Raw genomic sequence first — 57671 nt, forward strand, 5'->3', positions numbered from 1 at the left:
GCCGGCCGCCGGCCACCGAGCGCCGGATGATCGACATGCCTCGATCGGCTGGGCGGTGTATATCTCGGACGGACGGTTCGTTCGAGGAGGCGCATCGTGGCGCACACACTGCTGGTCACCGCCGGAGTCCTGACGCTCGCCCTGACCGGGGTCCCCGCCGCGGGCGCACCCTCCGGCGCCGCACCGGGCGCCCCCGGCGTCGACGAGCAGTACCTGCCCGCGGACAAGTCCGGCATCGGCACCTCGCACACCTTGGCCAGCAAGGTGTGGTTCACCGTGCAGAAGGAGGGCGGGCTCGGCGAGATCTACTTTCCCACGGCCGACTCGCCCAGCGCCCGCACGCTCGACTTCGTCGTGAGCGACCGCCGGCGGGCCGTCCGGGCGGCCGAGGCGGCCGACGTGCGCACCACGGTCACCGACGGGCGCAGCCTCAGCTTCCGGCAGACCTTCACGGAACGGCACGGCCGCTGGCGGCTCACGGCCACCTACGCGAGCGACCCGGCCCGCGCCACCGTCCTGGCCGATGTGACCTTCGACGGTCGCGGCCGGTACGACCTTTTCGCCGTCTACGACCCGGCGCTGGCGAACACGCGCGGCAACGACAGCGGGCGCACCGACCGGGGCACGCTGCTCGCCACGGACGGCGGCGCGGCCAGCGCGTTCGTGGCCGAGCCCGCCTTCACGGCGACGTCGAACGGCTTCCGGGGCACGAGCGACGGCTGGACGGATCTGCTCGGCGACGGCCGGCTCGACCGGCGTTACTCCTCCGCGGGCGCCGGGAACCTCGTGCAGACGGCCGCCCTGCGCCTGCGTCGCGGTCACGCCACGCTGGCGCTCGGCTTCGGCACTCCGGCGAGCGCGTCCGCCACGGCGACGGCGAGCCTGCGGCGCGGCTTCCCGGCGATCGCGCGTGACTATGCGTCCGGCTGGCATGCCTATCTCCACGGTCTGCAGCGCCCGCCGAAGACTCTGCGCACCGAGCGGGAACGCCAACTGTGGCGCACGTCGGCCCTGGTCCTCGCCGCGGCGGAGGACAAGACCTATCGCGGAGCCTTCGTCGCCGCGCCCGCGATGCCGTGGGCCTTCGGCACCGACGACCCCTCCGGCCCGTACCACCTGGTGTGGTCCCGTGATTTGTATCAAATCGCCACCGGGCTCGTCGCCGCCGGAGACGTCGCCGGGGCGAATCGGGCCCTGGACTACCTCTTCGAGGTGCAGCAGGCTGCCGACGGATCGTTCCCGCAGAACTCGAAGGTCGACGGCACGCCGTTCTGGGGCGGGCTGCAGCTCGACGAGGTGGCCCTGCCGATCGTGCTCGCCCACCAGCTGCGCCGGACCGACGGGAACACCTGGGAGCACGTCCGGGCCGCCGCCGACTTCCTGATCGGCTACGACCAGGCGCCGTGGTCGCCGCAGGAGCGCTGGGAGAACCAGTCCGGCTGGTCGCCCGGCACGATCGCCGCCGAGATCGCCGGCCTGGTGTGCGCGGCGGACCTCGCCCGGCGGCACGGCGACTCCACGCGCGCCGGACGCTACCTGGCCACGGCCGACGAGTGGCAGGCCCGGGTCAAGGACTGGACGCTCACGACGACCGGCCCGTACTCGGACAAGCCCTACTTCCTCCGGCTGACCAAGGACGGCAACCCCGACGCGGGTACGCCCTACACGATCGGTGACAGCGGACCGGTGAACGTGGACCAGCGGCGTGTCGTCGACCCCAGCTTCCTCGAGCTGGTCCGCCTCGGCGTGCTCCCCGCCGGCGACCCCGACGTCGCGAACAGTGTGCGGGTGATCGATGCGCAGCTCGGCGTACGGACGGGGAATGGTCTTTATTGGCACCGGGCGTCGTTCGACGGGTTCGGCGAGCAGGCGGACGGGTCGCAGTGGGAGTACGGCCAGCCGGACGGATCCCTGCTCAGCCGGGGCCGGTTGTGGCCGTTGCTCAGCGGTGAGCGCGGCGAGTACGAGCTGGCCCTCGGCCGGTCCGCGCAGCGCCGGGTGGGCGACATGGCCCGCGCGACCGGCCCGGGGTCGATGCTGCCCGAGCAGGTGTGGGACGACCGGCCGCCGCCCGGGAAGGTGCCCGGCACGCCGACGTACTCGGCGACGCCGCTCGCCTGGACGCACGCGCAGTTCCTCCGCCTCGCCCGCGACGCCGCCGCCGGCCGGGTCCTGGAGCAGCCGGCAATCGTGCATGAGCGTTATGCGCGTTAGGAACAGCGCGGGTAGGGGATCATGACGGGGTGAACTTCCGATCGATCTACCAGCACGGGTTCGCCCGCATCGCCGCGTGCACCGGACACACGACCATCGCCGACCCGCCCGCCAACGCCGCCGCGATCCTGCGCCAGGCCCGGGCGCTGGACGCCGAGGGGGTGGCGGTCGCGGTCTTCCCGGAGCTCGGGCTGTGCGGCTACTCGATCGAGGACCTGCTGCTGCAGGACACGCTGCTCGACGAGGTGGAGACCGCGCTCGGCGAGGTCGTCGCCGGATCGGCCGGGCTGATGCCCGTACTCGTCGTGGGCGCGCCCCTGCAGCACCGCAACCGGCTCTACAACTGCGCGGTCGTCGTGCACCGCGGCCGCATCCTGGGCATCGCCCCGAAGTCGTACCTGCCCAACTACCGCGAGTTCTACGAGAAGCGGCAGATCGCGGGCGGCGACGACGAGCGCGGCGGCACGATCCGGTTCGCGGGGCAGGACATTCCCTTCGGTACGGATCTGCTGTTCGCCGCCGACGATGTGCCCGGCCTCGTCGTGCACGCCGAGGTGTGCGAGGACATGTGGGTGCCCGTGCCGCCGAGCGCCGAGGCCGCCCTCGCCGGCGCCACGGTGCTGCTCAACCTGTCGGGCAGCCCGATCACCATCGGGCGCGCCGAGGACCGCAAGATGCTGTGCCGGTCGGCGTCGTCGCGGTGCCTGGCCGTCTACGCGTACGCGGCCGCCGGCCTGGGCGAGTCCACCACGGACCTGTCGTGGGACGGCCAGACGATGATCTTCGAGAACGGCGTGCTGCTCGCCGAGACCGACCGCTTCCCGCAGGACGACCGGGCCGCCATCGCCGACGTCGACCTGGACCTGGTGCGGCAGGAACGGCTGCGGATGGGGTCCTTCGACGACAACCGGCGTACGCACGCCGAGCGCACGAACAGCTTCCGGCGCATCGCGTTCCGGCTCGACGCGCCCGACGCCGACCTGGGACTGCGCCGGCGGGTCGAGCGGTTCCCGTTCGTGCCCGCCGACGTGCAGCGGCTCGCCCAGGACTGCTACGAGGCGTACAACATCCAGGTCGCCGGCCTGCAGACCCGGCTGGCGGCGATCGGCGGACCCAAGGTGGTCATCGGCGTCTCCGGCGGGCTCGACTCGACGCACGCGCTGCTCGTGGCGGCGCAGGCGATGGACCGGGCGGGCCGGCCGCGCACCGACATCCTGGGCTTCACGCTGCCCGGCTTCGCGACCTCGGCGGGTACGAAGTCCAACGCGCACGCGCTCATGCGCGCCCTGGGCATCACCGCCACCGAGCTGGACATCACGGACACCGCGCGGCTGATGCTCAAGGAGATCGATCACCCGTTCGCGGCCGGCGAGCCCGTCTACGACGTGACGTTCGAGAACGTCCAGGCCGGCCTGCGTACGGACTACCTGTTCCGCCTCGCGAACGGGCGCAACGGCATCGTGCTCGGCACCGGCGACCTGTCCGAGCTGGCGCTGGGCTGGAGCACGTACGGCGTCGGCGACCAGATGAGCCACTACAACGTCAACGGCGGCGTACCCAAGACGCTCATGCAGCACCTGATCCGCTGGGTCATCACGAGCGGCCAGTTCGACGCGGCGGTCAACGACGTGCTCTCGTCGGTGCTGGACACGGAGATCAGCCCCGAGCTGGTCCCGGGCGAGGAGCTGCAGTCCACCGAGAGCAAGATCGGCCCGTACGCCCTCCAGGACTTCACCCTCTTCCACGTCCTGCGCTACGGCTTCCGCCCCTCCAAGATCGCCTTCCTCGCCTGGCACGCCTGGCACGACACGGAAGCCGGGGCGTGGCCGCCGCACTTCCCGGACCACAAGCGGAACGCCTACGATCTGCCCACCATCCGCCGCTGGCTCGAGGTCTTCTGCCGCCGCTTCTACGGCTTCGCCCAGTTCAAGCGCTCGGCCATGCCCAACGGCCCCAAGGTGAGCGCCGGCGGCTCCCTCTCCCCCCGCGGCGACTGGCGAGCCCCCTCCGACAGCTCGGCCAAGGCCTGGCTCCGCGACCTCGAGCGCTGGGACCCCTTCATGAAGTGAGCACCAGCTGTCCGAGCTCCTGCGTGCAGCGGGTGAGCGCGACGTAGAGCCCGTTCCAGCCGCGCGGCCCGGCGGCGATGCCCGGCGGGTCGACGAGGAGCACCGCATCCCACTCCAGCCCCTTGGACTGGGATGCGGTGAGCACCGGCACGTCACCCAGCACGGCCCGCAGACCGGCGACGCGATCGGCGGGAGCGATGACGCCGACCGTGCCGCCGTGCCACCGATGCTCCAGCTGCCGCACCGCCTCGGCGACAGCGCCGGCCAGGCAGGCGGGCGTGGTCGTCAGCACCCAGGGGGCGATGCCGGCGGAGCGGACCGCCCGGGGCGGGGCGTTGTGACTGCCGGCTCGCCGCAGGACGGGTTCGGTGAGCTCCATGACCTCACGCGGGGTCCGGTAGCAGACGGTCAGCTCCGCAGCGGTCCAGCGGTCGCCGAGCGCGGCTTGCACCGCCTGCTCCCAGGTGGTGTGCCGGTGCGCCGCCTCCGCCTGGTCGATGTCGCCGATCGGCGCGGAGGCCCGTCCGGCCGATGTGCCGCACAGTGCCGTCGAGGCTGTCGAGGCGGCCGAAGACCAGCCCCTCCTGTGCTCGCTCCAGCTCCTCGAGCTGCCGGCGCAGCAGGCGGTGGCGCGCCTGTTCCATCGCGTTCGGGGCGTCCGGCGCGAGCTCGGCCGTCAGGTGAGCGACGAGCCTGTCGCGCCGGGCCGTAGCCAGGTCGAGAAATGCTTGCTCCTCCGCGACCGCGGCTTCCTCTGCGGCGTTCTTTCTTCCTTCTCCGGCGCCATTGTCGAGAGCAACGGCCGGTCGTCGAGCTACTTCGTGAGCCGGAGACGGAGGGCAGCGGCCAGGTCGGCGGCGGCGGCCAGTTGCTCGGGGGTGAGGGCGTCGACGAAGAGGTCGCGGATGGCGCGGAGGTGGGGGGCGGTGGCTTCGCGGAAGGCCGTCGCGCCCGCCGGGGTCAGGGTGACCAGGGCGCCTCGGTTGTCGTCGGTGGCTCGGCCTCGGCTGATCAGGTCGCGGCGCTCCATGCGGCCGAGGTGGTGGGAGAGGCGGCTGCGTTCCCAGCCGACGGCGGTGGCCAGGTCCGAGGAGCGCAGGCGCTGGCCGGTGGCTTCGCTGAGCGCCAGGAGTACGGCGTAGTCGCCCGCGGAGAGGCCGGAGTCGCTCTGCAGGCGGGCGGCGACGGCGGCGCGCAGTGCTTCGGTGATCTCGACGAACTCGCGCCAGGTGTGCAGCTCGTCACGGGTGGGCAGTCGGCGGGGCATAAGTCGGCGCCTTCCTCTGTTTGACGTGTCAATCATACAAGTTGACGTGTCAATGACGTGGAGGAGTGGTTCCATGAGCGAGCTTCAGCTCGGGCTCGACACCTTCGGGGACGTGCCCGTGGACGACGACGGCGCCCCGGTCACGCAGGCCGCCGCGATCCGTCAGGTGGTGGACGAGGCGGTGCTGGCCGACCAGCTGGGCGTGGACGTCATCGCGCTCGGCGAGCACCACCGGCCCGAGTACTCGATCACCACGCCGGAGACCGTGCTGGCCGCGGTTGCCGCACGTACGGAAAGAATCAAGCTGGCCTCGGGCGTGACCGTGCTCAGCTCGGACGACCCGGTGCGGGTCTTCCAGCGGTTCGCCACCGTGGACGCCATTTCGCGGGGGCGGGCGCAGGCAATTCTGGGGCGCGGGTCGTTCACGGAGTCGTTCCCGCTGTTCGGGTACGACCTGGGCGACTACGACGTGCTGTTCGAGGAGAAGCTCGACCTGTTCGTCAAGCTGCTCGACGAGAAGCCGGTCACGTGGGAGGGCACGACCCGGGCCGCACTGACCGGCGCCGACGTCTACCCGAAGACGGAGTCCGGGCGGCTCGACGCCTGGGTCGGGGTGGGCGGGTCGCCGCAGTCGGTCGTCCGGACGGCGCGGCACGGGCTGCCGCTCATGCTGGCGATCATCGGCGGGGATCCGGCGCGCTTCAAGCCCTACATCGATCTGTACGAGCGGGCAGCCCAGCAGCTGGGCACGGTCGCGCATCCGGTCGGCATGCACTCCCCCGGCTTCGTGGCGGACACCGACGAGGAGGCGAAGGAGCTGTTCTACCCCGCGTACAAGGTGATCCGCGACCGGATCGGCGCGCTGCGCGGGTGGCCGCCGCTGCGCCGGGCGGAGTTCGATGCCGAGGTGGCGCACGGGTCGATGTACATCGGCTCGCCGGAGACCGTGGCACGTAAGATCGCGGCAGCCGTGCAGACGCTGGGCGTGGGCCGCTTCGACCTCATCTACTCCGCGGGGGAACAGCGGGTCAGCGCCCGTACGCGGGCGGTCGAGCTCTTCGGCAGCAAGGTGGCGCCCATGGTTCGCGAGTTGGTCGGGAGTGCGAAGTGACGACGATCGGCATCCTCGGCGCCGGCAAGCTCGGCACGGTGCTGGCACGGCTGGCCGTCGCCGCGGGTTACGACGTGCTGATCGCCGGCTCCGGCGACCCGGCGAAGATCTCGCTGATCGTCAGCGTGCTCACGCCGGGCGCCGTGGCCGTGCCGGCAGCGGAGGCGGCGGCCCGCGCGGACATCGTCGTGCTGGCGCTGCCGCTGAGCAGATATCCGACACTTCCCGTGGAGGCGCTGCGCGGGAAGCTCGTCGTCGACGCCATGAACTACTGGTGGGAGGTCGACGGGGTGCGCGACGACCTCACGTCGTCGAGCGAGATCGTGCAGGCCTTCCTGCCGCAGTCACGCGTAGTGAAGGCGTTCAATCACATGGGTTACCACGACCTGGAGAGCGGCGCGCGGCCGACAGGCGACCCGGGGCGCCGCGCGATCGCCGTGGCCGGGGACTCGTCGCTGCCCGAGGTCGCCGCGTTCGTCGACGCCCTCGGGTTCGAGCCGGTCATTGCCGGGGCGCTGACGGAGGGCGTACGGATGGAGCCCGGCACCGAGCTCTTCGGCGCGAACACGGACGCGGAGACCGTACGCGCGATGCTGTCGAGGTTTCCCACTTCGGAGAGTGGTCGTAACGTTACGCAATCCGGTGACGCTGGGTGACACGCGAAATGTTGCATGTGGATCACGTGGCTTACGCGACACTTTTTCGCGATGGCCTCCCCTGACGCGGGCCGGTAGGATCAGCTCACCCGGTGGCGCCGAGTATCTGTCGACTCCTCGTGACACGCTGCGTGACGACTCTGGGTAACGGGGAGGAACAGCAAAATCGGGGAGGTGCCCGTGGTGCGCATGCTCGCGGGACGCTACAGGGTCGAAGAGGCAGTCGGACGCGGAGGCAGCGCGGTCGTGCACCGCGGCTGGGACCGCACGCTCAAGCGGCGGGTGGCCGTCAAGGTCTTCTCGTCCTATCGCGCCGACGGTGACGAGCCGTCGGCGGAGGTGCTGCGCGAGGCGCGGACGGCGGCGGGGCTCAACCACCCCAACGTCGCCCGCGTCTACGACTACGGCGAGGCCACCGAGGGCAGCCACCGGGTGCCCTATCTGGTGATGGAGTTCATCGACGGCGACACGCTGGCCGACCGCATCGCCCGCGACGGCGCCCTGCCGTGGCCCGAGGCCGCCGTGATCTGCGCCGCCACCGCCGCCGCGCTGGCCACCGCCCACGAGCGCGACCTCGTGCACCGCGACATCAAGCCGCGCAACGTGATGCTGCCCTCCGGCGGCGGCGTCAAGGTCGTCGACTTCGGCATCGCCGCCGCCGCGGGGCAGAACAGCGTCGACACCCAGGGCAACCTGTGGGGCACCCCGGTCAGCCTCGCCCCCGAGCAGCTGCGCGGCGAGCCGACCTATCCGGCCGCCGACGTCTATGCGCTGGGCCTGCTCCTCTTCGAGTGCCTCGTCGGCCGCGCCGCGTGGCAGGGCGGCAGCGTGGGCGAGATCCTCGCCCAGCGCCACAACAACCCGGCGCCCCGGCTCCCCCGCATCTCCGGGCTGCCGCGCGAGATCGTCAAGCTCTACGAGGCCTGCACCGCCGACCGGCCCGAGCAACGCCCGACCGCCGCCGAGGCCCGGGCCGTCCTGCGCCGCGCCGCCGGCCTGGTGCCGACCCTGCGCCCGCAGATCGCGCTGCTGCCCGCCGTCCCGCGCGCCACCGGCACGCCGGCGACGTCGGTGGAGGCGGCCACGGTGCCGTCCGCGGTCACCCCGTCACGGCCCGCCGGCCTGCTGCCCAAGTCCGTCGTGTCGCGCACGCGTCCCGGCGGCTCCCGGCCGCAGCAGCGCTCCCGCCGCCGCGCGGCCGCCGTGGCCTCGATGGCCGTGGCGACCGCCGTCGTCAGCGTGCTCGGCCTGCAGCTGGCCAACGGCACGGGCAACCCGGGCGGCCGCACGGCCGAGGCCGCGGTCGACGGCGCCGCGATCGCCCCCACCCCGCAGCCCATCGACACCCCGCCGGTGAGCTCCGCGTCCCCGCGGGCCACCACGCCGACGGCGACCGACGCGACGACGACCGCCCCGGTCTACGCGGTGCCGGTCGACCGCACCACGCGCGGCGACTACTCGGACGACGACGACAACGAGGGCACCAAGCCGCCGAAGTCCACCAGGCCCACGGCGAAGCCCACCGACGACCCCACGGACCCGGCGGAGAGCACGCCGCCGTCGTCGGGCCCCTCGACCCCCACGGACGAGCCGACCGACGACCCGACCGACGAGCCGACGGACCCGCAGGAGCCGGAGGACCCCGAGAGCACCCCGACGCCCGACGAGCCGACCGACGACCCCACCACCGACCCGGAGAGCACGCCGACCGGCGACAACTCGCCCCCGGTGACCGGCGACGGCGGCGGCACCAGCAGCGTGAGCAGCAACGGCAGCGGCAGCGGCAGCGGCACGCCGTCGTAGCGGGTCGGGCCGTCGTTGCCAGTGACGCGGATGTAGCCGTCAGGCAGTCCCACCCGTGGCCGGCGCGGTCTCCGCTCCGGCGGGTCAGTCAGCCCGGTCCCCCTCCGGAGGCCGGGCGGCGCGGGTTCCGCCCTGGCGCGTCAGGCAGTCGTGGCCGTCGACGGTCGGGGGCGGGAGGCTCGCCATTCGGGGGCCAGAAGGCCGTAGCGGACGGCGTCGAGGAAGGTGCCGTCGACCCAGGCCGCCTGGCGGCGGAGCCCTTCCTCGGTGAAGCCGGCCGCGCGGGCCGTGGCTCGCATGGCGGCGTTGTCGGCGAGCGTCTCGATCTCGATCCGGTGCAGGCCGCGGACGTCGAAGCCGTACCAGCAGAGCACCGCCACCACGTCCGCCCCGAAGCCGCGGCCGCGGGCGCCCGGGCGGAGGCTGATGCCCAGCTCGGCGTTCCGGCTGAGCGGGTCGATGCCGAACAGGCCGCACTGGCCGAGCAGCTCGCCGCTCCGCACGTCGACGACGGAGAAGCGCGCCCGCGACAGGTCGTCCTCCGGCGCCAGGCCGCACGGGTCGGCGGCGCTGCCCGCCGTCATCGGCGTCCACGCCCGGCTCGTCCCGCGCGCATACGTCAGCACGTCGCCGTGCAACTCGTCGTGCAGGACCGGCACGTCCGCCGCTTCCCGGGCCCGCAGCCCCACCTTGTCACCACGCAGCATGCGCCGCTTTCTATCGTCCGTCCCGGCGGCGCGGCAACCGATTAACCCGCCGTCCGCCGGCACGCCCGCTGCCGGATCACCCCGGGCGGCGCCGGTGTCCATGACGTGGCAGGGGGCGGATCGCCGACAGGGCAGCCGTCATTCCAGTCCGGATCGCCGACGTGATTGCCATTGGCGCCGGCCGGGGTGCGGCGGATGGCTTTTGCGGCGGCCGTCGCCGGGGGTTGTCCGGTGCTGAGTACGCTGATCAGCGTGAACAGCCGGCCGGTGAAGCGCGCACCCGTCCTCGCCGACGTGGCCCGGGCGGCGGGGGTGTCGGTGCCCACCGTGTCGCGGGTGCTCAGCGGGTCGACGCCGGTCAGCGCGGACAAGGTCCGGCTGGTCATGCAGGCCATCCAGGACCTCGGCTACCACCCGAATGCGGCCGCGCGGGCGCTGGTCACCGGGCAACGGTCGATCATCAGCGTGCTGACGGGCGACACGACCCGCTACGGGTACGCGACGACGATCCAGGGCATCGAGGAGGCCGCCCGCGCCGCCGGGCTCGTGGTGGCGATCACCGTGATCGACCGGCCCGACGAGAAGTCCGTCCGGGCGGCGGTCGATCTGGCTCTGACGCAGCCGCTGGCCGGGGCCATCGTGCTGGAGTTCGACATCCAGGGCAGCCGCGCCCTGGCCGCCCTCCCGGACACCCTCGCGCTCGCGGCCGTCTCGTCGTCCAGCAGCTCACGGAAGGTTCCCCGCGCGCTCTTCGACGATCAGGCCGGCGGGCGCAAGGCCACGGACTATCTTCTCTCGCTGGGCCACCGGACCGTGCACCACGTGGCCGTCCCCGGCTCGGGCCGCCCGAGCGGTCGCATGCTCGGCTGGCGCGAGGCCCTCCGCGACGCCGGCGCGAAGATCCCCAGGCCACTGGAGACCGACTGGTCCGCCCGCTCCGGCTACGACGCCGGCGTCAAGCTCGCCCGGCGCCCGGAGGTGACGGCCGTGCTGTGCGGCAACGACGAGGTGGCCTTCGGCGTGATCAAGGGCCTGCAGTCGGAGGGGCGCCGGGTGCCCGGGGACGTCAGCGTCGTCGGCTTCGACGATCATCCCCTCGCCCAGCTGTGGACCCCCGCCCTCACGACGATGGGGCAGGACTTCGCGGCGCTCGGACGCACGGCGGTCGGCTTCCTCCTGGGCCGGTTGACCGGCGAGGCCTACGAGGCCCCGCGAGCCGACCTTCACCTGGTGGTCCGCGAGAGCACCGCCCCGCCCCACGCCTGAGCCACGTCCCGGAATGGCCGCCGCGCGACGGCGGAGCTGAGCAGGCGACGGCGGCGCTGAGCGACCGGCAGGCGGGCGGGCGGCGGGGCTGAACGGCAGGCAGGCGGGCGTCGGAGCTCGGCGGCGGGCGGGCAGGCGCGCGGGCGGACGGGCGCGCGGGCGGACGGGCGGACGGGCGGACGGGCGGCGGAGCTCAACGGCACGCAGGTGGGCGGGCGGCGGCGATGGCGCCGACGGCGATGCGACGCGGATCACGCTGAGCGCGTTCGAGGACACGGCGAGGCCGCGACGCAGGTCACACCGGACGCGCCGCACGGCGTGATGAAAACGTTATCAGGCGAGTTCACGAAAAACTCTTGAAACAATCGCTGATAAACGTTTTCATGACCCCGAGGCACCGCTGACCTGGCATCGAGCGAAGGGAAGCCATGACAGGCACGTTAATCGAGTGGGCCGCGGGAGAGATCCGGCTCACCGTGGACATCCCGGCCGACGCCCCCGCGCGCCTCGCCGGCCTGAGCACCGCGACCGGCGACCACCGCGTCACCGACCGCCTGCAGCCGCTGGTCGAGCTGCTCGTCCTGGGCGAGGGCCACTCGCTCACCAACACCCGCTTCTCCAACACGCTGGCCGGCAACCGGTTGCGCTACGCCGGCCACACGGCCACGGACACCGAGCTGCGCATCCGGCAGAGCGACCCGGTCACCGGCCTGGAGACGACGAGCGTCTTCACGGCGCACCCCGGCGTCCCGGCGTTCCGGACGTGGACGGAGATCATCAACCGGGGCAGCATCGCCAAGGTGATCCAGATGATCTCGTCGTTCGCGGCCTCCCCCACGGGCGACCGCGACGTCAACCTCATGCGTGCCCGCTCCGACTGGTGCGCCGAGGGCCGCTGGGCGACCATCCCGCTGCGCGGCCCCGACGGGCTCGCGGACATCAACAGCGACCTGCACTTCCACGACGGCCGCGGCCAGCACGTGACGAGCGCGCGGAGCACGTGGTCGTCCGCCGAGTTCGTCCCGGTCGGCGTCCTGCACGACACGGCCACCGACGTCGCCTGGGCGTGGCAGATCGAGCACAACGGCGCGTGGCGCTGGGAGGTCGACGGGCGCCGCGACGGCCCCGACGCGTACGGGCTGATCGTCACCGGCCCGAACGACAGCGACCACCAGTGGGCCGTCAAGCTCGCCGCGGACGAGAGCTTCGTGTCCGTACCCGTGTCGGTCGCGGTCTCGGAGCACGGGTGGCAAGGCGCGCTCGCCGGCCTGACCCGGCAGCGGCGCGCGTCGCGGCGGCCGCACCCGGCGGACGACGGCCTGCCGCTGATCTTCAACGACTACATGAACACGCTCATGGGCGAGCCGACGACCGAGCTGCTGCTGCCCCTGATCGACGCGGCCGCGGCGGCCGGCGCGGAGTACTTCTGCATCGACGCCGGCTGGTACAGCGACGAGTACTGGTGGGACAGCGTCGGCGAGTGGGAGCCCGCCACGGGCCGGTTCCCCGGCGGCGGGCTCAAGCGGGTCCTCGACCACATCAGGGACAGGGGGCTCCGGCCCGGCCTGTGGCTGGAGCCGGAGGTCGTCGGCGTGCGCAGCCCGATCGCGGACAAGCTGCCGGTCGAGGCGTTCATGAGCCGGCACGGCGAGCGGGTGGTCGAGCACTCGCGCTATCTGCTGGACCTGCGGCACCCGGCGGCCCGCGCGCACCTCGACGAGGTGGTCGACCGGCTGATTCTCGAGTACGGCGCGCGGTACTTCAAACTCGACTACAACGTCACCCCCGGGCCGGGCACCGACCGGGACGCGCTGCAGCCGGGCACGGGCCTGCTCGAGCACAACCGGGCCCACCTGGCGTGGCTCGACGGGGTGCTCGACCGCCACCCCGAGGTGATCTTCGAGAACTGTTCCTCCGGCGCCATGCGCTCCGATTACGCTCTGTTGTCGCGGCTCGACCTGCAGTCCACCTCGGATCAGCAGGACTTCCGCCTGTACGCAGCCATCGCGGCCGCCGCGCCCGCGACGATGCTGCCGGAGCAGGCCGGCAACTGGGCGTACCCGGAGGCCGGGCAGACCGACGAGGAGATCGCCTTCACCATGGTGAACGGCCTGGCCGGGCGGCTCTATCTCTCGGGCTATCTCAACCGGATGGGCGAGCGGGAACTGGCCCTGATCCGGGAAGCCGTCGACACTCACAAGCGCATCCGCGGCGACGTCAAGCTCGCCGAGCCGTTCTGGCCGGTCGGGCTGCCGGCGTGGGACGACGACCTGGTGGTGCTCGGGCTGCGGGCGCCCGATGCCACGTACCTCGCGGTGTGGTGGCGGGGTGCGGGAAGCACCCGGATCTCGCTCGAGGTCGCGGGACACGCCCGAGTGGAGTACCCGGCCCACCTCGCCGACTGGCAGCCCCGGACGACCGGCGACCGGCTCGAACTGACGACCACCCCCGGACCGGCCGCGCGCCTCTTCCGGCTCGACCCCACCCCCCGACAGGAGAGCTGATCATGAACAAGATCCGCGCAGCGATAGCGGTCGGCGCGGTCGCCGCCCTGCTCACGGGCTGCTCCGCGAACAACCCCGGCAGCGGCGACAGCGCCGGATCGTCGGGTGACAGCGTCACCTGGAACGACCCGACCGCCAAGCTCGACGGCGTCACCCTCACCTTCTGGACGGCCACCCAGACGGCCACCATGGCCGACGGGGTCATCAAGGCGTTCGAGGCGCAGACCGGGGCGAAGATCAACAAGGTCATCATCCCCGACGTGTACGAGACCAACGCCCCCACCAAGCTCGCCACCGGCGCCAAGCCCGACCTCGCCACGTGGCAGCCGACCGGGAGCATGCTGGCCCTGCTCAAGCCGGCCACCGGGCTGCAGCAGCTCGACGGCGCGCCGTGGCTCGCGCAGCAGACCCCGGCGATCCAGCAGCTCGGCAAGGTCGACGGCCACAACTACGCGGCCTTCGTCAACGTGCCGTCGACGCTGGGCATCTTCTACAACAAGGACGTCTTCGCCAAGGCCGGCATCACCGGCACCCCGAAGAACTTCCAGGAGCTCCTGGACGACGCCAACAAGATCAAAGCGAAGGGTACGGCCCCCTTCTTCGGCGCCGCCGGCGACCAGTGGCCCACCCAGTGGTGGCCGCAGGTGCTGCTCGCCGAGCAGTCCAAGGACGGCATGTGGGACAAGGTGAACTCCAACGAGCTGAAGTTCACCGACCCGCCGATCATCGACGCGATCAAGCAGTTCAAGCAGATGAACGACGACGGGTTGTTCAACGCCGACAACAAGACCTCGAAGTACACCGAGTCCGGACCGGCGCTGCTGGACGGCAAGGCGGGCATGGTGCTGCAGCTGACGTCGTTCACGTCGCTGCTGCAGTCGACCGCCGACACGGCGACGATCGACAAGAAGATCGGCTGGTTCCCGATCAGCAAGGACGGCAACGTCGCGACGTCGGTGCCCGGCGGCGACAACGCGCTGGTGGCCATGAAGACCGGCGACGCCAAGCGGGAGGCGGCGGCCCGGCAGTTCCTGAGCTTCTGGCTGCAGACGGACTACAAGGACTACCTGACCGCCGCGAAGGGCGTGTCGATCGAGCCGTCGGTGCCGACCCCGGACGGCGTACCCCAGGTGGCGAAGGACGCCTCCGCCGCGCTGGACACCGCCGCGGGCTCGATGCAGCAGAACGCCGCCGTCAACCCCGACTTCTATGTCAACCTGGCGAACATGGTCAACGGCACGATGACCCCCGAGCAGGTCGCCCAGACCACGCAGGCGCAGTTTGCGCAGCTCGCCCAGGCCCTCGGGATCCAGGGTTTCTGACATGACCACGGTCATGACCCCCGCCGCGCCGGCGCAGACCCCGGCGCGGCGGGCCCCGGGGACCCCGCTGACGAAGGGCCTCTACCCCAGCTGGTTCCTCGCGCCCGCGTTCGCCGTCCTGATGGTGTTCTTCTTCCTGCCGACGCTGTTCAACTTCATCTACGCGTTCACCAACTGGTCGGCCTTCCACGACGACATCGCCGGCGTCGGCTTCGCGAACTTCGAGTCCGTACTCAGCAACGGCTCGCTGGTGAAGTCGCTGCGGATCACCATCGTGTACGCGGTCCTGGTCGCGATCCTCCAGAACGGCATGGGCCTCGGGCTCGCGCTGCTCCTCGAACGCGACACGCGGCTCAACCGCTTCGCGCGGGTCGTGTTCTTCCTCCCGGTGCTCATGTCGGCCCTCGCGGTCGGCTACATCTTCCAGGCCCTCCTCAAGCCGGACGGCGCGCTCAACGGCCTGCTGAACGTGTCGGTCCCCTGGCTCGGCAGCACCACCTGGACCGTCGTCACGGTCGCCTTCGTCAACTCGTGGAAGTGGATGGGGCTGGCGATGGTGATCTTCCTGGCCGGCCTCAAGACCATTCCGGAGGACGTGCTCGAGGCCGCGAGGCTGGACGGCGCCGGGGTCTGGAAGACCTTCACCAAGGTACGGTTCCCGCTGCTCGCGCCCGCCGTCACCTTCAACGTGGCGACCGCGCTGCTCGGCTCCTTCAACGGCTTCGACACGATCCTCGCCACGACCGGCGGCGGCCCGGCCCAGACGACCGAGGTGCTCAACATCTACATCTTCAAGGTGTACGGCAACGGGCTCTTCGCCCAGGCGACCACGATGAGCCTCGTCCTCTTCCTGATCGTCACAGTCCTGGCCTTCCCGGTCATCGGATATCTGCGCAAGAGGGAGCGGGTGCTGTCGTGAGAGGCTCGGTGCTCTGGACCCGCGTGGTGCACCCCGTCATCGTGGTCGTCCTGCTGGTCACCGCGATCGGGATCCCGCTGTGGCTCGCGCTCATCACGTCCTTCAAGTCCCAGGGCGAGGCGAACATCCCCGACCTGTCGCTGCCGTCGGAATGGCATGTCTGGGACAACTACCGGCAGGCGTTCACGCAGGGGGACATGCTGTGGGCCCTCTTCGGGAGCCTGCTCGTCATGATCCCGGCCGTGCTGGGCGTGCTGATCTTCGGCTCGCTCGCGTCGTGGGTGCTCGCCCGGCGTACGGGAAGAATGGTCTCGATCCTCTACTCCGCGGCCATCAGCGGCATCATCCTGCCGCCGGCCGTGGTGACGATCGTGCTCCTGCTGCGTCAGCTCGGGCTGGCCAGCACGCCCTTCGGGATGATGTGCGTCTACATGGGCATGTACATGTCGCTGGTCGTATTCTTCATCACCGGCTTCATCCGGACCATCCCGCTGGAGCTCGAGGAGGCGGCCCGGATGGACGGCGCCCGGCCGCTCGGCATCTTCCTCAAGGTGATCCTGCCGCTGCTGCGCCCGGTCATCGCCACGGCGACGATCCTGATCTGCCTCTACATCTGGAACGACGTCTTCTACTCGTTCTTCGTGCTGGGTGGCGGGTCGGTCACCACGCTGCCGCTGAACCTCTACTCGGTGGCGAGCAGCAACCTCTACCAGAACAACTGGAACCTGGTCTTCGCGTACGTGATCCTGATGAGCCTCCCCCTCATCGTGATCTTCGCCTTCGCCCAGCGCCGCATCATCTCCGGCATCACCGGCGGCGCCGTCAAGTAGGCCAGCGCACGGGTGGCGCGCCGCTCCGGCGGTGCGTCCCCCGGCCCAGCTCAGGAATCACCTGTCGATCCGGCACGGGTGACATCGAGTATGCGCCGGGCCATGAGAGTTCTCTCCCGGCCCGGCTTGAGATATCCATTGGGACCCAACTGGACCTCCACAGCCTCGGCCAGGCTCCGCCTCTGCCCGGGGTCGAGCGTGCTCACCATCATCATCCCGGTCAGCAACCCGTGAAACTGCTCGAAAGGCGAACCGGAGCCGCCGATCACGCCGACGACCCGGTCCAGGTCGGCCAGCCGCGCTATGTCGCCTTGCATGGCGCCGAGCGCCAGGACGCGGTCGCCTTCACTACCCGTGTCGATTGCCGCCCGCACATTTTCTACACTCCACCCGCCGGCGGCAGCAGCGCGCCGGGCGGTCGACATGACTTGTTCCAGCTTGTCGGTGCGCTCCCGTCCGGAAGGCATCCGCCGCCGGATCGACTCGTAGGAGCTGGCCGACTCAGCCGTCGAGGCAAGCAGATGAATCGCCTCCTTCCTCAGCTCTGCCGCTTCGGTTTCGGCCCCCCTGAACTGCGCCTCGTCCGCTGCTTGCAGCAGGTCGAGCGCCTCATCAGCCGAGGACAGTGCGCGGCCGAGGTAAAGCTGGGTGAGCAGCCAGCCGGCGAGGAAACCGAGGATCGCGAAGTAGCAGAGCAGCGCGGCACCGAACGGCACGCTCGCCGCGGTGCCGCCCAGCGCGGGGGCGATGCTGTCCACCAGGCTGCCGCCGAGCCGGCTCAGCTCTCCGATCTGGACCAGGCCGACACCGACGAGGATCTTGGTGAGCCAGTCGGAAATCTGCTCGAGGTTGGTGTTCGCCCGATACCGGCGACCCGTCGCCACGCCGCCACCATCGGCTCCAGCCGTGGATCTCGGTACGCCGAAGAGGAACCCGAGCAGCCCGCCCACGACCGTCGCCGCCCCTGCCAGCATCAACCCCGTCGCCAGAACAGGGGCAGTGTCGCGGGCCGCCACGGCATAGATGGCTATCGCCGTCATCCCGGCGGCGGCCAGAAGGCCGATCAGGAGAGATGCCCTGCCGTCAAAAGGTCGCTTGCTCTTGGCATCGCCAGACGCAGCCATGTGCCCCTACTCTCTGAGTGAGCCCATCGTGGCACTGTGTCAAGCCGCTACGGCGGCGGTCAACTCCTCGTCCGGAGGTCAGGATGACCGATGATGCCCCTCTCGATGCGGCGCTGCGCAAGCTCCTGCTGCGTTTCCCTCGCGTCCGCGAGATGCTCGAGGTCTGGTGTCAGGACTCGCTGCGGATCGAGTTGGTCGAGGAGTTGACCGACGGGCGGACGGAGGCCGTCGTCGCTCTCGTGAAGATGTCCGACCGGACCGGCCATGAACCGCGGCGGCTGATCATGAAGTATCTGCCGCCCAGGCGGCGCACCCGGCTGGACTTCGACAAGCTCGTCCGGGCCAGGCAAGAAGCACCCGAGCAGTTCCGGGAACGCCTCGTCGAGGTCCGCTACGATCGGCCGGTTGCGATAGACACGGACTCCACCGTGCTGTTCATGGACTATCCGTTGCTCAGGCGGCACGACCCGGCTGCTCTGACGTCTCTTCTGCGCGACGCTGCCCTCGGAAAGACCTGTCACGTCGTCCTTCACGCATTGTTCGAGGAGTGGAACGGCCGGGAGCAGAGACGGGTGGAGGAGATGCCCGCCGACGTCTATCTGCAACGCATAGCGCAGTGGACCTGCGAACCGCGTGGCCAGCTTTACGAGCGGCTCCGGAAGAACCGAAGCAAGCTTCTCGAACTCGACTGCGACACGCTGCCCGGTGACAACGGCTCACTGCCGAACCCCGTACATCTGACTCGATTCGGTGGCGATCTGATCGGCCGGCCGATGCAGGTCTTCCGGGGACGCACTCACGGCGACCTGCACACGGACAACATTCTCGTCGCGGCGACGGGAGCACGCGGCGGCGCCGACTTCCGGCTGATCGATCTCAGCTCGTACGATCCCGACGGCTTTCTGGCCTACGACGCCGCCTATCTGATCTGCTCGATCCTCGCTCACCGCATGGCCGACCTTCCCGAGGACAGCGGCCCACTGATCCGCCTGATGACCGGTGACCCGAAGCGGTCGGCCGCCGCTTTCCCGCACGACGTGCGTGACGCGGTTCGCCGCATCGGCCAGACCTGTCGCGAGTCGGCCCCGCCGCCCGGCTGGAGCCTGAAGCACTGGTATCCCAATCTGCTCCTGGCAATCACGGGGTGCGCGCTCATCTATGCCGGCCGCGAGTTGCCGGCAGGGGACAAAGCGCTGCCCTGGTTCATCGAATTCGCCGCCCGAGCCGCGAAGGCAGCACTGTCATTTCTGCCGGACCCGGTCGGCCGAGACACGCCGGTCAGCGGCCCTGCTCCTTGGGAGCAGCTGATCGACCGAGCGAATTTCCGCATCCTCGTGCTCTCCGGCAGGGAAGGGATCGGTAAGACCTACGCGCTGCAACGTCGCCTCGAGAAACTGCGGACGACCGATGCGGACTTCACCGTCCGGTGGATCGACCTCGAGACGGAGCCTAGTTTCGGTGCCGCCGACCTGGTGGCAATTCTGCAGGACAAGATCAGACCGGAGAAAGGCGCCCCGGCGCGCGCCTACGGCCGGGAGAGCGATCTCCTCCTGGGCCGGCTCGACGCACTGCTCGACGCGCTGGGGAACCGCCGGGTCGTCGTAGCGATCGACTGCGCCGACCGGCTGATCGACGACTCAGGAACCATGCGGGACTGGCACTTGAACGAGGCACTGCAACTGCTATCCGAACGCACTGACCACGCTGTGTCGATCATCCTCATCAGTCGCACGGCGCTGTCGCTGGACAGGCAAGGCTGGTTCGGAGTTGCAGAGATTCACACGTTCGACGACGGCATGACAGTCGAGCAGCTCAAGAGCTTCTGCACAGCGGTGGATCGCTCGGGTGTCTATCGCCCCTCCGAGGACGACAAAGCTTGGACCGACCTCCGCGACCGGTTCGACGGCAACCCCCGGACCGGAGAGCTGGCGTTCGCTCTCCTGGATCTCGTGGAGTCCGGTTTCGCCGATATTCGCGACGTGGCCGCGATGCTGGCCGAAGCCGAGCCGCAGGACTCGATCGGCGCCCTCTTCGAGGCCCTTGTGCCTCGCCTGACAGAGCTCGAACAACGCATTCTGCTCGCCCTCGCCGTGTATCGGATACCCGTTGACGTGGATGCGGTTCATGCGGTCACCGGACTCCGATATGCAGGACCGAGCGTCGGACATGCGCTCCGGAGACTCGCCTCCAGACGCGTCATCCGCCACGTGGGCGAACGCTATTACCTGTGCTACCCCGACGACGAGCGGGTGATCGGCTGTCTGGGTGGTGAGGACGCGCGGTACGAATTCGGCCTGCGAGCCGACGCGTATCTGGCGAGCCTGCCGGAGGACCGGATCGAAGGGCTGCGCGACCTCTGGGCATATCGCGCGCGTATCGACATCCTCATCGCCTGCGGCGAGTTCACCCAAGTGAACGGGGTCATGCGCTACATCGACGGAACGTATTTATCGAGGTGGGGTTACAGCTGGTTACTCATCGGCCATCGGGAACAGCTGCGTGACCATCTCGACGATGCACGTGAGCAACGGGACAACCTGCATTGGCTGGGCAAGCAGTACACCGATGTCGGCCGGCTTATCGAAGCTCAGGAGTGCTACCAAGCGGCGATCGACATGACCGACATGGACAACGAGTTGTCAGCGCCGAAGCGTCTCCTCAACAACATGGCTCGCATCCATTTTCGGCGCCGGAGGACCGCCGAAGCCATCACGACCTACCGGCAGGCGCTGTCCCTGGCCCGTCGGTACAACGACGCGCCAGCGGAGGTCAAGACGCTCGAGGGCCTGGCAGACTGTCGGCGCCGGCTCGGAGGCATCACCCTTGGCGACAAATACCTGGAACGAGCGCTACGCCTGGCGAGCGGCGACGAAGTCTTCCCGCTTCAGCTCAAGATGGCACGGCGTGACGTCGAGTCCGGGCGACTGTGGGACGCCGAGTGTCGCCTCGTCCGCGCGGGCAAGCTGTTGCAGGAAAGCGACGATCCGGCCGGTGCATGCACGCTTCTCGACATCGATGCCGACCTCAAGCTGGCCCGCGGCCGTGATGATCTGGCCCTCGCCCAGGCTCACCGGGCCGCCTCTCTCGCCGGCAGAGTAGGCGATCCCCACGTCGTCGTGCAGGCCCGCACCACGCTGGCCGTCGTTCACCTGCGTCACGGGCGGCTCCAGGAGGCCCGCCGGGAGATCGAGGCAGCGCACCGGCGCCGGGCCGAGGGCGACTCCTTGCTGGTGCTCGCCGTCCGGGGGATCGTGCACCATCTCCTGGCGGAGCATGACATCGCGAAGGACGACTTCGGCCGGCTGCGCAACGAGGCCTTCACCCGCCGGGAGCGGGAGGACAAGGACTTCGGCGCCTGGGATTTCGAGGGCATCGCCATCTGTGGCTTGTTCCTGTACGGCAAGGCCGTCCTGCCCTCGGCGCAATCCGCCTTCGACACGGCTCGCCGGATCTGCCGGCCGGCGGGACTCGTCAAGCAACTCGAGGACCTCATCGAGATCCTCGACGCGGGGTCGGGACGACTCATTCCCGGCATCACGGCCGCCGGATCCGGTCCGACCGGCTGACCGGTCAGCCACGCAACCAGCCGCGCTCGTTGGCGTGTATCAACGCCTCTGTGCGGGAGCGCACGCCCAGCCGCCGGTACAGGCCTTGGAGCAGCCGGAACATCGCCCGCTCCGAGTAACCGACCTGATTCGCCAGCGCGGCGACCGTCGAACCACCGGCGAGGGTTCGCAACCAGGCGAGCTGCTCCGGTGGCGGCCGATCGTCATCGGCCGGGTCGTCGGGCTCGGAAGCGAGTCTCCGCAACACTCCGAGCGGCAGGGTCACGTCGCCTGACACCAGACCGGTGACGAGGTGGAGCAGCCGCTCGGGGGAAGCCGACCGGTCGACCACCGAGACTGCACCGGCCCGGACGGCCGCCGCCCCACCGGCATCGGTCGGTGCCGTCAGCATCGCGACGACCAGGTGGCTCCGGCCGATGTCGGCAAGCGCCGTCAATGTAGTCCAATCGGCTTCGGCGTCCACCGTCAGCAGCACTGTGGCGTGCCGATGACGACGAGCCCAGTCGAGGACGTCGGCCGGAGCCTCCGCCTGATGCCCGATGCCGGCAAGCAACGACACGATGCCATAGCGGTACATGGGCAGAGGATCGACGACAGCCACCCGCACGCTCAGCCACCACTCCCATCACCCCGCCGCAACCGCTCCGATCATCGAGCGACCACGCCGCCTCAGGAAGTGCGAGTCGCAATATGGCGTGGATATGACGTCAGCATCGCGCCAAATCGCGAGCGCAAAGTGCTCATAAGATCACTGTAGGTATAAGAAGTCATGGACCTGCCCAGGCGGGCCGTCTTAGCGTCGGCGGCAGACCGGCCGGCAATCGGCCGATACTTCCTCAGGGGCGGCCCCATGCTGTATGACGACGACCAGAGCGGCCCGTCTTACTCACCGCTCGACAACAACGACGACAGATACGCGAACACACCCGAGGTCGATCCCGAACTCCTCGCGCCGTTCGGCAATATCGACCGCATCCTCATCGTTCTCGCGATTGCCAGGCGCGCCCACGACATCAGCGGCTCCTTCAAGGCGGACCAGGTCTTGGGGAACGCCCACCTGCGAGCGGACGAGCCGAGCGGCGAGTCTGCCCTCGCCGAGTTGCGCGGGACCGGCGAGATCAAGGTGAAGCGCTACGGAGACGATTATTACCTGGCCATCACCGAGCAAGGCGTCAAGCATGTTGACACTGTGACCGACGGACGCCTTCGCGAGGACCGTTCAGCCGAACGCCCGGATTCCGGCTTCGAAAGGGGTTTCTGAGAACGGCGGCCGGGCCGGCTCCTCCCTTCGCCGGCCGGCCGAAACCCTAAAATGGATACGCAAGCCGTTCAACTCAGCCGCCCATGGCCACCGCGTGGGCCCAGCCGGCGCCGAGCACCAGCCATTCCTGCCGCTCCGTGGCGAAGGTGAGCGTCCTGTCGGCCCGGCTGTCACCGAAGCCGAAGGAGCACCTCTCGGCAGGGGCCGCCGGCACGCTGCCGGACTCCAGCAGCCCGAAGTCGTCCAGAGTGAGCGCCGCCGGCCCCGGCGCCGGATCCACCAGGAGCTCCACAGTCACCATGGGCTTTAGCGCAGACCGACGTCGTCGCGGTCACCGTCTGCGGCGTTACCCAGAAGTCGCCGCCGGCCAATGTCCCATGACCCTCGCCGTCCACGCCTGCCCCTACGACATCGACCCAACGACGGGGACGAATGCCAGGACACGGCCGTGTCAGGCGACGCGGGCGTCGTGCTTGGCGCGGTGGGCGAGGACCTCGTCCATGTGGTCCTGGGCCCAGGTCTTGATGCCGCTCATCATGTCGCGCAGGGACAGGCCCAGCTCGGTCAGCTCGTACGTGACCGTCACCGGCACGGTGGGCTCGACGGTGCGGGTGACGAGGCCGTCGCGTTCCAGCGAGCGGAGCGTCTGGGTGAGCATCTTCTGGCTGACGCCGGCCAGCAGGCGGGACAGCTCGGAGTAGCGCAGCGGCCCGGGCTCGCCGGGGCCGCTGCCCGGGCGCCAGCCGGCGAGGGCGGTGACGATCAGGGTCACCCACTTGTCGGAGAGGCGCTCGAGCAGCTTGCGGCTCGGGCACTGGGCGAGGAAGGCGTCGTACTCCGCCTTGGCCTGGGCGCGCCTCTGCGCCGCTGTCGTTGTCGCCACGGGTGCCTCCTGCGGAGAAGGGGGGTGCCTTACGAACCTGAAAGTGCCTACTTCCCGCCAGGAAGTTACCCCACGAGAGTGGAGCGGCAAGGATGGATCATCGGACAGGAGACACGCCATGAGCCGTGCCCAGCGGGCCGCTCTCGACACCATGGTGCGCAGTTCGCCGGCCCCGGCCGCCGCGTCGATCGAGGAGGCGCGGGCGGGCTACGAGGCCTTCCTGGCGACTTTCCCGGTGCCGGACGGCATCAGCGGGGCGACCGTGCGGCTCGGGGGCAGGCCGGCCCTGGAGGTGACGCCGGACGCCGGGGGCCGGGGCGGGACCATTCTGTTCTTCCACGGCGGCGCCTGGGTGCAGGGGTCGCCGGCGGGCTATCTCAGCCTCGTCGGCAACCTGGTCGCCGGGACGGGCGTGCGGGCGCTGGCCGTCGACTACCGGCTGGCGCCGGAGCATCCGTTTCCCGCGGCGGTCGAGGACACGCTGGCCGCGTACCGGGGGCTGCTCGATCGGGGCACGGACCCGGCGGCGGTCGTCTTCGCCGGGGACTCCGCCGGGGGCGGCCTGACCGTCACCACGGCGCTCGCCGCGAAACGGGCCGGGCTGCCGCTGCCCGCCGGGCTCGTCGCCTTCTCCCCCGGCTTCGACGTCACGTGGTCGGGGGCGAGCATGACCGAGCGGGCGGCGGCGGACCCGATCTTCACGCGGGAGGCACTGGTCTCGATCGTCGCGCCGTACCTCGGGGCGGCCGATCCGGTGCAGGAGCTGCTCAGCCCGGCGCTGACCGGCGACCTGGGCGGGCTGCCGCCGATGCTGCTGCAGGTCGGGGGCAACGAGGTGCTGCTCGACGACTCGGTGCGGCTGGCCGCGCGGGCACGGGCGGCGGATGTCGACGTGGTGCTCGACTTCGTGGCCGGGGTGCCGCACGTGTTCCAGCTGCACACGCGGGCGCTCGACGAGGCTCGGGCCGCGCTGGAGCGAGCCGCGCTCTTCGTACGGCAATGCCTGGGGTGAGGCAGAGCCACCAACGTCTTTGTAGGTTTCCTACAAAGCCGCCCGGCTGGCCCGCGCTGTGGTGGACATGGCGCGGGGCGCCGGGAGGAGGAAAGGTGGACAACAGATCGTTCCGCCTTCAGGAGGGCCAGTTCTGGTGTTCAGCCGTGTCGCCATCGTCAACCGCGGTGAGGCCGCCGTCCGGCTCATCCACGCCGTGCGGGATCTTGCCGCGGAGACCGGACAGCCGATCGAGACCGTCGCCCTGTACACCGACGTCGACCGGACGGCCACGTTCGTGCGCGAGGCCGATCTCGCCGTCGACCTGGGGCCCGCGTCCGCCCGGCCGTACCTGGACCTGAAGGTCCTGGAGCACGCGCTGGTCGAGTCCGGCGCGGACGCCGCGTGGGTCGGCTGGGGCTTCGTCGCCGAGGATCCGGCGTTCGCCGAGCTGTGCGAGAAGATCGGCATCACCTTCGTCGGGCCCAGCGCCGACGCCATGCGCAAGCTCGGCGACAAGATCGGCGCGAAGCTGATCGCCGAGGAGGTCGGGGTCCCCGTCGCGCCGTGGAGCCGCGGGGCGGTCGAGAGCCTGGAGGCGGCCACGGAGGCGGCGGCCGGGATCGGCTACCCGCTGATGCTCAAGGCCACGGCCGGCGGCGGCGGGCGCGGCATCCGGGTCATCCGCAGCGCGGACGAGCTGGCCGACGCGTACGAGCGGACCTCCCAGGAGGCGGCACGCGCCTTCGGCAGCGGCATCGTCTTCCTGGAGCGCCTGGTCACCGGCGCCCGGCACGTCGAGGTGCAGGTCATCGCCGACGGTCAGGGCACGGCGTGGGCGCTGGGCGTGCGCGACTGCTCCGTGCAGCGGCGCAACCAGAAGGTCATCGAGGAGTCCGCGTCGCCGGTGCTCCCGCCGAACCGGATCACCGAGCTCAAGGAGTCGGCCGAGCGGCTGGCCGTGCGCGTGGGCTACCGGGGCGCGGCGACCGTCGAGTTCCTCTACCACCCCGGCGAGGACCTGCTGGCGTTCCTCGAGGTCAACACCCGGCTGCAGGTCGAGCACCCGATCACCGAGTCGACCACCGGCTTCGACCTGGTCAAGGCGCAGCTGCACGTGGCCTCGGGCAACCGGCTCGAGGGCACGCCGCCGGCCGAGCGCGGGCACGCCGTCGAGGCGCGGCTCAACGCCGAGGACCCGGACCGCGACTTCGCCCCCTCCCCCGGCCGCATCGTGCGCCTGGACCTGCCCGCCGGCCCCGGCATCCGGGTCGACACCGGCGTGAGCGAGGGCGACACGATCCCCGCCGACTTCGACTCGATGATCGCCAAGATCATCGCGTACGGGGCCGACCGGGAGGAGGCGCTCGCCCGCCTGCGCCGCGCGATGGCCGAGACCACGGTCATCATCGAGGGCGGCGCGACCAACAAGAGCTTCGTGCTCGACCTGCTCGACCAGCCCGAGGTGATCGACGGCAGCGCCGACACGGGCTGGATCGACCGGGTGCGCGCCGAGGGCCGCCTGGTCAGCCACCGCCACTCGGCCGTCGCGCTGGCGGCCGCGGCGATCGAGGCGTACGAGGAGGAGGAGCGCGCCGAGCGGCAGCGCCTGCTCTCCACCGCGTTCGGCGGCCGCCCACAGGTGCAGCACCGCAGCGGCACGCCGCTCGACCTCAAGCTGCGCGGCGCGAGCTACCGCATCCGGGTCGCCCGGGTCGGCGCCCACCGGTTCCGGGTCGGCATCGAGGCGGGCGGCGAGATGGCCACCGCCGACGTCGAGCTCGACCGGTACGACACGCACACCGGCCAGATCACCGTCAACGGCAGCCGCCACCGGCTGCTCACCGGCACGCACGGCCCGATCCACCTGGTCGAGGTCGACGGCGTCACGCACCGGGTCAGCCGGGACGAGGGCGGCGTGCTGCGCTCCCCGATGCCCGCGCTGGTCGTGGCCACGCCGCTCGCCGTGGGCGCGGAGGTCGAGGCCGGGGCCCCGGTGCTCGTCCTCGAAGCCATGAAGATGGAGAACGTCCTGCGCGCGCCCTTCCGCGCCCGGCTCAAGGAGCTGGTCGTCGCGGTGGGCACCCAGGTCGAGAGCGGCGCCCCGCTGCTGCGGCTCGAGCCGCTCGGCGACGGCGCCGAGGCGGAGCAGGCGGCGGGCGAGGCGGTCGAGCTGGACCTGCCCGCGCCCCGGTCCCCCGGGCGTGAACAGCTCTCCCGCGGCCTCGAGGACCTGCGCAGCCTGCTGCTCGGCTACGACGTCGACCCGGTCGACGAGCGCCGGGTGCTGGCGGGCTATCTCGCCGCCCGGGGCCCTCAGCGGCCGCTGGAGGGCGAGCTGGAGCTGCTCTCGCTCTTCGCCGACCTGGCCGAGCTGAGCCGCAACCGGCCCGCCGGCGAGGACGCCGCGAGCGACACGCACGTGCACAGCGCCCGCGAGTTCTTCCACACCTACCTGCAGAGCCTCGACGTCGAGCGCGCCGGGCTCCCGGCGTCGTTCCAGGCCAAGCTGACCAAGGTGCTGCGGCACTACGGCGTGACCGAGCTGGAGCGCTCGGCCGCCCTCGAGTCGGCCGTGTTCCGCATCTTCCTGGCCCAGCAGCGCTCCGCCGCCGACGTCCGGATCGTGACGACGGTGCTGCGCACCTGGCTGACGGAGGCGCCGCCGGAGGACGCTCTGCGCGAGCCGACCGGTCTCGCGCTGGAGCGCCTGGTCGCCGCGACGCAGGTGCGCTTCCCGGTGGTGGCCGATCTCGCGCGGGGCGTCGTCTTCGCGTGGTTCGCCCAGCCGCTGCTGCGCCGCGAGCGCGCCCGCGTGTACGCCGACGTGCGCCGCCACCTGCGGCACCTGGACGCGGACCCGCAGGCCGCGGACCGGGGCGACCGCATCGCCGAGATGGTCCGCAGCACCGAGCCGCTGGTCCGGCTGCTCGGGCAGCGGCTCCTGCGGGCCGACCTGGACAACACGGTCATGCTCGAGGTGCTCAACCGCCGCTACTACGGCAACAAGAGCCTGACCGCGCTGCGCACGACCGATCGGTTCGTGGTGGCCGAGCGCACGGACGGGACCATCGTCTCCGCGGCGGTGCGCTTCGACGAGCTGGGCAGCGCGCTCGACGGGCTGGCCGCCTTCGGGGACGCGGTCGCCGCCGACATCTACGTGGCGTGGGAGAACCAGTCGGAGGACTTCGACGCCATGGCCGCCGCCCTCCAGGAGGTGCTGCGGGCGCACCCGGCCGGGGCCGGCCGGATCACGTTCACCGTGGCCGGCCGCAACGGCGCGGTGATGCACCACCACTTCACGTTCCGCGACGGCGTCGAGGACCGGCTCATCCGGGGCATCCACCCGTACATCGCGCAGCGCATGCAGCTGGAGCGCTGGCGCAAGTTCGACCTCACCCGGCTGCGCGCGGCCGACGAGGAGGTCTACCTCTTCCAGGCCGTCGCGCAGGGCAACCCGTCCGACGACCGGCTCGTCGCCTTCGCCCAGGTCCGCGACCTGACCGAGCTGCGCGAGCAGGACGGCCGCCTGGTCGCCCTGCCCACCGCCGAGGACACGATCGCGACCTGCCTCGACTCCATCCGCCGTGCGCAGGCGCGCCGGGCGTCGAAGCAGAGGTTCAACACCAACCGCATCGTCCTGTACGTGTGGCCGCCCATCGACATCACCCAGGAGGAAGTGGAGACGCTCGCCGCCCGGGTGCTCCCGACGACGGCCGGCGCGGGTCTCGAGGAGATCCAGTTCATCGCCCGCCGCCGGGACCGCGGCACGGGTGCCCTGGTGAAGACGTCGGTGCGGATCGCGCTCGGCGTCACGGGCGGCGCGGAGGTCACGTTCGGCGAGCTGACCGACGAGCCCGTCGAGCCGCTGGACGACTACCGGCTCAAGGTGCTGCGGGCGGCGGCGCGCAACACCGTCTACCCGTACGAGCTGACGGGGTTGCTCGGGTCCTTCCGCGAGTACGACCTCGCCGCCTCGGGGGTCCTGGAGCCCGTCGACCGGCCCAAGGGGCAGAACAAGGCGGCCATCGTCGCCGGCGTGGTGACGACCCCGACCGCGCGGCACCCGGAGGGCATCACGCGCGTGGTGCTGCTCGGCGACCCGACCAAGGCGCTCGGCGCGCTGTCCGAGCCGGAGTGCCGCCGCGTGATCGCCGCGCTGGACCTGGCCGAGCAGATGCGCGTGCCGCTGGAGTGGTACGCGCTGTCCGCCGGCGCCCGGATCTCCATGGAGTCCGGCACCGAGAACATGGACTGGGTGGCCGCCGCGCTCAAGCGGATCGTCGAGTTCACCCAGGACGGCGGCGAGATCAACATCGTGGTCGCGGGCATCAACGTGGGCGCCCAGCCCTACTGGAACGCCGAGGCCACGATGCTCATGCACACCAAGGGCATCCTGGTCATGACGCCCGACTCGGCGATGGTGCTGACGGGCAAGCAGTCGCTCGACTTCTCCGGCGGCGTGTCGGCCGAGGACAACTTCGGCATCGGCGGCTACGACCGGGTGATGGGGCCGAACGGGCAGGCGCAGTACTGGGCGCCCACGCTGCCGGCGGCGCGCGACGTGCTCATGGCCTACTACGAGCACTCGTACGTGGTCCCGGGCGAGTCCGGTCCGCGGCGCACGACCACGTCCGACCCGGTCGACCGGGACATCTCGGACTTCCCGCACGCGACCGGGGACTTCACCACGGTCGGGCAGATCTTCTCGGCGGCGCACAACCCCGACCGGAAGAAGCCGTTCGACATCCGGACGGTCATGCGGGCCGTGTCCGACCAGGACTTCCCGGTGCTGGAGCGCTGGGCGGGCATGGCGGACGCGGAGACGGCGGCGGTGCAGGACGTGCACCTCGGCGGCATCCCGGTCACGCTGCTGGGCATCGAGTCGCGGTCGGTGCCGCGGCGCGGGTTCCCGCCCACCGACGGCCCGGACACGTACACGGCGGGCACGCTCTTCCCCCGCTCGTCGAAGAAGGCCGCCCGCGCCATCAACGCGGCCTCGGGCAACCGCCCGCTGGTCGTGCTGGCCAACCTCTCCGGCTTCGACGGCTCCCCCGAGTCGATGCGCAAGCTGCAGCTGGAGTACGGCGCCGAGATCGGCCGGGCGATCGTCAACTTCCGCGGCCCGATCGTCTTCTGCGTGATCTCGCGCTACCACGGCGGCGCGTTCGTCGTCTTCTCCAAGGCGCTCAACCCGGCCATGACAGTGCTGGCGCTGGAGGGCTCCTTCGCCTCGGTGCTGGGCGGCGCCCCGGCCGCGGCGGTCGTCTTCTCCGGCGACGTCAAGGCCCGGACGGCGGCGGACCCGCGGATCCGGGAGCTGGAGGCGCGTGTGGCCGCGGCGACCGGCACCGAGAAGGCCGGGCTCTCCGCGGAGCTGGACGAGCTGCGCGGCTCGGTGCGCGCCGAGAAGCTGGGTGAGGTCGCCGCCGAGTTCGACCGCATTCACAACATCCAGCGCGCGGTCGAGGTCGGCTCGGTCGACGCGGTGATCAGTGCCGCCGAGCTCCGGCCGAAGATCATCGAGGCCATCGAGGCGCGCCTGCGCTGATTGCGCCTTTATGACATAAAGACGACCCGGCGGCTGCCGGGTCGTCTTTTTTGATGGCCGTCGAAGGCCTGCATGCTGCACGAACTTTTGTCGCCCCGAATCACAAGACCCTCTTCACATGGTGAATACCTCTGCACTCATAGAGTTCAATGCGTTGAGGCCCCGTTAATGTCCAAGCTTGCCGCGCGGGGGCGCGGCTCGACGGGGGATCACGGGGAGGTCTGCACCGGCTGATCAGCAGCCGGCAGCTCGCGGCTCGCGAGGCTCAGGACGCTCGGCCACGCACGCATCCGCTCCAGGAATGCGTGTGGATAAACGTTTCCTCATTCGCCGATTATCACGTCGGCGCCATTGACGCGCGCGCCCACGGCAATTTATCGCCGGCGGTGACGCGGCACTGTGGCGCGTCGACAGAAAGGTACGAATGACGTGGGGCTCTATCGAAAGATCATAGCGTTCGCCACCATACCCGTGACGGTCGCCGCGCTCGGCTCGCACCCGCGCGCGGTCTCGGCCGCACCCGCGGCGCCGGCCCGGGCACCGGCCGGCGATGTCCGGCCCGCCGCGGCATCCTGTGCACCGGGCACCACCCCGGTCGCCGCCGTGCTCCGGCAGGCACCGGCGGCCCGGGCCCTGCGGGTGGCCGCGACGGCGGCTACCGCCCCGGCCTACTCCGCGCCCGACGCGCCGCGCCGCATGATCCCCGGCGACGAATACCTGGTCCGGGTGACCGTGGTCAACCCGACGGCGCAGGTGCTGCCCGCGGCGACGTACGTCCTGTCGTACCGGTGGGCGCTGGCCGACGGCAAGGACGCCACCGAGAACGGCAACCGGCTCGAGACGGCCCTGCCCGCCGACCTCGCCCCCGGCGCGAGCGTCACTGTCGACGCGCGGGTGAAGGCGCCGGAGCGCGCCGACATCGGCAACAGCCGGGAACAGTTCCTGCTGCGCTGGGACCTGCGTGACCGGATCGCGCGCACGTGGCTCTCCGACACCGCCGGCGTACCGTTCCTCGAGCAGCCGGTCACCGTGGAACACCCCACCTCCGACCAGCTCGGCCTGGAGAACTTCTACCACTACGCCGGCGGGGGCACCGGCGCCGGCTCGCAGCTGCTGGTCAACCAGTTCTCCGGCAACGCCGTGTTCGACTACGCCCCGATCTCGAACCCCAGCCGCGGCCTGGCCACGTTCGTCCGGCTGGCCTACAACAGCCAGGACAGCTCCAACTCCTACCTCGGCTACGGCTGGTCGCTGTCCACCTCGACGCTGCACCGGCTGGGGTCGCCGCTGCAGTTCGACGGGCCCGGCGACAAGCCGGCGCAGGTGACGCTCGTCGACGGCGACGGCACCGGGCACATCTTCGAGCGCAACGCGGCCGGCGGCTACGACAGCCCGGCCGGGGTCAACCTGCTGCTGCAGCGCACCACCGGCACCGACGACGCGCGGCGCTGGTCCATCACGTCGCCGGACCGCACGACGATGTTCTTCGACGCGCGTGGCCAGCAGAGCGTGAGCGTCGACCGCAACGGCAACGAACTGACGTTCCACTACGTGCAGGGTGTCATCAACAACCGCACCACCGCTGTGCTGACCCACCTGACCGACGCCACCGGCCGGCGCACGCTGACTCTCGACTACTACCAGCCGGGTGACAGCTACTCCTACTTCGACGGCACCGTCAAGAAGTCCGCCACCAGCCTGGCCAACGCCGCCATCACCTACCAGTTGCGCAGCGTCACCGATGTCTCCGGGCGGACGATCACGTTCACCTACACCACCGAGGGCCAGCTCGCCGAGGTCATCGACGGCGCGGGCTCGAACGAGCCCAAGGCGTTCGGCTTCTTCTACGACGCCACGCAGGGCGAGCGCAACACCAAGCTGGTTCGCGTCGTCGACCCGAACGGCAACGCGAGCAACGTCCGCTACCACGGCGCGACATCCGACGAGTTCCACCGCTGGCGCGTCGAGCGGTTCGGCGACCGGCTCGACCGCGGCACCACCTTCGCGTACGCCGACGCGGACGGCGCCGCGGGCTCGCGCGTCACCACCGTGGTGACCGACGCGAACGGCCATGCCACCACCTCGGGCCTCGACGGCTTCGGCCGTGCCGACAAGCTCGTCAACGCCAAGGGCGAGACCACCGAGATGGTGTGGGACGCCGACAACAACGTCGTACGGCTGCGCGAGGACAATCAGGCGCTGTCCACCTGGGTCTACGACCCGAAGACCGGATACCCGCTGGAGATCCGCGACGCCGAGGCGAACGCGCGCGACCTGCCGCCGGCCCGGCTGGAATACCGCACCGAGCTGAACGGCTTCGTCGCCGACCTGACCGGCAAGGTGTCGCCGGCGGGCCGCCGCTGGCAGTTCGTCCACGACGACCGCGGCAACCTGGTCGCGGTGACCGACCCGAAGGGCACGGCGACCGCGCAGGACGGCGACTTCACCAGCCGGTACGCGTACGACGAACTCGGCCATCTGGTCCGCACGACCGATGCCAACGGGCACACCACCGAGTACGCCGACTACGACGCCAACGGCTACCCGCGGCGCATCACCGACGCGCTGGGATGCGCGAGCTTCTTCACCTATGACGCGGCCGGCAACACCACGTCCACTGTCGACGCCCGCCGGATCACGCGGACGTTCACGTACGACATCTTCAAGCGGCCGCTGCTGACCCGGGTCCCGAAGGACCAGGCCGCCGGGCAGGTCATCGTGACGCCCGGGCCGAAGTACGACGCCAACGACAACATCATCCAGCTGACCAGCGCGAACGGCGCGGTGACGACCGCCAGGTACGACGAGCGTGACCAGGTCGTGTCGGTGTCCGCGCCGAAGGACACCCCCGGCGGGCCGGCCAAGACCAGCACGTCGGTGTACGACCCGGTCGGCAACCTGATCCGCCAGACCGAGGCCAAGGGCACGCTCACCACCGGCGACGACAACGACTTCGTCACCACGTACCGCTACGACGAGGTCGACCAGCTCATCGAGTCCGTCGACGCCGACGGCGGGCGCAGCACGGCCACCTACGACCGGGTCGGAAACCTGCTGACGGTGACCGACCCGAAGCGCAACGCCACGGCGGACCCGGACGACGTGACCAGCCGCTACACCTACGATCTCAACCGCCGGGTCACCGCCGTCACGGACGCGGCCGGGCACACCGCCCGAACCGCGTACGACAACGACGGGCTGGTCGTGTCGACCACCGACGAGGAGAACAACACCAGCACCGTCGTCCTGGACGAGCGCGGCATGCAGTCCGAGGTGCGTTCCGTGCACGCCGGCGGCCGGGTCTTCACCACCCGCTACCTCTACGACCAGGTCGGCAACCCGATCCGCACGGAGACCCCGCGCGGGGTGGAGACCACCGACGACCCGCACGACTTCGCCCAGTCGTACGTGTACGACGCGGTGAACCGGCTGGTCGAGGAGCATCTGCCGTTCGACACCGGCGATACCGGGGTGGGCACCCCGGACAAGATCTTCTACGGCTACGACGAGATCGGGCAGCTCACCGAGGTCAGCAACCCGCCCTCGGACGGCCAGTCGGTGCGCACCGTCACCCGCAACGCGTACTACGACAACGGCTGGCTGCGGCGCAGCACCGACCCGTTCGGCATCACCGCCAACTACGACTACAACGCGGTCGGCGAGCAGACCAACCGCACGCTCATCAGTGCGGGCGGCGCGTCCACCCGCACGATGACCTGGGACTATTTCCCGGACGGCAAGGTGCGGTCGCGGTCCGACGACGGCATCCCGGTCGGGCAGCACGCCGTGCTCGTCGACAACTCCGACCCGAACGACACCGAAGCCGCCGGGGCCTGGGACACGCTCACGTCCGACACCGGCTACGAGGGCTTCGACTACCGGGTCGCGGCCGCGGGCGCCCAGTCCTACAGCTGGAAGGCCGACATTCCGGCCGACGGCACCTACGAGGTCTTCGTACGATCGCCGCGCGGCACGGCCACCGACGCGAAGTACACCGTCGAACACAACGGCGGCAGCACCGAACGCACTGTCGACCAGTCGCAGCACGGCGGCGCCTGGGTGAGCCTGGGTCGCTACGCGTTCACCGAGGACAACCGCCGCACGATCACGCTGAGCGCCCAGGCCGACGGTCCGGTGGTGGCCGACGCGGTGCGCCTGATCCGCGACAACAGCGGCGAGGCGGACACCGAGAAGAAGACGTTCACCCACGAGTACGACCCGAACGGCAACCTCACCGCGCTGCTCGACACCAGCTCCGGCGCCCGTGTCGACCGGTACGCCGTGGCCTACGACGAGCTGAACCGGGCCACCAGCGTCGAGGAGCGCGACGGCGGCACCGTGCGCAACACGACGCGCTACAGCTACGACCCGAACGGCAACCTCCTCGACTGGCGCCACGACGACCAGCGGGCGACCTTCGCCTACGACGATCCGCGCGACCTGGTCACCAAGGTGGTCAACGCGGCGGCCGACGGCGGCGACGCGCGGACGAGCACGTTCGACTACACCGCGCGCGGGCACATCCGCCGGCAGGTCAAGCCGAACGGCAACACGGTCGACTTCACCTACTACGCCGACGGGCTGCTGCGCACCCAGGTGGAGAAGAAGTCCGGCGGCACCGTGGTCAACCAGCACGAGCTGGAATACAACGCCAACTCGCACAAGACCAGGGACACCGCCCACGTGCAGAACGCCGACAACAAGTCGGCGTTCCTCGACAACGTCTTCACCTACGACTACGACCCGCGCGACCGGATCCGCAAGGTCACCAAGACCGGCAACGACGCGTCGGCCGAGACGTACGAGCACGACGCGAACAGCAACGTGATCCGCCAGGTCGTGGAGGACAAGACCTCGACCTTCCGGTACGACCGCAACCGGCTGGCCTCCTCCACCGCCGACGGCGAGACGTTCCAGTACGCCTACGACCCGTTCGGCCGGCTCAGCAAGGTGAGCAGCGGCGGCGAGCAGACCGAACGCCACGTCTACGACGGCTTCGACCGCGTGTCCGAGCACCGCCAGGGCACCGGCGCGGCCGCGGTCACCACCAGGTACGCGTACGACCCGCTCGACCGTACGGTCACCCGCACCTCGAAGGCCGGCAGCGGCGACGCGAAGACCACGCAGCTCGACTATCTCGGCCTGTCCGAGCAGGTGCTCACCGAGCGCGTCGACGGCGACGTGCGCAAGTCCTACCAGTACTCCCCGCTCGGCGAGCTGCTCAGCCAGATCAGCACCCCGGCCACCGGCGAGCGGGAGCAGTCCTACTACGGCTACAACACCAAGTCCGACGTCGAGAGCCTCACCGACGAGGACGGCGACAACCGTTCCACGTACGGCTACACGGCGTACGGCAGCGACGACACCGCCTCGTTCACCGGCGTCGACAAGCCCGACCCGGCCAACCCGGACGCCGAGCCGGACAACGTCTACCGGTTCAACACCAAGCGCCTCGACCCGGCGTCGGGCACCTACGACATGGGCTTCCGCGACTACAGCCCGGCGCAGAACAGGTTCCTCACGCTCGACCTCTACAACGGCGCGCTCGCGGATCTGAGCCTCAGCACCAACCCGTACACGATGAACCGCTATTCGTTCGGCGGCGGCAACCCGATCTCGATGATCGACCTCGACGGGCACTGGCCGTCGTGGAGCGACATCGGGCACGGCGCCCTGGACGTGGTCGGCCTGGTCCCGGTCGTCGGAGAGGTCGCCGACCTGGCCAACGGCGCCTGGTACGCCGCCGAGGGGAACTACGTCGACGCCGCCCTGTCGTTCTCGTCCGCGATCCCGCTGGTCGGCTATGGCGCGACGGCGGTCAAGGCCGGCAAGTACGCCGCCAAGGGCATCGACGCGGTGCAGACCGGCACGAAAGCCGTCGACGACGTGGCGACCGCCGGGCGCAAGGCACCGGACGTCGCGCCGCCGCCCGCGAAGACCGGCCCGGACGTGCCGGCAGCGCCCGGCAAGCCGGCCGGCGGCGCCCCGGCCGGGGGTGCCCCACCGGCGAAGACCGGCGGCGCCCCACCCGCCCCGAAACAGCCCGCGGCACCGGCCGCTCCGCCGAAGGCGCCGGAAGCCCCGAAGGCCCCCGACGCGGCCGGTGGCGCCAGCTGCCCGCTGCCGAACAGCTTCGCCCCCGGCACGGCGGTGGTGCTGGCCGACGGCACCAGCAAGCCCATCGAGCAGATCCGCACCGGCGACAAGGTGCTGTCCACCGACCCGGTGACCGGGCGCACCGAGGCCCGGGCGGTCACCGCCACCATCACCGGACAGGGCGTCAAGAAGCTCGTCGAGGTCGCCATCGACACCGACGGTGCGCGCGGCCCCGCCGTCGCCACGGTGATCGCCACCGCCGGCCACCCGTTCTGGGTGGACGACCAGGGCCGCTGGGTCGACGCCGGCGACCTGGCCCGCGGCGACTGGACGCGCACCGGCCGCGGCGACATGGCCCGGGTGGTGTCGATCCGCGAGTGGACGGCACCGCAGCGGGTGCACAACCTCACGGTCGACGGCCTGCACACGTACTACGTGCTGGCCGGGGACACACCGGTGCTGGTCCACAACGCCAACCCGGCGCGCAAGTGCGAGCTGTTGTCGCCCGGCCCGTTCGCCCAGGCCTCCGTGCCGGCGTCCCGGTTCGGTCAGGTCACCGACGCCGAGCAGCGGGTCATCAACGTGCTGGGCGACCTGTTCGGCTGCCACCACTGCGGCGCCCGGGTCTCCGGTCTGCCGAACGGCAACTGGATCGGCGACCACATGCCGGTGACGTCGCTGGTCCGGCCCGGCACACCGCAACGGCTGTTCCCGCACTGTGACGCCTGCCGCGCCAGCCAGGGCGGCGTCGCGAGCCAGGTCGTGCAGGGCCGCGCGCCGGGCATGCGGCGGTTGCCCTCCGGCCTGTACGTCCCGAGACGGTGAGGGGCCGCGACAATGCTGACCATGGCCAGAAAACTTGCGAGCTTCACGATCGGCTATCCGCACGGCATCGTGGTGATCAGCGACCACGACGGATCGGATCCCGCCCCGCTGTGGGAGGACGGGGATCCGTCGGCAATCGTCTCGGCGTCGCCGGGCACCGTGATGGTCAAGGTGCGCAACGCGGTCGTCGGCCCGGTCACCGTGGACATCTGGAACGGCACCGACGCACCGGTCATCGGTCAGCGGTGTTTCGACGGCCACGTGCGGATCGCCTACGGGCGGCTCAGCGTCGCCGACGCCGAGGACACGAGCCGCATCGTGGTGGGGGCGGGCCCGGGCCCCGTACCGGTGCAGATCTTCGTCGAACCGTGGTCGTTCGCCGGCCACGTGACGGTCGTACTCGATACCGACTGAGGGGGAAGCAATGCACAGGATCACCAGGAGGGTGCTGGCCGGCATCGCCGGCGCGGCCGCGGCCACGGCGGTGCTGACCGCGCCGTCGCCCGCCCGGGCCGCGTCCGGCAGCCTGCCGCTGCCCAACTACGGCGACATCGCGGTCGACGACGTCCACCAGCGGGTGTTCGTCAGCGGCGGCCCGACCACCAACGGCGTCGTGGTCACCGACTTCTCCGGCAAGGTGAAGAAGAGCATCAACGGTCAGTCCGGCGCCACCGGCCTGGCGCTGTCCGCCGACAGCAAGAGCCTGTACGTCGCGCTGGCCTCCGGCGACGCCATCTCGGTCATCGACACGACGACGCTCGCCGAGACCGCCCGGTTCCCGGTCGGCTCGCAGTTGTGCCCGACGCACCTGGCCCGTACGGGCTCGGTGATCTGGTTCGGCTACGGCTGCGACAGCGACTGGACGGGCAAGATCGGCAAACTCGACACGGCGCTGACCCCACCGGCCGTCACCCTCGACCAGCAGGGTGACGCCCTCTTCCAGCGGGCACCGTTGCTCGCCTCCGTCACCGCCGACGCAGGTCCTCTGGTGGCGGGTCAGCTGTCGCTCAGCCTGTCCACCGTCCGGGTGTTCACCGTGTCCGGCGGAGCGCTGAGCGCCGGAGCCACCGGTGACGTGGTCGGCGCCGGCCTCGCCGACATCAGCGTGGCCCCCGACGCGGCGACGTTCTACACGGCGTCGGGCTCCCGTGACCACGCCGAGGCATTCGCTCCTGGCGACCTGTCCCGCCGCGGCGCGTACCCGACCGGCTTCCGGCCCGACGCGGTGGCCGTCTCACCCGACAACGCCTTCCTGGCCATCGGCCGCACCACCGGCGGAGCGGACGACGTCTTCGTCTACGAGGACGGCGGATCGGTCCCGGTCAACGCGTTCGACCTGGACTCCGGCGACCTGGTGGCCCCGCGCGGGGTCGCCTGGTCCGGTGACCGGAAACGCCTGTTCGTCATCGCCCAGACCGCCACCGACCCCGCACCCCAGCTCGAGATCATCTCCCACCCGGCGTCCTGACCCCGTGTCCCCGTGCCGCCGCCCCGGACGGGCGGCGGCACCGGGCGCGCCGCCGACGGCCGGCCGGCCGTTGACCGGGAAATGGGGCAGGGCACCGCACGGCGCCGGGCCCATGCCTCAGTGGGATTCGCGGGGCACCTCGGAGCCGGTGGCACCGCGGAGAAAGTCGAGGTCGGCGCCGGTGTCGGCCTGGGTGACGGTGTCGACGTAGAGGCGCTCCCAGCCGCGGACCGGGGCGGCGAAGGCCCGCACGGCCTCGGGCGCCGGCTCGCGGTCGAGGAAGCCGGGATCGTCCACGTCGAGGCGGCGGTTGGCGACGTCCAGGGTGATGTAGTCGCCCGTGCGGACCTTGGCGAGGGGGCCACCGGCGGCGGCCTCCGGGGCGACGTGCAGGACCACCGTGCCGTACGCGGTGCCGCTCATCCGCCCGTCGCAGATGCGGACCATGTCGCGGACGCCCAGCGCCAGCAGCTTGGCGGGCAGCGGCAGGTTGGCGACCTCGGGCATGCCCGGGTAGCCGCGCGGGCCGCAGCCGCGCAGGATCAGCACCGAGTCGGCGGTGACCGGCAGGTCCGGGTCGTCGAGGCGGGCGTGCAGGTCCTCGACGGAGTCGAAGACGACGGCCGGACCGCGGTGGCTGAGCAGCCGGGGAGACGCGGCGGCCGGCTTGATGACGGCACCGGAGGGGGCGAGGTTGCCGTAGAGGACGGCGATGCCGGCGTGCGGTTGCAGCGGCTCGGCGCGAGGGCGGATCACCTCGCGGTCGTGGACGCGGGCGTCGCCGAGGTGCTCGATCAGCGGGCGGCCGGTGACGGTCAGCGCGGTGGGGTCCAGCAGGTCACGGATCTCGGCGAGGACGGCGTGCAGGCCGCCGGCGCGGTAGAAGTCGTCCATCAGGAAGCGGCCCGCCGGGAGCAGGTCCACGAGCAGGGGCACGCCGGCGCCGGCGCGGTCGAAGTCGTCCTGCGTCAGGTCGATGCCGAGACGGCCGGCGATCGCGAGCAGGTGGACGACGGCGTTGGTGGATCCGCCCAGGGCGGCGAGGGCGACGATCGCGTTGAGGAACGAGCCACGGGACAGGACCCGGCTCGGCCGGACCTCCTTCTCCACCAGTTCGACCGCGAGGACACCGGTGGCGTGCGCGGCCTCCAGCAGCCGGCTGTCCGGGGCCGGGGTGCCCGCGACCCCGGGCAGCGTCATGCCGAGGACCTCCGCGAGCAGGCCCATCGTGGAGGCCGTACCCATGGTGTTGCAATGGCCCTTGCTCCTGATCATCGAGGACTCGGAGCGCTGGAACTCGGCCGCGCTCAGGGTGCCGGCGCGCACCTCCTCGGAGAGCTTCCAGACGTCGGTGCCGCAGCCGAGGGGCACGCCGCGGAAGGTGCCGGTCAGCATCGGCCCGCCGGGCACGACCACCGCGGGCAGGTCGACCGACGCGGCGCCCATGAGCAGCGCGGGGATCGTCTTGTCGCAGCCGCCGAGCAGGACGACGCCGTCGATCGGGTTGGCGCGCAGCATCTCCTCGATCGCCATCGCGGCCATGTTGCGCCACAGCATCGCGGTGGGGCGCACCTGGGTCTCGCCGAGCGACACCACCGGCAGGTTGAGAGCGATGCCGCCGGCCCGGGTGATGCCGTCGGCGACGCTGCGGGACACCTCGTCGAGATGGGCGTTGCACGGGGTGAGATCCGAGGCGGTGTTGGCGATCGCGATGTGCGGGCGGCCGTCGAAGGCGTCGGCGGGCAGGCCGCGGCGCATCCAGGCGCGGTGGATGTAGCTGTTGCGCAGGTCGCCCGCGTACCACTGAGCGCTCCTCATCGGCGGGCCACGGCTCCCAGGATCATCGGGCAGGGGACGACCTCGTCGTCGAGCTCGGGATGCCAGTCGCTGATCGGCACGACGCCGGGCAGCAGCGGGTCCCAGCCGTCGAGCAGGTCGGCGACCTGCTGCGGGCTGCGGACGAAGAACGGCAGCGGCGTCCGGCGGTAAAGGTCGCCCACGCCCTGGATCGCCTCGGTCGCGTCCTCCAGCAGCGTGCCGTGCGAGATCGCGACGTGGCTGCCGGGCGCCAGCCGGTCCCGCAGGCGGGCCACGAGCGCGCCCGGGTCGTCGGCGTCCGGGACGAAGTGCAGCACGGCGACGAGCAGCAGGCCGACCGGCTCGGCGAAGTCGATCACCCGGCGGACGTCCGGATCGTCGAGGATCTCGTCCGGCCGGCGCAGGTCGCCCCGGACGAACACCGCCGCCGGATCGTCCGCGAGCAGCCGCTGCCCGTGCAGGACGGCGACCGGATCGAGATCGACGTAGGCGACGCGCAGGTCCGGCACGATCTCGTGCACGTTGCCGACCGACGGGATGCCGGAGCCGATGTCCAGGAACTGCCGGATGCCGCGAGCGGCGAGGAAACGCACGGCCCGGCCCAGGTACGCGCGGTTGGCGTGGGCGAGCTCCGAGACGTTCGGGAACAGCTTCTCGGCCTCGCGCAGCATCTCCTCGTCGACCGGCAGGTGGTGCGTGCCGCCCAGGGCCGCGTCGTAGACGCGCGCGGCGTTCGGCACAGCCATGTCCACCTCGGCGGGAACCCATTCAGGACGATCCATCCCCTCACCATAGGGAGCTGTGGTGATCGTCTCCAGAGCGACGGCCGCCCGCGGCATGCCGGAGCCGCGATGGCACGGTCTGCGGCATGGATTTGACCGTGATCCTCGGCCCGATGAAGGGCGGCAAGTCGCTGGAGATGATCAGCCTGCTGTCCCCGCTGCAGCACGCCGGCGTCCCGCACCGCGTCTACCAGTCGGCCCGCCACGGGCGCGACACCGCGGTCACCTCCCGCTCCGGCGGCAGCCTGCAGACGGTCAAGGCGACCACGCTCGCCGGCGCCGCCGACGCCGGCCTGGAGGTGATCGGCGTCGACGAGGTGCACATGTTCACGGTCGAGGACATCGCCGTGCTCGGCGAGGCGGTGCGCCGCGGCGTCAAGGTGGTCGTCGCCGGCATCGACCTGGACCACCGCGGCAAGCTCTTCGCCCCGGTCCGCGCGCTGCTGGAACTGGCGCCCGAGAAGGTCATCCACCGCCGCGCGGTCTGCGACGTCTGCCGCTCCCTCGACGCGACCCACACCCAGGTCCTGGAGCACGGCGAACCCTTCATCCGCGAACTGGCGCCGTCGACCGCGCTCCCGGACGACGGCACCTACACGTACGAGGCCCGCTGCCGCCGCTGCGTCGTCCTGCCGCTCGCCTGAGAACCGCTCCCGACACCACGGCCCCAGTCCTGGCACGATCGGCACGACGGCTGTCACTCCCGCCGGCCCGGCTCCACAATGGCCGGACGCTGGCGGGGTGTGGCGGGTGGTCGGTCGCGCCGGCTGAGGTCACGGCGACCGGAACGTGCCGCAGCCGGGGACCTGCGCCGGGCAGCAAGGCAGAGGAACGGGCCCGCGTTCATCGCCGGGACCACGGCGGCCGCCGGGCCGTACACCCAGGGGCAGACGCCGGCCGCGCTGCGGGAGCTGCCCACTCCCCCGGCGGCACCCGCGCCGGGGCAGACCGCTCCGGCCCCGTTCCTGCCCACTCCCGTGAACCTCGGCTCCGGCGGAGGCTACCCCGCGTCGTGGCCGTCGGGGGTGGTCGCTGTGCCGGGGACGCCGACGCTGCTGATCACGTACGCGGAAACCTGCGTCACCGGGCAATTGCCGGCGGTGCGCCTGAGCCTGGCCGTCTACGACCCCGCGACGAACCGGTTCACGCGGACCGCCACCCCGTTCGCGGCCGCCTCGGCGCAGACCGGGTTGCCCACGGCGCAGCGGCTCGGATCGCCGGTGTACGGCTCCGACGGCTACCTCTACCTGTACGCCTACGATGCCACCCGCGTGCTGGTGGCCCGCGTTCCCGCCGGCAGCTGGAGCTCCGCGCCGGCCTACCGCTGGTGGAACGGGACGGCGTGGACGGCCGACTGGTCGGCGGCGCGGGACGTCGCCGGGCTGCCCTTCGCCGGGTCGCTGCACGTGGCGGACTACGGGGGCCGGATCGGCATGATCGTCCAGACGGCCTACGGCAGCGGCGACTTCCGGATCCTGAGCGCCACGACCCCGGCCGGCCCGTGGACGCCCGGCCCGGCGGCGCAGGTGCCGGAGGGATGCCCGCCGCCGCAGGGCTGTTACGCCATCGCGGGCCACCCCGAGCTGTCGCCGGGCGGCGCCCTGTGGTTCTCCTGGCTCAGCGGCGACGACCTGAACGGGTTCGGCCACCTGCGCCTGGGCACGGTCGCCTGGTGACAGCGGCTCGTCGCACGACCGCGCGGCCGTCCGGCGGTCATGTCGCCGCGTGCACCCGGCCCAGGAGGGCCAGGAGGTCGTCGCGGGAGGGGCCGGGGACGGGGGCCGGGCGCCAGCCGGACTCGTAGAGCTCGCGGGCGCGGGGCTCGGCGGCGGCCAGCGACGACGGCAGGCCGGTCATCGACAGGAAGGGCAGGACCAGGGGCAGCAGGGACTTGTCGGCGTCGGCCGCGGCGGCGATGTGGCCCGAGGTGAGGGGGCGCGACAGGTCGATGTCGTGGCCGGCCAGCTGGCGTACGGCGTCGGGGTCCCACGCCCGGTGGTCGTCGAACCACGGGCGGATCCGGCGGGTGCACCAGTCGTCGAAGGCGAGGCTCAGGGAGACCAGGTCGGCCGGGTGTTCGGTGAGCAGTTCGACGAGCCGGCGGGCCTGCTGCAGCGAGGTGGCGATGCCGCGGCCGGCGGTCGGGTTCGTGGTGCAGACCGCGTCGCCGGCGTGGATCAGGCCGGGCAGGGCCACGCGGCCGTCCGGGTCGAGCTGCCCCTGGTACGTGTTCCGCAGGCGCACCCCGGGCAGCACGCGCGAGATCGGGCGGGTGCGGGCCGGGTCGGTCCATTCGGCGAGTCCCGGGATGGCGCGCACCACGGCCTCGTACGCGGCGGGGTGCCGGACCGCGGCGAGCCCGGTGTCCGTGGTGAGGTGTGTGAAGGTGACCGACACAGTGCGGTTGTCCTGCAGGAACACCACGCCGATGTAGCCGTCGAAGCGCGAGATGAGCCCGACCGCCGCGCTGGTGGGCCCCGGCGCGGCGCCCGGCAGCAGCTGGTACTCCCGGGCGACGTAGGCGACTCCGCAGTCGCTCTCGGTGAGGGGGGCGCGCAGGGTGTCCGCGAAGCGCCCCGCCCGGCCGGACGCGTTGACGACCAGGTCGGCGGCGAGGGGGGCGCCGTCGACGTACAGGCCCGCCGCGCGGCCGGCGGCGGGCAGGACATCGTCGGCGTGACCGGTGACGAGGGTGACGCCCTTCTCGCGTACGGCCGCCGCCCGCAGCACCCGCTCGAACAGCGGCCGTCCGCAGGTCAGCCCGACGGCCTGCGAGCCCCGCATGGTGAGCGACGCCCCGGCCGCCAGCAGGGCGTCCTTGACGTCGGGCAGCTCGGCCTCGAGCGCGTCCGCGACCTGTTGCCGCAGCCCGTGGGGGTGGCGAAACTGCATGACGCCCCGCCGGTCCCAGGTGCCGTCGGGGGCCGGGCCCGGGTCGCGGTCGACGACGGTGACGCGATGACCCCGGCGGGCGAGCACCATGGCCGTGTAGAGACCGGTCGGCCCCGCGCCGACCACAGCGACATGCATGGATCGCAGCCTATCGAACGGCAAGTGATCACGTGGTCACCGAAATAGCATGATCTTCTTTCGGTCAATTTTGAGGTAACGCTTCTAGGCTCAAGTGATGGAGCGTCCCGAGATGACGGTGCTGCGGAGCGGTCCGGAGCCCGAACCGGACAAACCCCGGCGGCGGGAGTGGAACACTCCCCGGCTGCGGCGCCGCGTCGGCATCGGGCTGGTCGCGGCCTGGGCGCTGATCCTGACCGTCGTCGTGTTCACCCGCGGCGGCGGCGAGCAGGCCACCCCGCAGCAGGCAGCCCGGCCGTCCCCCTCCGCGTCGCAGGGGCCGCTGAGCACGGGCGAGGTCTACCAGACGCTGCTGCCCTCGGTGGTCCGGATCGAGACGACCCGGGGTGCCAAGGCGAACGCCACCAGCATGACCGAGTCCGCCATCGGCACCGGCGTCATCGCCAACGCGGACGGCTCGATCCTCACCGCGCTGCACGTGGTCGCCGACGCGCGGGCCATCACGGTCTCCTACACCGACGGCACCACGTCGCCCGCGACCGTGGCGAGCAGCGACCCGGACAACGACATCGCCGTGCTCGACCCGCAGAAGGGGCCCGAAACGCTGGTGCCGGCGACGCTCGGCGGCGGCGTGCAGGTCGGCGACAAGGTCGTCGCGATCGGCAACCCGCTCGGCCTGACCATGAGCACCAGCGACGGCGTCGTCTCGGGCGTCGACCGCGACCTGGCCGCCGACCAGGAGGGCGCCACGCGGGGGCTCATCCAGTTCGACGCGGCGGTCAACCCGGGCAGCTCGGGCGGGCCGCTGATCAACGACCAGGGCGCCGTCGTGGGCATCGTCGTCTCCCTGGCCAACCCGACCAGCGCCGGCACCTTCATCGGCATCGGCTTCGCCGTCCCCATCGGCACCGCGCTCGGCGGTGGCGGCGAGGGCGACGGACAGACTCCGCCTCTCTGAGACCAAAGGACAACCGCATGACGTACGCCCAGAGCGAAGCCGGCCCGATCGAGAAGGTGCTCTACGAGGTCAAGAAGGCCATCGTCGGCCAGGACGTCCTGCTCGAGCGGCTCATGGTCGCGCTGCTCGCCCGCGGGCACATCCTGGTCGAGGGCGTGCCCGGGCTGGCCAAGACCCTCGCCGTGAAGTCCCTGGCCGAGGCCGTGGGCGGGCAGTTCCACCGGGTGCAGTTCACCCCCGACCTGGTGCCCGCCGACATCCTGGGCACCCGGGTCTACCACCAGCCGACCGGCGAGTTCCAGGTCTCGCTCGGCCCGGTCTTCACCAACCTGCTGCTCGCCGACGAGATCAACCGCGCCCCCGCCAAGGTGCAGAGCGCGCTGCTCGAGGTCATGCAGGAGCGGCAGGTGACCATCGGCCGGGAGACGCACAAGGTGCCGAACCCGTTCCTGGTGCTCGCCACGCAGAACCCGATCGAGAACGAGGGCACCTATCCGCTGCCCGAGGCGCAGGTCGACCGGTTCATGATGAAGGTGCTCATCGGCTACCCGACGGTGACCGAGGAGTTCGTGGTCGTCGAGCGCTCGCTGGGCCCGGCCGCCGCGATCCAGCGGATCATCGACCCCGAGACGCTGGTCACCCTGCAGCAGCAGGCCGACCAGGTCTACGTCGACCCCTCCCTGATCGAGTACGCCGTCCTGCTCGCCCACGCCACCCGGGACCCCGCCCGCGCGGGGCTGCCGGACCTCGCCCGCTACGTGCAGTTCGGCGCCAGCCCCCGCTCCTCGATCAGCCTCGTGCAGGCCGGCCGGGCGCTCGCGTACCTGCGCGGCCGCGAGTACGTCGTGCCCGAGGACCTCGACGACCTGGCCCTCGACGTGCTCCGCCACCGGCTGGTGCTCAGCTACGAGGCGCTGAGCGACGACGTCACGCCCGACCTGATCCTGCAGAAGATCGTGGCGAACGTGGCGGCGCCCGAGCCCGCCGGGCGGGGCCGCTGAGTCATGGCGGGAGCACCCGAGAAGCTGCTGCGCCGCCTCGAGTGGCGCCTGGGCCGCCGGCTCGACGGCCGGCTGCAGGGCGCCTACCGGACGGTGTGGCACGGGACCGGCATCGACTTCACGGACCTGCGCGCCTACACGCCGGAGGACGACGTCCGGCACATCGACTGGAACGTGACCGCGCGCCTGGACGAGCCGTTCGTCCGCCAGTACACCGAGGACCGCGAGCTGACGGCCTGGCTCGTGATCGACCGGTCCGCCTCCATGAGGTTCGGGGCGGAGCCGGGCAAGGAGGGCGTCGCGACCGAGCTCGCGGTCAGCCTCGGCCGGCTGGTCGCGCAGGGCGGCAACCGGATCGGTGCCATCCTGTACGACAACGCGGCGCACCGGATCATCCCGCCGCGCACGGGACGCAACCAGGTGTTGCGCATCACCCGCGAACTGCTGAGCGCACCGGGGGCGGCGCAGGGCAGCACCGATCTGGCCGCCATGCTCGATCTGGCCGCCGCGACGACCGTACGGCGGCGGAGCCTGATCTTCGTCATGAGCGACTTCATCGGCGAGCCGGGCTGGGACCGCCCGCTCGCCCGGCTGGCCCACCGGCACGAGGTCGTCGTGATCCGGGTGACCGATCCGGCCGAGCACGAGCTGCCCGATTTGGGCCTGATCCTGGTGCAGGACGCGGAGACCGGCGAGCAGGTGCTCGTCGACACCAGTGACCCGCTGCTGCGCGGCCGCCTCGCCGAGCAGGTCGGGGCGCGCGAGGAGGAGCTGGCCGGGAGCATGCGCCGCGCCGGGGTCGCCCCGCACCACGTCACCACCGACCAGGACCTGCTCGGCGCGCTGCTCGCCATGGTCCACCGCTCGGGGGTGCGCCGATGAGCTTCCAGCAGCCACTGATCCTCCTGGTCGCCGTGCTCGTCACGGCGGCGGCCACCGGGGCGTACGTGCTGGTGCAGCGCAGGCGGACCGCGGCCTGGACCGGCGCGGGCTTCACCCCGGACCGCTCGCGGCGGGCGGTGCTGCGGCGCCATCTGCCGTACGTGCTGCTGCTCGTCGCCCTGCCGGTGCTGCTCATCGGCCTGGCGCGCCCGCAGGCCGACGTGGCGGTGCCGCACCGCGCGGGGACCGTGGTCCTCGCGTTCGACGTGTCGAACAGCATGTCCGCGACCGACGTGCAGCCGAGCCGGCTGGGCGCCGCGCAGGCCGCGGCGAACGAGTTCGTGGCGGCGCAGGCGGACAGCGTGGACATCGGCGTGCTGCCCTTCGGCGACCAGGCGCTGCTCACCCAGGCGCCGACCGACGACCGGCAGGCGGTGAGCGCGGCGATCGCCCGGCTCAAGCCCGGCGGCGGGACGTCGCTCGGGCAGGCGATCCTCGTCGCGCTCGGCGCGGTCGTCGGCAAGCCGGTCGCGCTGCCCCAGGACGGCGCGGCCGCTCCTTCGCTGGGCTACTGGCCCTCCGCGACGATCGTGGTCTTCTCCGACGGGCAGGAGACCGGCGGGCCCGACGTGGAAGCCGCGGCCGAGCTGGCGGCAGCCGCCGGCGTGCGGATCCAGACCGTCGGCGTGGGCACCGCCCGCGGCGCCACGGTCGAGGTCGACGGCTACCAGCTGAACACGGCGCTCGACGAGTCGCTGCTGAGCGCGGTCGCGCAGGTCAGCGGGGGCGCCTACCACGCGGCGGGCGACGCGGCGGCGCTCAACGACACGACCAAGTCGATCGATCTGCGGCTGACCACCGAGAAGGAACCGCTCGAGCTGACCGGTCCGATCGCCGCGGCGGGGCTGCTGCTGCTCTTCGCGGGCGGGCTGCTCGGCATGTTCTGGCACGGGAGGTTCGTCTGATGTCGTTCAGCTGGCCGTGGGCGCTGCTCGCCCTGCTGGCCGTACCCGTGCTGCTGCTGGCCCGATGGTGGCTCGCCCGCCGCCGCAAGCGGGCCGCGGTGATCGTGCCCAGCGTCGCCCTGATCCGCGCCGCGCTGCCGGGCCGGACCGCCTGGCGCCGCCGCATCCCGGTGTGGCTCTTCCTGACCGGCCTGCTCGCCCTGGCCGCCGCCGCGGGCCGCCCGCAGGCGTCGGTGTCGGTGCCGGCCAACGACACGTCGATCCTGCTCGCGATCGACGTGTCCGGCTCCATGTGTACGACGGACATCGCCCCGAACCGCATGACCGTGGCGATCGACGCGGCCCGCGACTTCGTCAGCAATCAGCAGGACGGCACGAAGATCGGGCTCGTCGCCTTCTCCGGCATCGCGGGGCTGCTCGTCTCCCCCACGACCGACAAGGACCAGCTGCTCGACGCGCTCGACACCCTCACGACGGCCCGGGGCACCGCCATCGGGCAGGCGATCCTCACCTCGCTGGACGCCATCGCGGAGACCAACCCCGACGTGGCGGCGACCGGCGTGGACCTCGGCGACGTCCCGCCGGGCGCGGACGGCGACTACGAGCCGGACACGATCGTCGTGCTGACCGACGGCGCCAACAGCACCGGCGTGGACCCCGCGACGGCAGCGGAACAGGCGGCCGCGCGGCGCGTCCGGGTGTTCACCATCGGCTTCGGCACCACCAACCCGGCCCCGATGGTGTGCAGCGCCGACCAGGTCGGCAGCGACACCTTCGGCGGCGGGCGGTTCGGGGGCGGCGGGTTCGGCGGCGGCCGCATCCAGGAGATCGACGAGGAGGCCCTGACGCAGGTCGCCGACACCACGGGCGGCCGCTACTTCAAGGCCGAGGACGCGGACCAGCTCGGCGACGTGCTGGGCGACCTGCCCAAGGAGTTCGGCCTGCACAAGGAGGACCAGGAGATCACGGTCTGGTTCATCCTCGCCGGCGTCCTGCTCGTCTTCGGCGGCGCCGGGCTGTCGCTGTGGTGGAACCGGGGGCCCGCGCCGCGGTAGTCAGTCCATCCCCTTGCGGCCGGGGGTCCAGAACGGCTTGGTGATCACGTTGCGGCGCGGCCAGTGGCGCTCCTCGACCAGGTGGCGGCGGACCAGCTGGATCGTCCGGGCCTCCCCGGCCAGGTAGGCGCGGCCGGGCTCGGCGGGCAGCTCGAGCCCCCGGACGGCCTCGACCAGCGTCTCGGAGGAGGCGGCGGACCGGCCCCGGCGGTAGCTCCACTCCAGGTCGCCGCCCGGCCGGAGGTCCAGCCGCTCGTCCGGGGAGTCGACCTCGAACCGGCCGAAGACCCGGGCGCCGGGCGGCAGCGCCCGCAGCATCGGACCGTAGGCGGCCTGCGCGGTCTCCTCCCCGGCGAAGAGATGGTACGGCGCCGGGGCGGTGACGAAGGTGCCCTGCGGTCTCATCAGCATCAGCTCGTCGCCCGGCCGGGCGGTGCGGGCCCACTCGGCGCCGGGGCCGTTGCCGTGGTCGAAGACGACCAGCTCCATGGTCCGGTCCGCATAGCTCCACACCGTGTACGTGCGCAGCGTGCCGACCAGCCAGTCGACGGCGGCCGGCCCCGGGGCGAGCTGCAGCCGCACGTGCCGGCCGGGCACCCAGTCCAGTCCCGCCAGATCGGGCCCGGTCAGCGTGATCAGCCGCAGCCGGGGGCCCAGCGGTGCGACCGCGTCCACCCGGGCGGCGAGCAGCAGACGGTCGAGCAGACGACTCTTCACGATCGGTCCTCACCCTCGTTGTCGAGCGCCTCCTTGCCGATCGGCAAGGTACGGCTTGTCGATCGGCAAGTTATACCCTGTGGCGGTGACCGCCGCCAGCCCCCGCCCCGAGCCGATGCGGGAGCGCATCGTGGACGTCGCCGTCGAGCTGTTCGCCCGCCAGGGCTATCAGGGCACGTCGCTGCGGCACATCGCGGAGCGGCTGGGCGTCAGCAAAGCGGCGGTGTACCACCACTTCCACGCCAAGGACGACATCGCCCGTACGGTCGTCGGCCGGGCCCTCGACGTCCTCACCGAGGCGTCCGACCGGCTGGTGGTGGCCGGCACCGACCCGGGCGCCTGGCAGCGGGCCCTGCCGCAGATCATCGACATCGCCCTGCGGCACCGGCAGATGCTCGTGGTCCTGGAACGCAACGAGGACGTCTTCCACGCGCTGTTCGCCGACGACCCCGCGCTCGGCGCCCGGATGGCGGCGCAGAACACGAAGCTCTCGGCGCTCTTCGCCGACCCCGCGCTCGACCCGCGGGTCAGGGTCCGGCTCGGCAGTGCCCTGGGCGCGATCTTCGGCCCCCTGGTGATGCTGTCGGACCACTACCAGGACCTGCCGGCCGACCAGCTGCGCGCGCAGCTGATGGAGGTCATCGGGGCGCTGCTGGGCGACCTGTGACCCCGCTGGGCAGGTGCCCATGGTGACATGCAGTATGCATTCATGGGGATCGAAGAACTGCTCGCCCGGTGGGGTCATGGCGCCCAGGCCCTGGCCCTGCTGAGCGCGGCACAGGAGCTGTCCGTATTCCTGCGACAGGAGCGGGACGCCGCCGCCGTGGCCGCCTACGCGCGGCTGACGCCGGACCGGGCCGCCGACCTGCTCACCGCCCTCGTCGCCCACGACCTGGCCGAGGAGGTGGACGACGGCCGGTTCCGGCTCACCCCCGCCGTCGCCGCCGCCCTCGCCGACGACGCCCCCGGCGACCTGCCGGCGAGGATCGCGCAGGCCCGGCTGCTCGCCCGCCAGACCGAGGCAGCCGTCCGCACCGGCGTCGTCGAACAGTCCCCCGCCGACGCCCTCACCGTGGCCCGCGCCAACGCCTTCCGCCCCGGCGACGGCGCCCGCGCGGTCGTCACCAAGATCTTCGAGGCCGTCCCGGAGGTCGCCGACGCCATGGCGACCGGCCGCATGCTCGACGTGGGCAGCGGCGTCGGCGGCTTCGTCCTCACCGCCGCCACCATGCTCCCGGACCTGCGCGCCACGACCCTGGAGGTGGTGCCCGAGGTGGCGGCCGTCGCCCGCGAACGGGCCGCCACCCTGGGCGTGACGGACCGCGTCGACATCCGGGTGCAGGACGCGCGGGACTTCGACGAGCCGGACGCGTACGACATCGCCTTCTGGGCGCAGCCCTTCTTTCCGCTGCCCGCCCGGGAGGCCACCCTCGCCATGATCCACCGCAGCCTGCACGCCGGCGGCCTGCTGCTCCTGCAGCAACTCGACTTCCCCCCGGACGGCCGGGCCGGGCTCGCCGCCTTCACCCTGCGCCGCATGGTGGCGCGGGCGCAGGGGCTGCCGTTCGCCCGCCCGATGGCCGAGCTGGTGGCCGAGGCCGCCGGCGCCGGCTTCGCCCTCATCCGCGAGCTCGACGAGGACTTCGGCCGCATGGCACTTCTCCACCGCTGAGCGCGTGGGCGGGCCAGCGCGACGGGCGCAGTCCGGTGTGGCGCAGGAAGACGGCTGAGAAGTGGGGCGTACCGGAGAAGCCACAGTGGGCGGCCACGGCCGTGACCGGCAGTCCCTGCTCCAGCAGGCGTTGCGCCTCGCGGACCCGCAGCAGGGTCAGGTGCCGGTGCGGGGTCCGCCCGACCTCGCGGCGGAAGACCCGCACGAAGTGGTACGGGCTCAGCAGCGCGACGCCCGCCAGCTCGGCGATCGTGAGCCGCTGCCCCAGCCGCTCCCGCATGTGGGCGACCGCCCGGCACACCCGTGTGTCCATGCCGTCGATGGTCGGGCGGCCCGGCGGCGGGCCACAGCCCATCCACTGCCCGTCCGGTGCCCAGATTCAGCGCGCGTGCCGGAACGCCTCCCGCAGCTCGGCGACCAGCACGCCGGGGCGCTCCCAGCCGGGATAGTGCCCGCCGCTGTCCCTCTCGTGCCACGACCGGATGTCCCGGTAGCGGCGCTCGGCCCAGCGGCGGGCCACGGGGAACGGCTCGGCGGGGAAGAGGGTGAACGCCGTCGGCACGGTCACCGGCTGGGCGTTCTGCTCCTCGGCGCTGCGCGGCGACCAGCGCGGGCCGGACTCCCAGTACCAGCGGGCGGTCGACGCCCCCGTGGCGGTGAACCAGTAGAGGGCGATGTTGTCGGCCTGGCGTTCCAGGGGGACGCCGCGGTCGTCGGCGAAGGCGTCGAGATGCTCGCCGAGCCAGGCGGCCAGCCCGGCCGGCGAGTCGACCCACGAGTAGCCGAAGGTCTGCGGGCGCAGGCTCTGCGCCAGCACGTGCACCATGCCGCCGCGCAGGAACTGGTCGCGCTTGGCGATCATGGCCTGCTCGGCGGCGTCGGCGGTCTCGCGGTCCTCCGGCAGCGGGGAGGCGAGCGGCATGGTGAGGTGCAGGCCGGCGACCCGGTCCGGGACCAGACGGGCCAGTTCCGTGCCGACGAAGGCGCCCCAGTCGCCGCCGTGCGCCCCGAACCGCTCGTAGCCGAGCTGGGTCATCAGGTCGGCCCAGGCGCCGGCCGTACGCCCGGGATTCCAGCCCGGGGAGAGAGGCCGCTCGCTGAAGCCGAAGCCGGGCAGCGCCGGGACGACGACGTGGAAGGCGTCCGCCGCCGAGCCGCCGTGCGCCACCGGATCGGTCAGCGGCCCGATAACGTCCTCGAACTCCAGCACCGAGCCGGGCCAGCCGTGCGTGAGCACCAGCGGCAGGGCGCCGGGCTCGGGCGACCGGACGTGCCAGAAGGCGATGTCCAGCCCGTCGAGCCGGGCCTTGAAGTGCGGGATGGCGTTCCAGCGGCGTTCGAGCGCCCGCCAGTCGTGCTGCCGCCACACGTCGAGCAGGGCGGACAGGCGGTCCGGGCCGTAGCCCTGGGACGGGTCGGTCAGGGGCTCGGGCAGCCGGGTGCGGGCGAGCCGCGTCCGCAGGTCGGCCAGGGCGTCGTCGGGAATGTGCACGGGAAACGGTTCGATCACGGTCGGGACTGTAGGCGGCGTCACGGTCGAGATCGATGCGGGAAATTGCGGACTTTGGCTAGCGTTTGCCCGGTGACGACTCTCGGACAGCGGCTGGGCGAGCTGCGGCGGCGGGCGTTCACGGGCCGTGACGAGGAGCTCGCGCTGTTCCGGGCGGCGCTGAGCGGGTCCGGCGTGCTCTTCGTGCACGGTCCCGGCGGCGTCGGCAAGAGTTCCCTGCTCGACAGATTCGCCGAGCTGGCCGCCGGGGCCGGGCGGGAGCTCCTCCGCGCCGACGCCCGGGACGGCACGCAGCTGCCCACGCCGGAGGGCGACCGGCCGGTGCTGCTCATCGACACGTACGAGCTGCTCTCCCCCGTCGACGACTGGGTCCGCGAGCACTATCTGCCGGCGCTGCCCGGCGACAGCCTGATCGTGCTGGCCGGCCGGCAGGCACCCCGGTGGGCGGCCGACCCCGGGTGGCGCGAGCTGCTGACGGTCGTCCCGCTGGGCAATCTCTCCCCGGAGGACGGTGCGGCCTATCTGGCGGCTCAAGGCGTGCCGTCAGCCCTCCGGGACACCCTGCTGGCCCTGGGCCACGGGCACCCGTTGACCCTGTCGATGCTGGTCGAGGCGGTCCGGCGGGGCGCCGAGGCGCGGACGCTGAGCGACCTGCCCGACGTCGTGAGCGCGCTGCTGGCCCGCACCGTCGACGCGACGCCGACCCCGCGGCACCGGAGGGCGCTCGAGGTGTGCGCGCATCTGCCCGTCACGACCGAGGAGCTGCTGCGCCCGGTGACCGGGGACGACGCGGGCGAGCTGTTCGCCTGGCTGCGCACGCTGTCGTTCGTCGAGGAGGGCCCGTACGGGCTGTATCCGCACGACGTGGTCCGCGACGCCCTCGACGCCGACCTGCGCTGGCGCGATCCCGGCCGCTACGCCGAGCTGCACCGGGAGCTTTCCGGCGCAGTGCTCGCGCGGATCCGCGCGACTGCCGACCGCGGCGAGCGCCTGCGTCTGATCACCGGCTCGATCGTGCTGGCGGGTGGCCGCTCCCGGGTGGAGACGTGCACGACACCGCCGCCGACCTTCCAGGCGTACGTGGACGATCTGCGCCCCGCCGACGGTCCGGCGATCGTCGCCATGACCCGCCGGTGGCAGGGCGCCGAGCAGGCGCGGCACGCCGAGTACTGGCTGGGGCGTGACCCGGCGGCGTTCCGCGTCTTCCGCGCGCCGTCGGGCGAGGCGCGAGGTTACGCCGCCTGCCTGACCCTGGAGGGCTCGAGCGCGGACCCGGCTGCGGAGGCGATGTGGCGCTACGCGCAGGAGCAGGCTCCCCCGCGCCCCGGCGAGGTGATCCGCGCGTGGCGGTTCTTCCTCGACCGGGACCACGGGCAGCGGCCGTCGCCGTCGACGACCCTCTTCGCCGCCTGCCAGACGCTCGACATCCTCACGACGACCGGCGTCGCGTGGACGCTGAACGGCGCCTACGCGGACGCCGGGCAGTGGGGACCCACCATGGACAATCTCGACTTCTGGCACGCCTTCGACGGTGTCCCGCATCCGGTGTTCGCCCACGACTGGCGGCGCGTCGACGTCACCGAGTGGATGACCGTGGTGCAGGCCCGGCAGGACGGCCTGCCGACGCGGGCCACCGCGGCGGACGCCGGTGCCGTGGTGCTCAGCCGGGCCGAGTTCGACGCCGCCGTCCGGGCCGCCCTGCGCGATCTCGACCACAATCCCCTGCTGGGCACCCGCCTGGTCCCCCTCCGCGAGCTCGTCGAGGAGGCGGCCGCCACGCTGCCGCCGGCGTTGCACGACCTGGTCGACCGCACGTTCCTGCACCCCGTCACCACTCAGGAGCGGGTGGCCGAGACGTTGCACCTGTCGTTCAACACCTACCGGCGGCACCGTGATCAGGCCGTCGCCCGCATCACCGACTGGCTCTGGGCACGCTCGTAGCCCGCAGGTTCTCGCGCAGCCAGTGGTAGCTCGCGCGCGGGGTGCGCGTACCCGTCGGATAGTCGACGTGCACGAGGCCGAAGCGGGGGCCGTACCCGCGCGCCCACTCGAAGTTGTCGAGCAGCGACCAGTAGAAGTAGCCCCGCAGGTCGATGCCGGCCGCGGCGGCCGCCGCCACGTGCTCGGCCACGAACTGGATGCGGCGAGGGTCCGGGCCGGTGTCCTCGCGCAGCTCGGCGACGCCGTTCTCGGTCACGTAGACCGGCGGCAGCTGCGGGAAGCGGCCCGCGAGCCCGCGCAGCGTGTCGTGCAGGCCCTGCGGCTCGATCGGCCAGCCCAGGTCGGTGACCGGCACCCCCTCGCGGGGCACCGACCGCACCCCGATGTCGCAGGCGCTGCGCAGGGCGGGATCCGGCTGGTCGTGCGGCACGTCCGCGGCGTGGATCCGGTAGTAGTAGTTGACGCCGAGGAAGTCCAGCGGCGCCCCGATCAGCGCGAGATCGCCGTCGTGCCGGAACGACAGGTCGCTCACGCCGGCGTAGAGCTCCTCGAACCCCTCCGGGTACGCGCCCCCGAGCACCGGATCGGTGAACTGCCGGTTGAGCATCAGGTCCATCCGCGCGGCCGCGGCCCGGTCCGCCTCGCTGCCGGTGGCGGGCACGGCCGGCGACAGGTTGAGCGTGATGCCCACCCGCGCCCCGGGTGAGGCGGCCCGGATCGCCGGCACCGCGAGCCCGTGCCCGACCAGCAGGTGGTGGGCGGCGGCCAGGGCGCCGTGCCCGTCCCGGGCGCCGGGCGCGTGCCGCCCCTCGGCGTAGCCGACGATCGACGAGCAGTAGGGCTCGTTGAGCGTGATCCAGTCCCGGACGCGGTCGCCGAGCCGGGCCGCGACCACGGCGGCGTACTCGACGAAGTGCTGTGCCGTGTCCCGCACCCGCCACCCGCCGCCCGCGTCCTCGAGCGCCTGCGGCAGGTCCCAGTGGTAGAGCGTGACGAACGGCCGGACGCCCCGCTCGCACAACGCGTCGACGAGCCGGTCGTAGTAGTCGAGCCCGGCCTTGTTCACCGCACCCGCCCCGGCCGGCAGGACCCGGGGCCACGACACCGAGAACCGGTACGCGTCCACGCCCAGCTCGGCCAGCAGCGCCACGTCGTCGCGCCACCGGTGGTAGCTGTCGCAGGCCACCGCGCCCGACGCCCCGCCGGCGACCGCCCCGGGCGTACGGCAGAAGACGTCCCAGATCGACTCGCCGCGCCCGTCCTCGGCGGCCCCGCCTTCGATCTGGTACGCCGCCGTGGCGGCCCCCCACACGAACCCGTCCGGCATCTGTGTCAGTTCCATCATCAACCTTTGATCGCGCCTTGCATGATGCCGCCGACGATCTGGCGGCCGAGGAGCATGAAGATCACCAGGATCGGGAGCGTGGCCAGCAGCGTGCCCGTCAGGGTGAGGGTGTAGTCGGTGGTGTAGCCGCTGGCCAGCGACGACAGGGCGACCTGGACCGTGGCGTTGTCCTGCAGGACGACCAGGGGCCAGAAGAAGTCGTTCCACGCCTGCATGAAGGTGAACAGGCCGAGCACCGCCGCCGCGGGTCGCGCGGCCGGCAGGACGACGTGCCAGTAGAGGCCGAAGGTGCTGCAGCCGTCGACGCGGCCGGCCTCCAGCAGCTCGTCGGGCACCGCCCGGCCCAGGTACTGGGTCATGAAGAAGACGCCGAACGCGGTGACCAGCCCCGGGACGATGACGGCGGCGAGGTGGTCGGTCCAGCCGAGCTTCGCCATGAGCAGGTAGAGCGGGATGATGCCGAGCTGCTGCGGCACCATCGACGTGGCGATGGCGAGCACCAGCAGCACCTTGCGGCCGCGGAAGCGGAGCTTGGCGAAGGCGAAACCGGCCAGCGTCGAGAAGAACACCACGGAGACGGTGACCGAGCCGCTGACGATCAGCGAGTTGAGCAGGGCCTGCCCGAAGTCGGTCGAGTCGAAGACCCGGGCGATGTTGTCGAAGAGGTGGCCCCCCGGCACGAGCACCGGGGGGACCTGGGCGACGGCCTCGCTGGTCTGCGACGAGACGACCAGCGACCAGTAGAGCGGGAACACCGAGCCGGCGACCACGGCGAGCAGGGCGGCGTAGGTCCAGACCGACGCGCGGCGCGGGTAGCCGAAGACGCGCCGCCGGACCGGCCGTTTCTCCACGGGCGGCGCCGGCTTCTCGACCGGGGCGAGCAGGGTCATGACAGCCTCACTTCTCGTCGTTCGCGATGCGCCGGGTGAGCAGGAAGTTGGCGACCGCGAAGACGGCGATGACCAGGCAGAGCGTCCAGGCGATCGCGGAGGCGTAGCCGAACCGGAACTCGCGGAAGCCCTGCTCGTACATGAACAGCGCGGCGGTCTGGAACTGCCGGTCCGAGCCGCCGGTCGGGGTGGAGGTGCCCGCGAAGAGCAGCGGCTCGGCCATGATCTGCAGGCCGCCGATCGTCGAGATCACCGCGGTGAACATGATGGTCGGGCGCAGCTGGGGCACGGTGATGCGCCAGAACTGCTGCCGCTGGTTGGCGCCGTCGAGGTCGGCGGCTTCGTACAGGTCGTGCGGGATGGCCTGCATGGAGGCGAGGTAGATCAGCGCGTTGTAGCCGGTCCAGCGCCACGCCACGATGAGCGAGATCGCGAGGTGCGAGCTCCAAGTGTTCGCCTGCCAGTCGACCGGGCCGGCACCGACGATCCCGAGCAGCCAGTTGATCATGCCGAAATCGCGGCCGAACATCTGCGTGAAGACGATCGTCACGGCCACGATGGACGTGATGTTGGGCAGCAACACCCCCATGCGCAGGCTGGTACGCGCCCGGAGCCGATGGTTGAGCAGGTGCGCGATCCACAGCGCCGCCAGCAGTTGCGGCACCGTGGACA

Annotated in this window: 43 protein-coding genes (1 of these 43 running past the window's edge); 27 read left to right on the plus strand and 16 right to left on the minus strand. The window is 71.7% G+C overall.

The features are described from left to right. Nucleotides 1-96: 96 nt before the first annotated feature. Together RBH18_RS15215 and RBH18_RS15220 are read left to right on the plus strand one after the other, a co-directional pair. A complete protein-coding gene (locus tag RBH18_RS15215; RefSeq protein WP_306208131.1) occupies nucleotides 97-2214 on the plus strand; it encodes a glycoside hydrolase family 15 protein in 2118 nt (705 codons plus the stop codon). A gap of 29 nt (nucleotides 2215-2243) precedes the next feature. After that, nucleotides 2244-4283 carry an NAD(+) synthase gene (locus RBH18_RS15220; RefSeq protein ID WP_306208133.1) on the plus strand — a complete coding sequence of 680 codons (2040 nt, stop codon included), beginning with the start codon at nucleotides 2244-2246 and terminating at the stop codon, nucleotides 4281-4283. On the opposite strand, the gene RBH18_RS15225 is transcribed toward RBH18_RS15220, so the two are convergent. Both RBH18_RS15225 and RBH18_RS15230 read right to left on the minus strand, forming a co-directional pair. Next, complete coding sequence (locus RBH18_RS15225; protein WP_306208135.1) at nucleotides 4273-4734, minus strand: ATP-binding domain-containing protein; 462 nt, start codon at nucleotides 4732-4734, stop codon at nucleotides 4273-4275. The two genes, RBH18_RS15220 and RBH18_RS15225, sit on opposite strands and share 11 nt — an antisense overlap. 363 nt (nucleotides 4735-5097) lie before the next feature. Beyond that, nucleotides 5098-5550 (minus strand): MarR family winged helix-turn-helix transcriptional regulator, encoded by a 453-nt coding sequence (locus RBH18_RS15230; RefSeq protein ID WP_306208137.1) that lies wholly within the window; start codon nucleotides 5548-5550, stop codon nucleotides 5098-5100. Between the two features lie 73 nt (nucleotides 5551-5623). Here RBH18_RS15230 and RBH18_RS15235 point away from each other — a divergent pair, with 73 nt between their 5' ends. The 3 genes from RBH18_RS15235 (at nucleotide 5624) to RBH18_RS15245 (ending at nucleotide 9120) form a co-directional block, all read left to right on the plus strand. Further along, nucleotides 5624-6661, plus strand: a complete 1038-nt coding sequence (locus RBH18_RS15235) for an LLM class flavin-dependent oxidoreductase (protein WP_306208139.1) — start codon at nucleotides 5624-5626, stop codon at nucleotides 6659-6661. Then, nucleotides 6658-7317 (plus strand): NADPH-dependent F420 reductase, encoded by a 660-nt coding sequence (locus RBH18_RS15240; RefSeq protein WP_306208141.1) that lies wholly within the window; start codon nucleotides 6658-6660, stop codon nucleotides 7315-7317. The genes RBH18_RS15235 and RBH18_RS15240 overlap by 4 nt, the downstream gene beginning before the upstream one ends. Nucleotides 7318-7491: 174 nt before the next feature. Then, nucleotides 7492-9120 (plus strand): serine/threonine-protein kinase, encoded by a 1629-nt coding sequence (locus tag RBH18_RS15245; protein WP_306208143.1) that lies wholly within the window; start codon nucleotides 7492-7494, stop codon nucleotides 9118-9120. A 140-nt stretch (nucleotides 9121-9260) separates the two neighbouring features. Here the strand turns inward: RBH18_RS15245 and RBH18_RS15250 are convergent, their stop codons facing one another. After that, nucleotides 9261-9827 carry a GNAT family N-acetyltransferase gene (locus RBH18_RS15250; protein ID WP_306208144.1) on the minus strand — a complete coding sequence of 189 codons (567 nt, stop codon included), beginning with the start codon at nucleotides 9825-9827 and terminating at the stop codon, nucleotides 9261-9263. A gap of 195 nt (nucleotides 9828-10022) precedes the next feature. Between RBH18_RS15250 and RBH18_RS15255 the strand changes: the two genes are divergently transcribed. From RBH18_RS15255 to RBH18_RS15275, 5 genes are all read left to right on the plus strand, one after another. After that, a complete protein-coding gene (locus RBH18_RS15255; protein ID WP_306208146.1) occupies nucleotides 10023-11093 on the plus strand; it encodes a LacI family DNA-binding transcriptional regulator in 1071 nt (356 codons plus the stop codon). 428 nt (nucleotides 11094-11521) lie between these two features. Beyond that, nucleotides 11522-13597, plus strand: coding sequence for a glycoside hydrolase family 36 protein (locus RBH18_RS15260; protein WP_306208148.1), 2076 nt, complete (start codon nucleotides 11522-11524; stop codon nucleotides 13595-13597). A 2-nt stretch (nucleotides 13598-13599) separates the two neighbouring features. Beyond that, nucleotides 13600-14919, plus strand: coding sequence for an ABC transporter substrate-binding protein (locus RBH18_RS15265; protein WP_306208150.1), 1320 nt, complete (start codon nucleotides 13600-13602; stop codon nucleotides 14917-14919). A 1-nt stretch (nucleotide 14920) separates the two neighbouring features. Further along, nucleotides 14921-15838 carry a carbohydrate ABC transporter permease gene (locus RBH18_RS15270; protein ID WP_306208152.1) on the plus strand — a complete coding sequence of 306 codons (918 nt, stop codon included), beginning with the start codon at nucleotides 14921-14923 and terminating at the stop codon, nucleotides 15836-15838. Further along, nucleotides 15835-16668: a carbohydrate ABC transporter permease gene (locus tag RBH18_RS15275; RefSeq protein ID WP_306208154.1), complete on the plus strand. Its 834-nt coding sequence runs from the start codon at nucleotides 15835-15837 to the stop codon at nucleotides 16666-16668. Before RBH18_RS15270 ends, RBH18_RS15275 begins: the two co-directional genes overlap by 4 nt. Before the next feature lie 50 nt (nucleotides 16669-16718). Here RBH18_RS15275 and RBH18_RS15280 read toward each other — a convergent pair whose 3' ends face one another. After that, on the minus strand, nucleotides 16719-17792 hold the full coding sequence (locus tag RBH18_RS15280; protein WP_306208156.1) for a hypothetical protein: 1074 nt from the start codon (nucleotides 17790-17792) through the stop codon (nucleotides 16719-16721). A gap of 83 nt (nucleotides 17793-17875) precedes the next feature. Here RBH18_RS15280 and RBH18_RS15285 point away from each other — a divergent pair, with 83 nt between their 5' ends. Then, on the plus strand, nucleotides 17876-21358 hold the full coding sequence (locus RBH18_RS15285; RefSeq protein WP_306208157.1) for a tetratricopeptide repeat protein: 3483 nt from the start codon (nucleotides 17876-17878) through the stop codon (nucleotides 21356-21358). A gap of 4 nt (nucleotides 21359-21362) precedes the next feature. Here RBH18_RS15285 and RBH18_RS15290 read toward each other — a convergent pair whose 3' ends face one another. After that, the gene (locus RBH18_RS15290; protein WP_306208159.1) at nucleotides 21363-21935 is read right to left on the minus strand and encodes a helix-turn-helix domain-containing protein; all 573 of its coding nucleotides are present in this window, start codon (nucleotides 21933-21935) and stop codon (nucleotides 21363-21365) included. Between the two features lie 273 nt (nucleotides 21936-22208). Here RBH18_RS15290 and RBH18_RS15295 point away from each other — a divergent pair, with 273 nt between their 5' ends. Then, nucleotides 22209-22619: a hypothetical protein gene (locus RBH18_RS15295; protein ID WP_306208161.1), complete on the plus strand. Its 411-nt coding sequence runs from the start codon at nucleotides 22209-22211 to the stop codon at nucleotides 22617-22619. A 73-nt stretch (nucleotides 22620-22692) separates the two neighbouring features. Here the strand turns inward: RBH18_RS15295 and RBH18_RS15300 are convergent, their stop codons facing one another. Together RBH18_RS15300 and RBH18_RS15305 are read right to left on the minus strand one after the other, a co-directional pair. Then, complete coding sequence (locus tag RBH18_RS15300; protein WP_306208163.1) at nucleotides 22693-22920, minus strand: hypothetical protein; 228 nt, start codon at nucleotides 22918-22920, stop codon at nucleotides 22693-22695. Nucleotides 22921-23070: 150 nt separating this feature from the next. Next, nucleotides 23071-23502, minus strand: coding sequence for a winged helix-turn-helix transcriptional regulator (locus tag RBH18_RS15305; RefSeq protein WP_306208165.1), 432 nt, complete (start codon nucleotides 23500-23502; stop codon nucleotides 23071-23073). Between the two features lie 118 nt (nucleotides 23503-23620). Between RBH18_RS15305 and RBH18_RS15310 the strand changes: the two genes are divergently transcribed. The 5 genes from RBH18_RS15310 to RBH18_RS15330 all read left to right on the plus strand — a co-directional run bounded on the left by RBH18_RS15310 (nucleotide 23621) and on the right by RBH18_RS15330 (nucleotide 38433). Then, nucleotides 23621-24514, plus strand: coding sequence for an alpha/beta hydrolase (locus tag RBH18_RS15310; protein WP_306208167.1), 894 nt, complete (start codon nucleotides 23621-23623; stop codon nucleotides 24512-24514). 136 nt (nucleotides 24515-24650) lie between these two features. Then, complete coding sequence (locus RBH18_RS15315; RefSeq protein ID WP_306208169.1) at nucleotides 24651-30044, plus strand: ATP-binding protein; 5394 nt, start codon at nucleotides 24651-24653, stop codon at nucleotides 30042-30044. 429 nt (nucleotides 30045-30473) lie between these two features. Continuing rightward, complete coding sequence (locus RBH18_RS15320) at nucleotides 30474-36965, plus strand: golvesin C-terminal-like domain-containing protein (protein ID WP_306208171.1); 6492 nt, start codon at nucleotides 30474-30476, stop codon at nucleotides 36963-36965. Nucleotides 36966-36986: 21 nt separating this feature from the next. Then, a complete protein-coding gene (locus tag RBH18_RS15325) occupies nucleotides 36987-37379 on the plus strand; it encodes a hypothetical protein (protein ID WP_306208173.1) in 393 nt (130 codons plus the stop codon). Between the two features lie 10 nt (nucleotides 37380-37389). Further along, the gene (locus tag RBH18_RS15330; RefSeq protein ID WP_306208176.1) at nucleotides 37390-38433 is read left to right on the plus strand and encodes a YncE family protein; all 1044 of its coding nucleotides are present in this window, start codon (nucleotides 37390-37392) and stop codon (nucleotides 38431-38433) included. Nucleotides 38434-38550: 117 nt separating this feature from the next. On the opposite strand, the gene RBH18_RS15335 is transcribed toward RBH18_RS15330, so the two are convergent. Both RBH18_RS15335 and RBH18_RS15340 read right to left on the minus strand, forming a co-directional pair. Next, nucleotides 38551-40251: a dihydroxy-acid dehydratase gene (locus RBH18_RS15335; RefSeq protein ID WP_306208177.1), complete on the minus strand. Its 1701-nt coding sequence runs from the start codon at nucleotides 40249-40251 to the stop codon at nucleotides 38551-38553. After that, on the minus strand, nucleotides 40248-41033 hold the full coding sequence (locus RBH18_RS15340) for an SAM-dependent methyltransferase (RefSeq protein WP_306208179.1): 786 nt from the start codon (nucleotides 41031-41033) through the stop codon (nucleotides 40248-40250). The genes RBH18_RS15335 and RBH18_RS15340 overlap by 4 nt, the downstream gene beginning before the upstream one ends. Before the next feature lie 86 nt (nucleotides 41034-41119). Between RBH18_RS15340 and RBH18_RS15345 the strand changes: the two genes are divergently transcribed. Together RBH18_RS15345 and RBH18_RS15350 are read left to right on the plus strand one after the other, a co-directional pair. After that, on the plus strand, nucleotides 41120-41677 hold the full coding sequence (locus tag RBH18_RS15345; RefSeq protein WP_306208181.1) for a thymidine kinase: 558 nt from the start codon (nucleotides 41120-41122) through the stop codon (nucleotides 41675-41677). Between the two features lie 390 nt (nucleotides 41678-42067). Continuing rightward, on the plus strand, nucleotides 42068-42709 hold the full coding sequence (locus RBH18_RS15350) for a hypothetical protein (protein WP_306208183.1): 642 nt from the start codon (nucleotides 42068-42070) through the stop codon (nucleotides 42707-42709). A gap of 37 nt (nucleotides 42710-42746) precedes the next feature. On the opposite strand, the gene RBH18_RS15355 is transcribed toward RBH18_RS15350, so the two are convergent. Further along, nucleotides 42747-44063 carry an FAD-dependent oxidoreductase gene (locus tag RBH18_RS15355; protein WP_306208185.1) on the minus strand — a complete coding sequence of 439 codons (1317 nt, stop codon included), beginning with the start codon at nucleotides 44061-44063 and terminating at the stop codon, nucleotides 42747-42749. Between the two features lie 97 nt (nucleotides 44064-44160). On the opposite strand from RBH18_RS15355, the gene RBH18_RS15360 reads away from it, so the two are divergent. Genes RBH18_RS15360 through RBH18_RS15380 form a run of 5 tightly spaced genes read left to right on the plus strand, consistent with a single transcriptional unit; the run spans nucleotide 44161 to nucleotide 48924 of the window. Next, on the plus strand, nucleotides 44161-45021 hold the full coding sequence (locus RBH18_RS15360) for a S1C family serine protease (RefSeq protein ID WP_306208187.1): 861 nt from the start codon (nucleotides 44161-44163) through the stop codon (nucleotides 45019-45021). Between the two features lie 17 nt (nucleotides 45022-45038). Continuing rightward, nucleotides 45039-46022 (plus strand): AAA family ATPase, encoded by a 984-nt coding sequence (locus RBH18_RS15365; protein WP_306208189.1) that lies wholly within the window; start codon nucleotides 45039-45041, stop codon nucleotides 46020-46022. 3 nt (nucleotides 46023-46025) lie between these two features. Beyond that, nucleotides 46026-46904: a DUF58 domain-containing protein gene (locus tag RBH18_RS15370; protein ID WP_306208190.1), complete on the plus strand. Its 879-nt coding sequence runs from the start codon at nucleotides 46026-46028 to the stop codon at nucleotides 46902-46904. Beyond that, nucleotides 46901-47869, plus strand: a complete 969-nt coding sequence (locus RBH18_RS15375; RefSeq protein ID WP_306208191.1) for a VWA domain-containing protein — start codon at nucleotides 46901-46903, stop codon at nucleotides 47867-47869. The genes RBH18_RS15370 and RBH18_RS15375 overlap by 4 nt, the downstream gene beginning before the upstream one ends. Further along, nucleotides 47869-48924 (plus strand): VWA domain-containing protein, encoded by a 1056-nt coding sequence (locus RBH18_RS15380; protein ID WP_306208192.1) that lies wholly within the window; start codon nucleotides 47869-47871, stop codon nucleotides 48922-48924. Before RBH18_RS15375 ends, RBH18_RS15380 begins: the two co-directional genes overlap by 1 nt. Here RBH18_RS15380 and RBH18_RS15385 read toward each other — a convergent pair whose 3' ends face one another. Beyond that, nucleotides 48925-49641, minus strand: a complete 717-nt coding sequence (locus RBH18_RS15385; RefSeq protein ID WP_306208193.1) for a siderophore-interacting protein — start codon at nucleotides 49639-49641, stop codon at nucleotides 48925-48927. It lies immediately after the preceding gene. Between the two features lie 85 nt (nucleotides 49642-49726). Between RBH18_RS15385 and RBH18_RS15390 the strand changes: the two genes are divergently transcribed. Further along, nucleotides 49727-50308 carry a TetR/AcrR family transcriptional regulator gene (locus RBH18_RS15390; RefSeq protein WP_372338920.1) on the plus strand — a complete coding sequence of 194 codons (582 nt, stop codon included), beginning with the start codon at nucleotides 49727-49729 and terminating at the stop codon, nucleotides 50306-50308. A gap of 42 nt (nucleotides 50309-50350) precedes the next feature. After that, on the plus strand, nucleotides 50351-51313 hold the full coding sequence (locus RBH18_RS15395; RefSeq protein WP_306208195.1) for an SAM-dependent methyltransferase: 963 nt from the start codon (nucleotides 50351-50353) through the stop codon (nucleotides 51311-51313). On the opposite strand, the gene RBH18_RS15400 is transcribed toward RBH18_RS15395, so the two are convergent. Both RBH18_RS15400 and RBH18_RS15405 read right to left on the minus strand, forming a co-directional pair. Next, nucleotides 51261-51626: a helix-turn-helix domain-containing protein gene (locus RBH18_RS15400; protein ID WP_306208197.1), complete on the minus strand. Its 366-nt coding sequence runs from the start codon at nucleotides 51624-51626 to the stop codon at nucleotides 51261-51263. The two genes, RBH18_RS15395 and RBH18_RS15400, sit on opposite strands and share 53 nt — an antisense overlap. A gap of 66 nt (nucleotides 51627-51692) precedes the next feature. Continuing rightward, nucleotides 51693-52823, minus strand: coding sequence for an epoxide hydrolase family protein (locus tag RBH18_RS15405; protein WP_306208199.1), 1131 nt, complete (start codon nucleotides 52821-52823; stop codon nucleotides 51693-51695). A 72-nt stretch (nucleotides 52824-52895) separates the two neighbouring features. Between RBH18_RS15405 and RBH18_RS15410 the strand changes: the two genes are divergently transcribed. Beyond that, on the plus strand, nucleotides 52896-54764 hold the full coding sequence (locus tag RBH18_RS15410) for an AAA family ATPase (RefSeq protein WP_306208201.1): 1869 nt from the start codon (nucleotides 52896-52898) through the stop codon (nucleotides 54762-54764). Here RBH18_RS15410 and RBH18_RS15415 read toward each other — a convergent pair. The 3 genes in view from RBH18_RS15415 to RBH18_RS15425 are tightly spaced (at most 7 nt apart) and all read right to left on the minus strand, a layout consistent with a single transcriptional unit that may run on beyond the window. Further along, entirely contained in the window at nucleotides 54736-56106 is a 1371-nt protein-coding gene (locus tag RBH18_RS15415; protein WP_306208203.1) for a GH1 family beta-glucosidase, read from the minus strand. The genes RBH18_RS15410 and RBH18_RS15415 overlap by 29 nt on opposite strands. Nucleotides 56107-56108: 2 nt before the next feature. Continuing rightward, nucleotides 56109-56999, minus strand: a complete 891-nt coding sequence (locus tag RBH18_RS15420; RefSeq protein WP_306208205.1) for a carbohydrate ABC transporter permease — start codon at nucleotides 56997-56999, stop codon at nucleotides 56109-56111. A 7-nt stretch (nucleotides 57000-57006) separates the two neighbouring features. Next, nucleotides 57007-57671, minus strand: partial view of a carbohydrate ABC transporter permease gene (locus RBH18_RS15425; protein WP_306208208.1) — the 3' portion only. The gene runs 244 nt beyond the window's last position; only the last 665 of its 909 coding nucleotides appear in the window; the start codon falls outside the window, past its right edge — the gene reads right to left on this strand; it ends in the stop codon at nucleotides 57007-57009.

The sequence above is a fragment of the Actinoplanes oryzae genome, assembly GCF_030757795.1.
In the GTDB taxonomy this organism is placed as follows: Bacteria; Actinomycetota; Actinomycetes; order Mycobacteriales; family Micromonosporaceae; genus Actinoplanes.

Excerpts from the sequence above, each read along its gene's own strand:
- RBH18_RS15400 (WP_306208197.1), bottom strand. The coding sequence starts at position 51,626 with ATGGACACACGGGTGTGCCGGGCGGTCGCCCACATGCGGGAGCGGCTG.
- RBH18_RS15250 (WP_306208144.1), bottom strand. The coding sequence starts at position 9,827 with ATGCTGCGTGGTGACAAGGTGGGGCTGCGGGCCCGGGAAGCGGCGGAC.
- RBH18_RS15340 (WP_306208179.1), bottom strand. The coding sequence starts at position 41,033 with ATGGATCGTCCTGAATGGGTTCCCGCCGAGGTGGACATGGCTGTGCCG.
- RBH18_RS15375 (WP_306208191.1), top strand. The coding sequence starts at position 46,901 with ATGAGCTTCCAGCAGCCACTGATCCTCCTGGTCGCCGTGCTCGTCACG.
- RBH18_RS15395 (WP_306208195.1), top strand. The coding sequence starts at position 50,351 with ATGGGGATCGAAGAACTGCTCGCCCGGTGGGGTCATGGCGCCCAGGCC.
- RBH18_RS15295 (WP_306208161.1), top strand. The coding sequence starts at position 22,209 with ATGCTGTATGACGACGACCAGAGCGGCCCGTCTTACTCACCGCTCGAC.
- RBH18_RS15325 (WP_306208173.1), top strand. The coding sequence starts at position 36,987 with ATGGCCAGAAAACTTGCGAGCTTCACGATCGGCTATCCGCACGGCATC.
- RBH18_RS15285 (WP_306208157.1), top strand. The coding sequence starts at position 17,876 with ATGACCGATGATGCCCCTCTCGATGCGGCGCTGCGCAAGCTCCTGCTG.
- RBH18_RS15270 (WP_306208152.1), top strand. The coding sequence starts at position 14,921 with ATGACCACGGTCATGACCCCCGCCGCGCCGGCGCAGACCCCGGCGCGG.
- RBH18_RS15290 (WP_306208159.1), bottom strand. The coding sequence starts at position 21,935 with ATGTACCGCTATGGCATCGTGTCGTTGCTTGCCGGCATCGGGCATCAG.
- RBH18_RS15335 (WP_306208177.1), bottom strand. The coding sequence starts at position 40,251 with ATGAGGAGCGCTCAGTGGTACGCGGGCGACCTGCGCAACAGCTACATC.
- RBH18_RS15415 (WP_306208203.1), bottom strand. The coding sequence starts at position 56,106 with ATGGAACTGACACAGATGCCGGACGGGTTCGTGTGGGGGGCCGCCACG.
- RBH18_RS15255 (WP_306208146.1), top strand. The coding sequence starts at position 10,023 with ATGGCTTTTGCGGCGGCCGTCGCCGGGGGTTGTCCGGTGCTGAGTACG.
- RBH18_RS15345 (WP_306208181.1), top strand. The coding sequence starts at position 41,120 with ATGGATTTGACCGTGATCCTCGGCCCGATGAAGGGCGGCAAGTCGCTG.
- RBH18_RS15420 (WP_306208205.1), bottom strand. The coding sequence starts at position 56,999 with ATGACCCTGCTCGCCCCGGTCGAGAAGCCGGCGCCGCCCGTGGAGAAA.
- RBH18_RS15370 (WP_306208190.1), top strand. The coding sequence starts at position 46,026 with ATGGCGGGAGCACCCGAGAAGCTGCTGCGCCGCCTCGAGTGGCGCCTG.
- RBH18_RS15260 (WP_306208148.1), top strand. The coding sequence starts at position 11,522 with ATGACAGGCACGTTAATCGAGTGGGCCGCGGGAGAGATCCGGCTCACC.
- RBH18_RS15360 (WP_306208187.1), top strand. The coding sequence starts at position 44,161 with ATGGAGCGTCCCGAGATGACGGTGCTGCGGAGCGGTCCGGAGCCCGAA.
- RBH18_RS15300 (WP_306208163.1), bottom strand. The coding sequence starts at position 22,920 with ATGGTGACTGTGGAGCTCCTGGTGGATCCGGCGCCGGGGCCGGCGGCG.
- RBH18_RS15235 (WP_306208139.1), top strand. The coding sequence starts at position 5,624 with ATGAGCGAGCTTCAGCTCGGGCTCGACACCTTCGGGGACGTGCCCGTG.
- RBH18_RS15365 (WP_306208189.1), top strand. The coding sequence starts at position 45,039 with ATGACGTACGCCCAGAGCGAAGCCGGCCCGATCGAGAAGGTGCTCTAC.
- RBH18_RS15230 (WP_306208137.1), bottom strand. The coding sequence starts at position 5,550 with ATGCCCCGCCGACTGCCCACCCGTGACGAGCTGCACACCTGGCGCGAG.
- RBH18_RS15310 (WP_306208167.1), top strand. The coding sequence starts at position 23,621 with ATGAGCCGTGCCCAGCGGGCCGCTCTCGACACCATGGTGCGCAGTTCG.
- RBH18_RS15330 (WP_306208176.1), top strand. The coding sequence starts at position 37,390 with ATGCACAGGATCACCAGGAGGGTGCTGGCCGGCATCGCCGGCGCGGCC.
- RBH18_RS15265 (WP_306208150.1), top strand. The coding sequence starts at position 13,600 with ATGAACAAGATCCGCGCAGCGATAGCGGTCGGCGCGGTCGCCGCCCTG.
- RBH18_RS15355 (WP_306208185.1), bottom strand. The coding sequence starts at position 44,063 with ATGCATGTCGCTGTGGTCGGCGCGGGGCCGACCGGTCTCTACACGGCC.
- RBH18_RS15280 (WP_306208156.1), bottom strand. The coding sequence starts at position 17,792 with ATGGCTGCGTCTGGCGATGCCAAGAGCAAGCGACCTTTTGACGGCAGG.
- RBH18_RS15380 (WP_306208192.1), top strand. The coding sequence starts at position 47,869 with ATGTCGTTCAGCTGGCCGTGGGCGCTGCTCGCCCTGCTGGCCGTACCC.